The sequence below is a fragment of the Streptomyces sp. NPDC030798 genome (genome assembly GCF_055572275.1).
In genome coordinates this window covers 107,197-164,867 of record NZ_JBVIDR010000011.1, presented here as the reverse complement: position 1 = coordinate 164,867, position 57,671 = coordinate 107,197, and the positions used below count along the sequence as shown (strand labels likewise).

The window sequence follows — 57,671 nt, the reverse complement described above, 5'->3', positions numbered from 1 at the left end:
AGGTCCACGTCGCAGAGGACCTGGCCGTCGGGGTCGTCGTCCGACGGGTCGTGGGTGACGGTGAGCCGGACCAGGCGGGCCACCTCAGCCGTCTTCGCCTCCGGCACCCCCGCCTCCGGCAGGGCACGCTCGGCCAGCCGGGCGGAGCGTTCCTCGTTCTCGGAGCGTTCGGGCAGGTACACCGCGTCGTGGAACCAGGCGGCCAGGCGCACGACGTCCGGGTCGGCGGCGTACTTCTCCAGCGTGTCGACGTGGTCCAGGACCGCCGTGAGGTGGGTCAGCGTGTGGTAGTGGCGCTGGGGCTCCTGCCAGCGGGCCAGCAGGTTGTCGGCGTACGGCGCCGGGTCGGGGCCGCCGCCGGGGGCGCGGGCTCCCTCCAGGGCGCGGGCGAAGCGGAGGCGCAGGGCGTCGAGGTCGGCCATGGCCTCATTGTTCCGTGAGAGCTCGGCGGCGTCTTCCGTGGCCTCCGGGCTCCTTCGTTCCTCCCACCCCTCCGGTTCCTCCCACCCCTCCGGTTCCTCCCACCTCTCCTGTTCCTCGCTCCCCTCATGTCGTTCGTGACGCCTCCCGGCCCGGGCCCCTAGCGTGGCTCCATGACTGACGTACAGGAAGTACGCGACCCGGAACTGCCCGGCCGGCTGCTGGCCACCGAGCGGGACGCCCTCATACCGTTGCTCCGCTCCCGCCCCGACGCCGACTTCGCGTTGCCGACCGCGGCGTGTCCGGGGTGGAGCGTGCGGGATGTGCTCGCGCACTGTTCCTCCGCGTTGACGCGGGTGGTGGAGGGGCGGTTCGAGAAGGGTGTGTTCTCGCCCGAGTCCAACGACCGGGACATCGCCGAGCGGGCCGAGTGGACGAACGCGCAGGTCGTGGACGAGCTGGAGCGCGGCATGACGGAGGCCGGGCCGGTGATCGGCAAGGCGGGCGGGGCGCTGGACAGGATCGCGCTCGGCGAGTGGGTGCACGCCGGGGACGTGCGTGAGGCCCTCGGGGAGCCGGGGGCGTACACCGGGGCGGCACTGCCCGACGCGCTGGTGCTGCTCGCGCGGATCACCCGGGAGAGGGAGCACGTGCCGCTGCACGCCGACCTCGATGACGTGGACGAGCCGGTGCGGCTGGGGGCCGTGGCCGGGGACGGTCCGCCCGCCCGGTACATCGGGGCTGCCGCCACGCTCGTACGGCTGTACGCGGGACGGCCGCTGAACGACGCCGCGTACGAGCTGGTCGGTGCGGAGGCGGAGCGGCTGAACATCTTCGGCTGAGACGGACACCCCGGCCGGCGGGGCATGGGCTAAATTGGACTAGACCTGTAGCCGCCGATGAATGGGGTCCCATGAGCAAGCGTGCAGTCCTGGAGGTGATCGCCCTCGACATCGAGGACGCGGTCGCCGCCCAGGCCGGAGGCGCCGACCGGCTGGAGCTGGTCACCGACATGGCGGCCGACGGGCTCACCCCGCCGGCCGCCACCGTCGCCGGGATCCGGGCCGCCGTCGACCTCGACCTGCGCGTGATGCTGCGGCTGGCGGACGGGTTCGCGGCGGGTGACGTGGACCGGCTGGTGCGGGTGGCGCACGAGATGCGGGACGCGGGGGCCGACCAGTTCGTGTTCGGGTTCCTCGACCCGGCCGGCGGGGCGGACCTGGCCGCGGTGCGCCGGCTGGTGGGAGCGCTGGACGGCTGCCGCTGGACCTTCCACCGGGCGATCGACCGCACCGCCGACCGCGACGCCCTGCGCAGGCAGCTCGCCGACCTGCCCGGCCTGGACACCTATCTCACGGCGGGGGCCGCCGGCGGCGTGGACGACGGGCTGCCGACGCTCGTCGCCGAGGCGGCGCTGGGCGGGAAGCCCGGCTACGAGCAGCAGATCATGGTGGGCGGCGGACTGCGCCTCGATCATGTGGCGCGGCTCCGGGCCGCCGGGATCGAGGCGTTCCACATCGGTGGAGCGGCCCGTCCCGACGGGTGGCGCGGGCCGGTCTCGTCGGCGGCGGTCGCACGGTGGCGGTCCGTGCTCGACGGGGATGCCGTACGTCCCGCGCTCAGCCCCGCCTAGCGCTTCGAACGCCGCGACGCCCTAGTCCGCGAGCTGTTCCGGCAGCGGGCCCGTGTGCGTCACGATCAGGCCCGACACCGCCCGGGTCAGGGCCACATAGAGGCGGCGCAGGCCGGTCCGTTCGTCGGGCTCGCCGTCGACCACCGCCCGGGGCTCGTCCAGGACGACGTAGTCGTACTCCAGACCCTTGGCCAGGGACGCCGGGACGAGGGTCAGCCGGGTCTCGCGTGTCGTCTCCTCGCCCGGGGCCAGGTAGGAGATGCCGGCCGCCGTCAGGGCCTCGGCCAGCGCGGGGATACGGGCGTCGGCGGCGATCAGACCCGTCGAGCCCTCGTTGGCCAGCAACTCCTCGCAGGCGGCGACGACATCGGCCGCCCCCGTGGCCGTACGGACCTCGAAGAAGCCCGGGTTCTCACGGACGGAGGCCACCGGGGTGAGGCCGGGGGCGATGTGGGGCAGGAGGCGGGAGGCGTACGCGATGACGTCCGTGGGGACGCGGAAGCCGGCCGTCAGTTCCTCGACGAGGCCGTCCTGCTTGCCGAGATGGGCCAGCGCCTCGTCCCAGCTGCGGGTGGCCCACGGAGTGGTGCCCTGCGCCAGGTCGCCGAGGACCGTCGCGCTGCCGGTGGTGCAGCGGCGGCCGACCGCGCGGTACTGCATGGGGGAGAGGTCCTGCGCCTCGTCCAGGACCACATGGCCGAGGGAGGGCGTGCGCTGGATCAGGTCGGTCGCCTCGTCGATCAGCACCGCGTCCGCCGCCGACCACTTCGCGGTCTTCACACTGCGTGCCGGCCTGGCCCACAGGACGGTCTTCTGCTCGTCCTCGTCCAGGAGCCCCTCGGCGTGCTCGGCGAGGAAGGCGGCGTCCGTCAGCAGGCGCAGGACGAGTTTCGCCGGTTCGACGGCCGGCCACAGGGTCTTCACGGCAGCCTTGACCGCGGGGTTGCGGGCTACCGCGTCCTGCACCCGGTCGTCGGGTGCCTCCCCGGAGCGCTCCATCTGCACCAGCACCGCGTGCGCGATCCGCTGCGGCAGGGCCTCGCGGGCGGCACCGTAGCGGATGTCCCGCTCCAGCAGCTCGCGGACGATGTCCTCCAGTTCGTACGCCGGCACCCGCCAGCGCCGCGAGCCGCGCACCACCACGACGGGCTCGGTCGGCATGGTCACGTGGGAGTACAGGGCCCGGCGGAGGACCTCGGCCATCCGCGCGTCGCCCTTGACGATCGCGGCGGCCGCGTCGTCCGTCCCGCGCACCTCCAGGTGGGCCACCAGGTCGTCGACGGTCGCCTGCCGGACCGTCAGCTCGCCGAGGGCGGGCAGGACCTGCTCGATGTAGTGCAGGAAGGACTTGTTCGGCCCGATGACGAGCGTGCCGGTGCGGGCGAGGCGCTCGCGGTGGGCGTAGAGGAGGTAGGCGACCCGGTGCAGGCCGACGGCGGTCTTGCCGGTGCCGGGGCCGCCCTGCACACAGACGGTGCCGGACAGGCCGGACCGGACGATCTCGTCCTGCTCGGGCTGGATGGTCGCCACGATGTCGCGCATCGGACCCACGCGCGGGCGTTCGATCTCCCGCTGGAGCAGCTTGCTGGTGGTGGCGGCCTCGGCCGGGTCGGACAGATGCTCGTCCTCGTACGCCGTCAGGTCGCCGCCGGTGTAGCCGAAGCGGCGGCGCAGCCCGATGTCCATGGGGTCTTTCTTCGACGCCCGGTAGAACGGCTGGGAGACCGGGGCGCGCCAGTCGATGACCATGGGGTCGCCGTCGGCGTCGTGCACATGCCGGCGCCCGATGTAGAAGCGTTCGCCCTCCGCGCCCTCCGCCCGGTCCGCGCCGGGCGCGTGCAGGAAGTCGAGCCGGCCGAAGAACAGCGGGGTGTCGCTGAGGTCGGCCAGTGCCTTGATGCGCTCGTCGATCTGGTGGGCGAGCACCTCGGCGTTGACCCAGTTCGCGGTGACGTCGCGGATGTCCAGCGACTCGACGTCCTCACGCATGGCACGCAGCGCGGCCCGCGAGTCGGCGAGGTGGGCACGCTCGCGGGCGAGGGGGTCGTCGAGCCGGTCGTGGGTGTCGCCGAGCGGGTCGTGGGTGTCGCCGAGCCGGCCGGGAGAGTCGCCGAGCCGGTCGTGGGGGTTCTCGAGCCGGTCGTGGGCGGGCGTGGACAAGGGGGTGCCTCCGGATCTGCTCTCGGCATGACGGGGGGCCGCCCGGTTTCCGTCCGGGCGGCGGCACTCCTTGAGGGAGGCGGGCAAGAGCGGGGATTTTAGGCGAGGGGGCGGGGCGGAGGCCAATGAATTACCGTGGCCGTTGCGTCGGGCCGCTCCTCCCCCTAGGGGACGCGGGCGTCCCGGGGTAGGGGGCCGGGTCCACCCGGAGACCTATGCGGAGGGCCTGCGAATTGGACCCGGGGACCGATGCCGGAATGCTGCCCGGAGTTCCACCATGGAGACATGAGCGCAGCATCCATCCATCCCGCCTCCGTCCGCCCCCCGTCCGGTGCCACGGCCGCCGTGGACGGCCCGCATCACCACCTCCTGGGCAACGCGCTGCGTGCCGTCAAGGTGTTCGTCGAGGCCGCGTTCAGCGTGGCGATCCTCGGCGAGTACGGCGAGGAAGCGGGCATACGCCGCAAGTAACGGCATAAGGTCACCTCCGTGCGGAAACGGACGGTGATGCCACTCCTCCCTGCCCTGTTCCCCTCACTCCTCCTTCTCGCGGTCTCCCTCTGCACCTTCACCGCCCTGTGCGTGCTGCACCGGACCCAGATGCCCGACCTGCAGGTCTACCGCGCCGAGGGCGCCGCCGCCGTCCACGGCGGTGATCTGTACGGCTTCACGGTCACGCGATGGCGGCTGCCGGCGACGTACCCGCCCTTCGCGGCGCTCCTGTTCGTCCCCGCAGCGCTGGTCCCGGTCCCGGTCCTGAAGGCGGTGTTCCTGGCGGGCAACGCGCTCCTGCTCGCCGGCCTCGTCGCCCTCTCGGCCCGTCTGGCCGACCGCCCCCTGTCCCCGCCCCTGCTCTGTACGGCCACCGCCCTCGCCCTGTGGCTCGAACCGGTCTCCAGGACCCTCCAGTTCGGCCAGATCAACCTGGCCGTCACCTGCCTCGTCCTGTGGGACCTCACCCGCCCGCCCGGCGCCCGCGCCACGGGCCTCGCCCTGGGGCTGGCCACCGGGATCAAGATCACCCCGGCGGTGTTCATCGTCTACCTGCTCCTGCGGGGGCGCAGGCGCGAGGCGATGACCGCCGTGGCGGCCTTCGCCGCCACGTTCCTCCTCGGCGCCCTGCTGCTGCCGGCCGCGAGCACCGGCTTCTGGACCAGATACCTGTACGAGACGCGAAGGGTGGGCAAGGCATGGATCGTGGACAACCAGTCCCTGCAGGGCCTCGTCGCGCGCGTCCTGCACGACCCGGCGCCGGGCCCGGCCTGGATCCTCCCGGCCGCGGCGGTGGCAGCGGCGGGCCTCCTGTCGGCGGCCCGCGCCGGCCGGGAGCGCCACGGCGTCCTGCTGACCGCCCTCACGTCCCTGCTGGTCTCCCCGATCAGCTGGTCCCACCACTGGGTGTGGTGCGTACCGCTGCTCGCGGTGCTGCTGGCCGAGGGCCGTGTCCGTCTCGCGGCCCTCACGGCGGTGGTCTTCACCTCCCGCGTGCTGTGGCTCGTCCCGCACGCCGGCGACCGCGACCTGCACCTGCCCTGGTGGCAGCAGCCGCTCGCCTCGCCGTACCCGCTGCTGGCGCTGGCCCTGCTGGCCTCGGCCGTCTTCCGGCGGCGGGACCTCGCCGCTCAGTCCCCGGAGAGGATCTCGTCCGCGTCGACGATGCGGTAGGCGTAGCCCTGCTCGGCCAGGAAGCGCTGACGGTGCGCGGCGAAGTCCTGGTCGATGGTGTCGCGGGCGACGACCGAGTAGAAGTGCGCCTGGTGCCCGTCGGCCTTGGGCCGCAGCACGCGGCCGAGACGCTGGGCCTCCTCCTGGCGGGAGCCGAAGGTGCCGGACACCTGGATGGCGACCGTCGCCTCGGGCAGGTCGATGGAGAAGTTCGCGACCTTCGACACCACCAGCACGCTGATCTCACCCGCCCGGAACGCGTCGAAGAGCTTCTCGCGCTGCGCGTTGGAGGTCTCGCCCTTGATCACCGGGGCGTTCAGATGCTCGCCCAGCTCGTCGAGCTGGTCGATGTACTGGCCGATGACGAGGATCTGCTGCCCGGCGAACCGGCGCACCAGCGCCTCCGTGACCTTCCGCTTGGTCGCGGTCGTCGCACAGAAGCGGTACTTCTCCTCGGTCTCGGCGGTGGCGTACGCCAGCCGCTCGGAGTCGGTGAGGTTGACCCGGACCTCGACGCAGTCGGCGGGCGCGATGTAGCCCTGCGCCTCGATCTCCTTCCAGGGCGCGTCGAACCGCTTGGGCCCGATGAGGGAGAACACGTCCGACTCGCGGCCGTCCTCGCGCACCAGGGTGGCCGTCAGGCCGAGCCGCCGCCGGGCCTGCAGATCGGCGGTGAACTTGAAGACGGGGGCGGGCAGCAGGTGCACCTCGTCGTAGAGGATCAGGCCCCAGTCACGGGAGTCGAACAGCTCCAGGTGCGGGTAGATGCCCTTCCGCTTCGTCGTCAGCACCTGGTACGTGGCGATGGTGACCGGGCGGATCTCCTTCCGGGTCCCGCTGTACTCGCCGATCTCGTCCTCGGTCAGCGAGGTCCGCTTCACCAGCTCGTGCTTCCACTGCCGGGCCGAGACGGTGTTGGTGACGAGGATGAGGGTGGTGGACTTGGCCTGCGCCATCGACCCCGCGCCGACGAGCGTCTTCCCCGCACCGCAGGGCAGGACGACGACACCGCTGCCGCCGTGCCAGAAGTTCTCCACGGCCTGCTTCTGGTAGGGCCGCAGCGCCCAGCCGTCCTCGACCAACTCGATCGGGTGCGCCTCGCCGTCGACGTACCCGGCGAGGTCCTCGGCCGGCCAGCCCAGCTTCAGCAGCATCTGCTTGATCTGCCCGCGCTCGGAGGGGTGCACGGCGACGGTGTCCGGGTCGATCCGGGCGCCGACCAGCGGGGCGATCCGCTTGGACTTCAGCACCTCCTCCAGCACCGGCCGGTCGGTGGTGGACAGGACCAGTCCGTGCGCGGGGTGCTTGGTGAGGGTGAGGCGGCCGTAGCGGTCCATCGTCTCGGCGATGTCCACGAGCAGCGCGTGCGGCACCGGGTAGCGGCTGTACTGCACCAGGGCGTCCACGACCTGCTCGGCGTCGTGCCCCGCCGCCCGCGCGTTCCACAGGCCGAGCGGGGTGACCCGGTAGGTGTGGATGTGCTCGGGGGCCCGCTCCAGTTCGGCGAAGGGCGCGATGGCCCGACGGCAGTCGTCGGCCCGCTCGTGGTCGACTTCCAGGAGCAGCGTCTTGTCGGACTGGACGATCAGCGGACCATTCACGCGCGGCACACCCTTCCTCAACGGCCTTCAACGGCCAAACGTCCAGTGTGCCTCATTCCCGGGCGATCACCGGGGCCGCTGCCCGGACGATCACCGTCAGTCCTCGGCGAGCTCGGCGACACCCGTGATCCGGTGCAGCGGGTACGTCCGCACCTCGTCGGCCGTGTGGTCGTACGCCGTCACGAAGCCGCCCTCGACGCGGATCGGGGCGATGACGCGCTGGCTCGCGCTGCCCTCGGCGTTGACGTAGCCGATCCACAGGGACCCACCGGTCAGGACGGCGGCCTGCACGGTGGCCAGGGTCTCGGCGGAGGAGGTGCGTGGCAGCTCGCCGCCCGCGAGCGGGGTGCCCGTGGGCTTGCGCGGGGCGGTCGCGGCCAGGTCGCCCGCCCGGATCGCCCGGATCGCGGCCGCGAGGAGCGTCGCGTCGGGCGGCGGCGGCCCCTCCGGCACCGGCTCCGGGGCGGTGCGCGGCGGGGTGCGGTGGGCGTGGGCGCGGGTGATGAGCACATCCCCCTCGGCCGACTCGGCGGCGGGCGCGTATCCCATCGCCCGCAGGCCTTCCAGCAGGGTGGCCGGGTCCGCCTGCGTGGCCAGCACGGTCGGGGCCAGCCGGCGCAGCCGCAGGGCTCCCGCCCGCTTGTCGGCGAGGATCTCGTTCAGCAGGGCGTCGTCGTCGCAGCGCACGTACGCCGAGGCGGCCCCCACCCGCAGATGGCCGTGCTTGCGGGCCACGTCGTCGATCAGGTACGCCAGCGGCTGCGGCACCGGCGTCCGGGAGTGCGCGGTGAGGAAGGCGTGCAGGTCGGCGGCGGTCCGGCCGGCGTCCAGGGCGCGGCGCACCGAGCCCGGGGTGAAGCGGTAGACGGTCGCCCCGCCCTTGGACTCGACGTCCGCGAGCACCCCGAGCATGTCGGCGAGCGGCCGCTGCAGCGGCCCGGGGGCCACCGCCGTCAGGTCGGCCTGCAGCAGCACATGGTCCAGCGGCTCGGGCAGCAGCGGCGCGAGCAGCCGGGCAGCGGCGGCGGTGGCGACGGCCTGCTCGGCGGGGGAGAGCGGTTCGACGGGAGGGGCCGGACGGTGGTGGTGCACGGGGAGCTTGTCACCGGGTCCGGAGGGCTCGGGGGCCGCCGGGGACGCGGCGGGGGCGTGTCCCGGGGAGGCGGCGGAGCCGGAGGAGGCCGGTGCGGTTGCCGTCGCGGGGGCGATGCCCAGCAGCGCGCGCCCCTGCGCCGACAGCGCGCCGCGCCCGGTGACCCCCAGCAGTTCCGCCTCGGACAGGGTCCAGCGGGCGAGCCGGGAGCGCAGGTCCTCCTCGCCGTCCCGCTGCGGCCCGCGCAGGGGCCGCTCCCAGCGCAGCCGGGCCAGCACCGACTCGGCGGCCGGCGCCGCGCCCGCCGGGAGCCCGGCCAGCAGGGTCAGCACCCGGTGGCGTACCTCGGGCGCGGCGGACCGGTCCAGCCCCGGCCCGAGCGCCGAGAGCGTACGGTCCTTGGCGTCCCGCCCGCCGACCACACCGGGCGTCCGCGTCGCCGTCAGCCATGCCTCCGCCAGCCGTGCCCAGCGCTCGGCGGGGGGCCGTTCCAGCCACTCGTCGTAGGCGGGCGTGGCCGCGTACCGCTCGTCGGCCTCGCCGTCGGAGGCCAGCAGCCCGGCCGCGTACGCCAGCTCGACCCAGAAGGCGGCGACCGGCTCGGACACGTCGAGGGCGACGGCGGTGCGCTTGAGGTCCCGCACGCTGAGCCCGCCGGCCCGCAGCACGGCGGGACCGCCCTCGTCCCAGTCCTTCAGCAGCTCCTCCACCGTGGCCAGCGCGGTGTACGCCTGCCCGGCGGCCGTCGCGTCCACCACCTGGGCACTGTGCGCCGCGGCCGGTTCGACGGCGGGCGGCAGTGGCTCGGGCGCCCGGTGGGCGCGGCCCTCGCGCAGATGCAGGGCGACCTCGCGGGGCAGGACGACCGTGCCGGGGGCGGTCGGCAGCAGCAGGCCGCGATCCAGCAGCCAGCGCAGATGGGCGGCCGGGTCGGACGTGACCTGCCCGTACGGCGGGCCCCACATCAGCCGGGACAGCACCTCGCGGGAGGCCTCCGGGGCCCCGGCGAGCAGCTTGCCCATCTTCTTCCGGTCGGAGAACAGGGTGGTGAGCGCGGCCACGGCGGAGACGGAGTCGTGGGTCGAGGGCAGCCCGGCCGCGGTGAGGATCTCCTGGATCCGCCCGGGGGACATGCCCGAGGTGGCCTCCTGCACGCTCGGTCCGAGACCCGTCGGGGAGGGGTGCTGCGCGGAGGGCGCGAGCAGCTCCCGCGCGGTCCTCACCAGCCGCAGCCGGTCGTCGTCGCCCCACACCAGGGCCTGCTCGCGCAGGGTGGCGACGGCGCGGGGCAGCGCGCCGGCGACGGTCTCGTCGCCGGCGTCCCCCGCCATCAGGCCGAGCAGCGTCGGGTACGACGCCGGGTCCGGGGCCACGGCCAGCGCCTCCGCGGTCTGCAGCGCGAACCGGTCCAGCCGCTCCACGGCACGCAGCACAGAGGCGCGGGTGCCGGCGCGAGTGGCCAGCTGGGTCAGGTCGGTGGGGACGGGGGTGATGAGGTCGGGTCGGCTGCGCAGGAGCGCGGCCAGCGAGGCGTCGTCCCTCGCGCGGAGCGCTTCCGCGAGGGACCGGGGGGTTGCGGGGGCCTCGGGGCTCATCTGAACCACGTTAGCGGTTGCCGTACCCGGCTGACCGGTGCCCGACTGCGCTACCTTCCTCACGGGTTGTCTGTGCCGTCGCCCCGGAGGGGTTCCGTTGGGGATCGAGAGCGACCAGGTCGTCTACGAGTATCTGAGCCGTGTCGGGGATGTCGCTCAGCAGCGGCAGCTGCCGTCGTCCACGCGGATGCGGCTGGTGTCGGAGCTGCGCAACGAGATCGACCGGCACCGGGCCAAGGTGTCGGTGGACAGCCCCGCCGCCGTGCGTCGCATCCTGGACCGGCTGGGCACCCCGGACGAGGTGGTCACGGCCGCGGGCGGCACTTCGGCGGCCCCGCAGGCACCGGGCACCTCGGTGCCCGAGCAGCGCGAGCCGGAGCCGGCGGACCGTCCCAAGGGCCTGCGCAGGGTCGTGCCCCGCCCCCGCGCCACCGAGCCGCGGACGCCCACCTCCGGCACCGCGCCCTCCCCACCGCACCTCGCGTCCGAGCAGGAACTGGGCGACAGCCTCACGCAGCCCGACTGGTGGCGAGTGGAGGGCCTCGCGGTCCCCGACGACGCGGTACCGGGCTTCGTCGGCGGCGTGGAGATCCCCGACCTGCTCAAACGCCCCCGCAAGGAGGAGGACGAGTCCGTCCAGGACGCGGCCCAGCCGCCGACCGAGCAACCGGCCCCCACCGGCCGCCGCCTGTTCCCCCGCCGCACCCCCACGCCCCCGCCCGCACCGGCGGCAACCACCCCGGCACCGGCGGCCCGCCCCGTCCGTCGCCTCCTGCCCGGCCCCGCCGCCGGCTGGTCCAACCCGCTGCTGCTCCTGGCCGCCGCGGCACTGGTCGCCGGTGCGGTGCTCGGCAACTGGTTCGCCCTGCTCCTGGGCTGGCTGATCGCCTACGGCTCCCGGCGCCTGACCCCGGCCGAGACCAAGTGGGCCGTCGTGGGCGTCCCGGGCCTGTCGTTGGCGGCCGGCCTGGTCTGGCTCTGGGGCCGCGACACCGGCCGCTGGGGCGCCCCCATCGCCCAGGGCCACATGAACGCGGCCCTCGCGGACACCTGGCCCTGGGTGGTCCGGGGTGCAGCCGTTGCCTCGGCCCTGTTCCTCCTCTGGCGCTCCCAGCGAACCCGCCGGTGACCCCAGCCGCCAGCCGGCACCCGCCGACGGCGAACGCCCTCAAGGGGGCCACCCGCACCCGACGACGGAACCGGCACGGGCGGTGCGGGTGCGTACCCAGGTTCCGGCCGAAGGCCGGACGCCCACCCCCGACCCGCGCCCGCACCCGGCACAATGCCCCCATGACCTCGGCCTCCGCCCCCGCGCTCACCGTCGGCTTCGACCTGGACATGACCCTCATCGACTCCCGCCCCGGCATCCACGCCTGCTACGTCGCGCTGTCGGAGCGCACCGGAACCCCCATCGACGCCGACCTGGCGGTCACCCGCCTCGGCCCGCCCCTCGCCGAGGAGCTGGTGCACTGGTTCCCGCAGGAGGAGATCCCCGCGATGGCGGACCTGTACCGGGAGATCTACCCCTCCATCGCGATAGCCCCGACCCTCGCCATGGCCGGCGCGAGGGAGGCGGTCGAGGCGGTGCGGGCCGCGGGCGGCCGGACCATGGTGGTCACCGCGAAGTACGAGCCGAACGCCAAGCTGCACCTGTCCCACCTGGGCATCGAGCCGGACGTGGTGGTCGGCGACCTGTGGGCCGAGCAGAAGGCGGAGGCCCTGCGCGAGTACGGCGCGAGCGTCTACGTGGGCGACCACGTCGGCGACGTCCGCGGCGCCCGTACCGCGGGCACCCTGTCCGTCGCCGTGGCCACGGGACCGTGCGCCGCCGACGAGCTGCGGGCGGCCGGGGCGGACGTGGTCCTGGACGACCTCTCCGCGTTCCCGGAGTGGCTGGACGGCTACCGCTACCGGGAGGCGGCGTCCCGGGCCTGACGCCGGCCGGCGGCGACCGAGCGCAGCACACCCGCGCCGGCGACCAGGAAGCCGACGGCCATGAGCATGCTCAAGCCAAACATGTACGTCGGGAACGGCTTCGCCCCGAGGAACAGCGGGGTCACCGTGACGAGGGTGGCCAGGGCCCCGATGAAGAACAGGACGGCACCGGCGCGGATCAGCCCGTCACCGGGGCCGGCGGAATTCGCTTGGGTTTTCTCGTGCACCGGACCAGGGTAGTTCCCTGCGCGTCGGCGGTGGCGGGTCGTGCGCGGCGGACCGCGGTGATGAGCCGCCGTACGCACCCTGGCTGAGGTCCCCTGCAGCCTCTTTGAGCCTTCGCCTTCACCAGCAGGGGCTTTCTCTGTTTTCCGGGGTGATCGTCAGGGGAAAGCCCAAGTAACCTGATGGCAGGACGCTAGACGGCCTTGTCAGGGATGGCCCTACGGGAGCGGAAGAGGTGTGTGCTTTGCCGACTGGCAAGGTCAAGTGGTTCAACAGCGAGAAGGGCTTCGGCTTCCTCTCCCGCGACGACGGCGGTGACGTCTTCGTCCATTCCTCGGTCCTCCCCGCCGGAGTAGAGGTGCTCAAGCCGGGACAGCGCGTGGAGTTCGGCGTCGTCGCCGGACAGCGCGGTGACCAGGCCCTCTCCGTGACCGTCCTCGACCCCACGCCGTCCGTCGCGGCCGCCCAGCGCAAGAAGCCGGACGAGCTGGCCTCGATCGTCCAGGACCTGACGACCCTTCTGGAGAACATCACTCCGCAGCTCGAGAAGGGCCGCTACCCCGACAAGGCCTCCGGCAAGAAGATCGCCGGCCTGCTCCGCGCGGTCGCCGACCAGCTGGACGTGTGACCGCGCGAGAGCGCCGTGACTAAGGAAACGCCAGCGCGTCCGGCCCGAGGGGCGGTACCAGCCCCTCGGCCGCCGCGCGGGTGAGCAGCCCGCGGATCGCCGCGTAGCCGTCCTCGCCGAGGTCGGCGGTGAACTCGTTGACGTAGAGCCCGATGTGCTGGTCGGCGACGGCCGGATCCATCTCCTGGGCGTGCTCCATGACGTACGGACGGGAGGCGGCCGGGTCGTCCCAGGCGGCCTGGACGGACGTACGGACGGCGGCGGCGAGCCTGCCCAGGGTCTCGGCGCCCAGGGAGCGCTTGGCGATGATCGCGCCCAGCGGGATCGGCAGCCCCGTCGTGCGCTCCCAGTGCTCACCCATGTCGGCGAGCTTGTGCAGCCCGTAGTTCCGGTAGGTGAAGCGGGCCTCGTGGATGACGAGTCCCGCGTCGACCTTGCCGTCCCGCACGGCCGGCATGATCTCGTGGAACGGCATGACCACGACCTCCCCGACCCCGTCCCCGGCCAGCGTGTCCGCGGCCCACAGCCGGAACAGCAGGTAGGCGGTCGACTTCTCGCTGGGCACGGCGACCGTACGGCCCGTCAGGTCGGCGTCGGGCTCCCGGGTGAGCACCAGCGGCCCGCAGCCCCGTCCCAGCGCACCGCCGCACGGCAGCAGCGCGTAGTCGCCGAGGACGTACGGCAGCACGGCGTACGACACCTTCAGCACGTCGAACTCGCCGCGCTCGGCCATGCCGTTGGTGATGTCGATGTCCGCGAAGGTCACGTCCAGCGCGGGCGCGCCGGGCACGCGGCCGTGGGCGAGGGCGTCGAAGACGAAGGTGTCGTTCGGGCAGGGGGAATACGCGATCTGCAGGGACCGCTGCTGCTCATTGGTCGTCATACGGTGTTCCAACTCTCCCATGCGGGCGCCAGCTTCCCGAAGCCGTCGGTGAGGGCGGCGAGGGCGTCGCCGATGCGCCAGGCGGCGCGGTCGCGCGGACCGACCGGGTTGGAGACGGCGCGGATCTCCAGCACGGGCACGCCGTGCGCGGCGGCCGCCTCGGCGACCCCGAACCCCTCCATGCCCTCGGCGAGCGCCCGCGGATGCCGGGCGCGCAGCGCCGCGGCGCGGGCGGCGGTGCCGGTCACGGTGGAGACGGTGAGGACGGTGCCGGTGCGGGCGCCGGTGGCCTCGGACACGGCTCGTACGAGTGGTTCCGGCGGATGGTGGGTGATGGTCCCGAAACCGAGTTCGGTGACCGGGAGGAAGCCGTCGGCGGTCTCGGCGCCCAGGTCGGCCGCGGTGATCGCGTCGGCGACGACGAGCGAGCCGAGCGGCGCGCCGGGCGGGAAGCCGCCGCCGATCCCGGCCGAGACGACGAGGTCGTAGGGATGGCCGGCGAGGGCGGCCGCGGTGAGCGCGCAGGCGGTGGAGGCGGCGGCGAGAGCGGGCCCGACACCGGCGGCGATCAGGTCGTACCCGAGGGCGGTCCGCAGCACCCGGACCCCGGGCAGCCGCACCTCCTCGGCGGCACCTGCCCGTACGGCCTCGGCGGCACCTGGCGTTGCGTCCTCGGCGGTGCCCGGAAACGCCCGTGCCACCGCGTCCCGTTCGGCCGGGACCGCGGTGGCCACGAGGATGTGCACGGCGGGCGTGACCGGACCTCAGGCCTTCTTCAGCTTGAAGACCCAGAGCCCCTTGGGGGCCGTGTTGCTGCCCATCTGGACGGACACGGTGTTGGTGTCGCCCTGGGTGCCGTACTGGGAGTTGAAGAAGGCGCTGCTGGGGATGGTGCGGTACGTCTTCTTGCTGGAGTCGGTGAACTGGCGGCCGTTCACCAGCAGCGTCCAGCCGGCGTCCGCGATCTTCGGGTCGACACCGAAGCGGACCGTCTCGTCCTGGTCCACCTTGATCGACTGGACGTCGCCGACGTTCTTCGCGCACTTCGCGAGCGACTTGGCGTCCAGGTTCTTGCCGTCGTTGTAGCAGATGGCCTCGGAGTGGACCGAGTCCTGGCCTACGGTGACCGTCGAGACGGGCGTCGGCTTGTCGCAGGCCGACAGGACGAGCAGTCCGGCGGTAACGGCGCCGGCGGCGGCGACGGCGCGGCGGCGCCGCGCGGCGCGGTGGAGATCAGCGGCTTCGCCGCGAGGCAGCGTGGTCATGGGCGAAGGCTATCTGGCGCCCGGAGCCGTCCGCCCACGTGGGGTGCGGCGTGCCCGGTTCGTTACGCCGCCTGCGCCTCGGCCCGGCTGCCGTGCCGGGCCGAGGCCAGCAGCCCGCGCAGGGTGAAGACCCAGCCGGCGGCGACCATCGCGGCGGCGACCGAGAGGCCGGCGGTGCCGTTGAGCGGCATCACGATGCCCACCGCGCCGCCGAACACCCATGCCATCTGCAGCAGCGTCTCCGAGCGCGCGAACGCCGAGGTGCGCACCAGCTCGGGCACGTCCCGCTGGATCAGCGCGTCCAGGGCCAGCTTGGCCAGGGCCTGCGCGAACCCGGCGACCGCGGCGAGGCAGGCCACCAGGAAGGCCCCGAAGAACACGGCGGCGACGATCGCCGTACCGAGGACGAAGGCGACGACGGACACGATGATGATCTCCGGCGCCTTCGACTTCAGCCAGGCCCCGACGGCCGTGCCGAGCGCGTTGCCGGCGCCCGCGGCCACGCCGACTATGCCCAGCGACACCGCCGCGCTCTCGCCGGTGAGCGGGTGCTCGCGCAGCAGGAAGGCGAGGAAGAAGATCAGGAAGCCGGACAGGCAGCGCAGGGCCGCGTTGGCGCCGAGGGCGTGGGTGACGGCGGGGCCCACGGTGCGCAGCCCCGGCCGCTTGGCCTGCTGGTGCCGGCGGTGCGGGCCGTGCAGATGCTGCGCGTCGGCCGCGAGGAGTGCCACGTCCTCGCCCTTGGCGGAGTCCACCTTGGGCGGCAGGGAGAAGGACAGGAACGTCCCTGCGACGAAGATCACGAAGGCGCCGTACAGCGGCCAGGGGTCGCCGAGGGCGTGCAGCCCCGCCGCGATCGGCGCCGCCACACCGGTGGCCAGCAGACCGGCCAGGGTGACCCGGGAGTTGGCTCTCACCAGGGAGAACGCGGGGGGCAGCAGCCGGGGTACGACGGCGCTGCGGACCACGCCGTAGGCCTTGGAGGCGACGAGCACGCCGAGGGCGGCCGGGTACAGCTCCAGGCTTCCGTTCGCCACGGCCCCCGAGATGATCAGCGCGAGCAGGGCGCGGGCGAGCATGGCCCCGGCCATCGCGGCGCGGCGTCCGTGCGGGAGGCGGTCGAGGAGGGGGCCGATGACGGGGGCGAGGACGGTGAAGGGGGCCATGGTGATGGCGAGGTAGAGCGCGACCCGGCCCCGGGCCTCGTCGGTCGGTACGGCGAAGAAGACGGTGGAGGCGAGTGCGACGGTCACCATGACGTCCCCGGCGCCGTTCACCGCGTGCAGCTCGATCAGTTTGCCGAGCCCCGACTCGCCGGCGCCGTGCGCGTGTGTCGCCCTGCGGATGCCGCGAGCGGCGCCGGTGACCGGGAAGTGCAGGGCGCGCCCGACCGCGCGGACGGCACCGCCGACCCGGCCCGAACCGCCACCCCGAACGCTTGCCCTGTCCGCGGCTGCCACGTCGTTCATAGTGCCCCGAGACCCCGCCCGATAGTGCCCTTTGAAACGGAGCGAGTCGAAACGCCCCTGCCCGACCGGCACTCCATCCGGCCATCGGGGACGCCGCGCCGGGGATGCGGGACGGCGTGTCCCGGGCCGGACGCCCCGGACGGTTGCCGCACCGCCGACGAGGAACGGACGGGTGGGAAACCCCGTGGACTGTCCCCCACCACCGGCTACGGGGTAGCGTGCGTATCTCAGCCATAACGCACAATGGATGGCAGAGGTGTGTGCGCCCGAGCGCGCGGAAACAGACGTCGATGCGGCCCCCAGGTCCGCTCCGTCCGTCCAACCGCCGGAGGCAGCCGCACTCAATGCAGACGGCGTAGGAGAGAAGCGATACCTGTGAGCGCAGCGACAACGCGAAGCCGCACCCCCGACCGTCTGTGCGCCGAGGCCGTCGACCTCGCCCGCGCCGCCGCCGAGGAGGCCGCCGCGCCCGGGGTGGTCGGAGAGCACGTCGGCCTGGTGTCGGAGGGCGACCGTGTTGTCACGCACTTCTTCGAGTGCAAGGAGCTGGGCTACCGGGGCTGGCGCTGGGCGGCGACGGTGGCCCGCGCCTCCCGCGCGAAGATCGTGACCCTCGACGAGGTGGTCCTGCTCCCCGGTCCCGACGCGCTGCTCGCCCCCGAGTGGGTGCCGTGGAGCGAGCGGCTGCGCCCCGGCGACCTCGGTCCCGGCGATCTGCTCCCCACCGACCAGGACGATCTGCGTCTGGAGCCCGGCTACACGGGCGAGGAGGAGCCGCCGCCGAACTCCGTGGTGTCGCCGGACCTGGCGGACCTGGCGGAGGCGGAGGACGCCGATGTGACCCCGGGCGCGCCGGCCGTCCAGCCGACCGTCCCTCACCGTGGCTCGATCGCCGCGGTGGCCGAGGAGCTGGGCATGCGCCGCGCGCGGGTCCTCTCCCGCTACGGCCTGCATGTCGCCGCCGACCGCTGGGAGGAGTCCTTCGGGCCCAAGACCCCGATGGCCCAGGCGGCCCCGGCCTCCTGTGCGACCTGCGGCTTCCTGGCCCCGATCGGCGGCTCTCTCGGCCAGGCGTTCGGGGTGTGCGCGAACGAGTTCTCCCCGGCCGACGGCCGCGTGGTCTCCCTCGCCTACGGCTGCGGCGGTCACTCGGAGGCGGCGGTCATGCCCAAGCCCCCGCAGCCGGCCGCGCCCGTCATCGACGAGACCCGCGTCGACCCCTTCCCCCTCCGCCCGTCCCGCGACTCCGGCTCGGTCCCGGAAACGGGCGACGAGGAAACGGCAGAACTGGGCCACTCCTGACCGCGCCCGGCTCGACGCGAGGCCACGCCGGGGCCGCTCTCCTGCGCTGAACCGCCCGGGCGTGGTGGCTGCCGCCGTCGGGCGGGACTGCGGGGGTCACTGCCACTGGTTGGCGGCTGCGTCGGGCGCGTCCCCAGCCACCCGCGGCCCACCCGCCGAGGGCAGCCACCCCGAGGCCGACCAGCCGTCCACGACTCCGCAGGCCACCAAGTCACGCCGACCACGCGCCCCCACGACACCCCCGGCCCTGCCGAACCCTTCCTCATCCCCACCCCGGCCCACCGAGCCTTGTGGCCCTGGCCCGCCGAGCCTTGTGGCCCTGGCCCGCCGAGCCTTGTGGCCCCGGCCCGCCGAGCCCCACGGCTTCGGGTCGCCGAGCCTTGTGGCCCCGGCCCGCCGAGCCCTACGGCTCCGGGTCGCCGAGCCCTGTGGCCCCGGCCGCCGAGCCCTGTGGCCCTGGCCCGCCGAGCCCTGTGGCCCTGGCCCGCCGAGCTCCACGGCTCCGGGTCGCCGAGCTCCACGGCTCCGGGTCGCCGAGCCCCACGGCTCCGGGTCGCCGAGCCCCACGGCTCCGGGTCGCCGAGCCCTACGGCTCCGGGTCGCCGAGCCCTGTGGCCCCGGGTCGCCGAGCCCTGTGGCCCTGGCCCGCCGAGCCTCACGGCCCCGGGTCCAGCGAGACCTTCGCCGCCCCAGCCCTCAGTCGCCCCGCCCAGCCGCCCCCGGCTCCTACCGATCCCTTCGTCATCCTCGCCCCGGCCCGCCGAGCCCTACGGCTCCGAATCCAGCGAGCCCTGCGGCTTCGGCCCGCCGAGCCCAGCGGCTCCGGGTCCAGCGAGACCTTCGTCGCCCCTGCCCTTGGTTGCCCCGAGCCAGTCGCCCCGGGCCCGGCGACACTCCGGCCCCCTGCCAGGCCCCAACCTCTCCCTTCGGCCCCCGCCCCCCGCGCGCTGTACCTTCGTCCTCACGCCGATGAGGAGAGTGAACGTGAGCAAGTACGTGCGGCCGGCGGTCGAGGGCGCCGACCCATTCGGTACCGCCCGGCTGCGTCGCGGGGTCCTCGACGCCTGGGCCACCAGCCCCGCCCGGTTCCGTGAGGACGCCAACGCCGAGGAGGACCTGGTCCTCGGTGGCTACCGGGACCGGCTCGTGGTCGAGCTGGCGCAGAACGCCGCCGATGCCGCCGCCCGCGCTAAGACCCCGGGCCGGCTCCGCCTCACCCTCCGCGACGGCGTCCTGGTCGCCGCCAACACCGGTGCCCCGCTGGACGCGGCCGGTGTCGAGTCGCTGTCGACGCTCAGGGCCTCCGCCAAGCGGGACACCCAGGACACGCAGGACACGCACAGCGCCGTAGGGCGGTTCGGTGTCGGGTTCGCCGCCGTGCTGTCCGTCACCGACGAGCCCGCGATCGTGGGCCGGCACGGCGGAATCCGCTGGTCCCTGAACGAGGCGCGTGCGCTGGCCGCCGACACCGCCCGGCACAGCCCCGGGCTGGGCGACGAGATCCGGCGCCGGGACGGCCACGTGCCCCTGCTGCGGCTGCCGTTCGCCGCCGAGGGATCCGCCCCCGAGCCGTACGACACCGTCGTCATCCTCCCCCTGCGCGACGCCGCCGCCGCCGACCTCGCCGAGCGTCTCCTCGACGCCGTCGACGACGCCCTGCTGCTCGCCCTGCCCGGCCTGGAGGAGGTCGTCGTCGAGATCGGCGACGCCGCCCCCCGCACCCTGCGCCGCCGTACCGAGGGCGCCGTCACGGTCGTGGCGGACACGCGCCACGGCACCACCCGGTGGCGTACCACCGCCGCGCACGGCCCCCTCACCCCCGACCTCCTCGCCGACCGCCCGGTGGAGGAGCGCCTGCGCCCGCACTGGTCGGTGACCTGGGCCGTACCCGCGGACGAACAGGGCGCGCCGCTGCGTCCGCGCACCACGCCCGTCGTGCATGCCCCCACCCCGAGCGACGAAGCCCTCGGCGTCCCCGCCCTCCTCATCGCGTCCTTCCCGCTGGACACCACCCGCCGGCACGCCGCCCCCGGCCCGCTGACCGACTTCCTGGTGCAGCGGGCCGCCGACGCCTACGCCGAGCTGCTGGCCGAGTGGCGGCCGGTGAGCGAGGGCGTCATCGACCTCGTGCCCGGGCCGCTCGGCAAGGGCGAACTGGACGGCGCGCTGCGCCAGGCGATCCTGGAGCGCCTGCCCAGGACCGCCTTCCTGCCCCCGGCGGTCGGCCCGCACGGCGACGACGACCTGCCGGAGGCCCTCCGCCCCCGGGACGCCGAGGTGGTGGAGGGCGCGGGCGCGGACACCGTACGGGTGCTCGCCGAAGTGCTGCCCACGCTGCTCCCGGCCGGCCTGGAGCGCCGCGTCGAGCTGCGCACGCTCGGCGTGTCGCGGCTCCCGCTCGCGGACGCCATCGACCGCCTCGCCGGGCTGGAGAAGGACCCCGGCTGGTGGTGGCGGCTCTACGACAGTCTCGCCGGGGTCGATCCGGACCGGCTGTCCGGGCTGCCCGTGCCGCTCGCCGACGGCCGGACCACCATCGGCCCCCGGCAGGTGCTGCTGCCCACCCCGGACGCCGCCCGTCTCGACGCGGACGTCCTCGGCCGGCTCGGGCTGAAGGTGGCGCACGAGGAGGCCACGCACCCGCTGCTGGAGAAGCTGGGCGCGCTGCCCGCGACCCCGCGCGCGGTGCTCACCACCCCGCAGGTGAGGGCCGCCGTGGCCGCCTCCCTGGACGAGGAGAGCGGCACCGGCTGGGAGGAGGACGCCCCGGACGCCGACGAACTGGCCGACACCGTCCTGGCGTTGGTGCGGGACGCCGGTCTGGAGCCCGGTGACGAGCCGTGGCTGGGCGCCCTCGCACTGCCCGACGAGGACGGGGAGCTCGCTCCGGCCGGCGAACTGGTCTTCCCCGGCAGCCCCTTCGCCCGGGTGATCCGCGAGGGCGAACTGGCCGAGGTGGACGCCGAGCTGGCCCGGAAGTGGGGCGAGCAGCCGCTGACCGCGTGCGGCGTCCTCGCGGACTTCGCGCTGGTCCGCGCCACCGACGTCGTCCTCGACCCCGACGAACTCGAGCCCCGCGAGGGCGACTTCGCCGAGCCGGACGACGCGGGGCTGCTGGACGCCGTGGACGTGTGGAGCGAGGACATCCTCGACCGCTTCCCGGACAGCCCGGTGCCCCCGGTCGCCACCGAACTCGTCGCCGTGCGCGACCTGGACCTGGTGGACGACGACCACTGGCCCGAGGCCCTCGCCCTGCTCGCCCGCCCGCCGCTGCGCGACGCCCTCACCCAGCCGGTGCGGATCCTGCTGCACGACGGCACCCACGAGACCGTACGGCCGTACACGGCGTGGTGGCTGCGCGGCCACCCGGTGCTCGACGGCCGCCGCCCGGCCGGTCTGCTCGCGGCCGGTGGCGACCCGCTGCTGCGCGGCCTGTACGACGAGGCGGACGCGACCGGGTTCGAGGACGAGCAGGTGCTGCGCGCGCTGGGCGTGCGCACCTCCGTCGCCGCCCTGCTGGACGAGCCCGGCGGCGCGGCCGAGCTGCTGGACCGCCTCGCCGACCCGGACCGGCAGGTCACCGCCGCCCAACTGCACGGGCTGTACGGCGCGCTGGCCGAGCTGGACCCGGAGCAGGTGACCCTGCCGGAGGAGCTGCGGGCCGTGGTCGACGGGCGGGTGGAGGTCGTGGACGCCGCCGACGCGGTCGTCGTCGACTCGCCCGACCTGCTGCCCTTCACCGCCGGTGTCCCGCTGCTGCCGGTCCGCCCCGCCCGGGCGGCCGACCTGGCCGAGTTGTTCCAGGTGCGGCGGCTGAGCGAGTCCGTCACCGGTGAGGTGCACTCCGAGGGGACCGAGCACGGCGTACCGGACGCGGTGCGGGTGCTGCTCGGGCCGCGCACGCCCGGCACCTATGTCGAGCACGAGGAACTGGTCGTGGACGGCGTCGGGATCGACTGGCGCCTCACGGACGACGGCGTCCTGCACGCGGCCACCCTGGAGGGCGTCGCCGCCGGCCTGGCCTGGGCCGCCGGGCAGTGGCCCCGCCGCTTCGAGGTGGCGGCCCTGCTGGAGGACCCGTCACGAACCGAGGAACTGGCCCGGGACCGGTGGTTCGACTGACGTCGACAGAACTCGCACGTTCCCACCAGTAGTCCGCAGCGCCGCTGCGGCAGGGGGTGAGGGGGCGGGCGGATCCCGCCGGACATTCACAAGAACACCTGTACAACCCCTCACCCTCCTCACGAGTCTCAGGTCGTGAGTCAAGGGACTCCACGATCACTTGGACCTCGAGTCCACCTTTCTCCCTACAGGGGAACGCATGCGCATTCGTGCCACTGTGGCCGCCGTCACCGGCGCCCTGGCCCTCTCCGCCTTCGTCGTGCCCGCCGCACAGGCCGCCGACAGCTCCTCGTACGGCCCCGCCGACCTGGTGAAGACCGCCCGCACCCTCCACGCCGACTCCGGCAGGTCGGCGTTCAGTTCCTCCGCCGCGGACACCGACGAGCCCTACGCGCTGAACCTCACCTTCTCCGGGGTGAAGATCAACAACGGCAAGCCGATCGTCGTGGGCACCACCAACCACGTCTCCGTGCCGGTGACCTACACGGTCACGCACGGCGAGGACGTCAACATCCACGCCGCCGACTTCCTGATGGACGTGGACATCTACCGCGGGGCGTACGACGACCCGAACGCCAAGTACCAGGTCGGCGACGACTGGCCGACCTGCACCGACACGTCGACGACCGTCGCCACCTGCAAGGGCACCATCGACATCTACCCGCGGGACCCCGACTTCGGGCTGGTCAACTCGGACGCCACCACCTGGAAGGCCGAGGGTTACGCCATCGCCTTCAACGGCCAGGACCCGACCGCCGAGGACTTCGACGTCACCAAGGTCGGCTACGCGGCTCAGGACGGCCTGGGCACCACCAAGCTCCAGCGCTACTCCAAGCTGACCGTCAACGCCTCCCCCGAGCCGGTGAAGAAGGGCAAGACCATCACGGTCACGGGCAAGCTCACCCGCGCCAACTGGGACGACCACGAGTACCACGGCTACACCAACCAGTCGGTGAAGCTGCAGTACCGCAAGAAGGGCTCCAGCACCTACACCACGCTGAAGACCATCACGTCGGACTCCACGGGCTACCTGAAGACGACGACCACGGCCACGGCCGACGGTTACTACCGCTACTCCTTCGCGGGCACCTCGACCACCCCGGCGGTCAACGCCACGGGCGACTACGTCGACGTGCAGTGAACCGGCGATGAAGTAGGCCATACCGCCCCGGCCCCGGAAGCGCGCGCCGCCTCCGGGGCCGGAACGTTTCCTCTCACTTGCGCCATGACCTGGCAATCGGCGGACAAAGATTGGCCGGGAACCGCTCCTGCCGTACAACCGGTGCCGTGCCCCGTGGATCTGATCGCGTGAGTCGACCGACTCCCCGATCACCTCTCCCTCCAGGGGACCGCACATGCGCATACGTGCCACCGTGGCCGCCGTCACCGGCGCCCTGGCCCTCACCGCCCTCGCCGTGCCGGCCGCGCAGGCCGCCTCGTCCAGCGGTACGCCGTACACGATGGATGTCAGCTTCTCCAACCTCAAGATCGCCTCGGCGATCAAGGTGGGCACCACCAACAAGGTCAGCACGACCTACACGTACACGCTGACGCACGGCGCCGACGTGGACATCACCGCGTCGGACTTCTACACCGACGCGTACCTCTACCGCGGCACGCTGGACGCTCCGTCCAAGACGCTGGAGGGCGACGACTTCGCCACCTGCTCGCCCACCTCGTCGACAACGGCCACCTGCACCGGCAGCGTCGACCTCTACCCCGGCGAGGGAGAGCTGAAGAACGCCGACGCCGGCAGCTGGTCCGTCGCCGCCGAGGCGACCGCCTTCAACGGCCAGGACCCGAACAGCCCCGACCTCAGCAAGGTCGGCTACGCCGAGCAGGGCGACATGGCCACCACGAAGCTGCAGCGCTACTCCAAGCTCACCGCCAACGCGGGCCCGGAGCCGGTCAGCAAGGGCGCGACCCTCACCACCACGGGCAAGCTCTCCCGCGCCAACTGGGAGGACAACCTGTACCACGGCTACACCAACCAGCCGGTCAAGCTGCAGTTCCGCAAGGCGGGCACGAGCACGTACACCACCGTCAAGACGGTCTACTCCGACTCGACGGGCAACCTGAAGGCCACCGCCACGGCGTCGTACGACGGCTACTGGCGCTTCAGCTTCGCCGGCACCTCCACCACCCCTGCGGTGAACGCCACCGGCGACTACGTGGACGTCCGGTAGTCCTGCGCCGGGGCACCGGAATCACCCGGCGCCCCGGAGCGCGGTCCTCACGCCGGAAAGCGGCGGTCGATCCCCCTCCACAGCAACTCCAGGACGGCCGCCGCCACCACCGCCACCCCCACCGCCGTCCACGGCAGCGTCAGGCCCACCAGCCGCAGGGCGAAAAAGGTCTGCAGGGCCGGTACGGCCAGGACGCACACGAAGGCCGCGCCCATCGAGGCGACCAGGCCGATGCGCCACCACGTGTAGGGGCGGGCGACGATCGCCAGGATCCAGAGGGAGACCAGAAAGAGGGTGAGGGTGGCGGCGCTGGTCTCGGAGGTGAGGGAGCCGGGGCCGGTGTAGTGGTGGCGGGCGATCAAGTAGGTGACGAAGGTCGCCGCTCCCGCCACCAGGCCGCCCGGGACGGCGTAGCGCATGACGCGGCGCACGAAGTGCGGGCGGGCCCGTTCGGTGTTGGGGGCCAGGGCCAGGAAGAACGCCGGGACGCCGATCGTGAGCGTGGACAGCAGGGTCAGATGGCGCGGCAGGAAGGGGTACTCCACGCGCCAGCACACCACCAGCAGCGCCAGCAGCACCGAGTACACCGTCTTGACCAGGAACAGCGTGGCCACGCGCGTGATGTTGCCGATCACCCGGCGCCCCTCGGCCACCACGGACGGCAGCGTCGAGAAGCTGTTGTTCAGCAGCACGATCTGCGCGACCGCCCGGGTCGCCTCGGAGCCCGAGCCCATGGAGACGCCGATGTCGGCGTCCTTGAGCGCCAGGACGTCGTTCACGCCGTCGCCGGTCATCGCGACCGTGTGCCCCTCGGACTGCAGCGCGCCCACCATGTCCCGCTTCTGCCGCGGGGTGACCCGGCCGAACACGGTCGCCCCGTCCAGCGCGTCCGCCATGCCCCGGGCGTCGGCCGGGAGCCGGCGCGCGTCCACCGCCGTCCCCGACAGGCCGAGCTTGGCCGCGACCGTGCCGACGGAGACCGCGTTGTCACCGGAGACCACCTTGGCGTGGACGTTCTGCTCGGCGAAGTAGCGCAGGGTGTCGGCGGCGTCTGGCCGCAGCCGCTGCTCCAGGACCACCAGCGCGGTGGGGCGGGCGCCCCGGGCCGGCTCGGGGTCGTCCAGATCGCGGGTGGCGCGGGCCAGGAGCAGGACCCGCAGTCCCTGCTCGTTGAGGCGCTCGGTCTCGGCCAGGGCAGGGTCCTCGGGGCCGAGCAGCACGTCGGGGGCGCCCAGCAGCCAGGTACTGGCCTCCCCGTCGCCCTCGCTGAACGCGGCGCCGCTGTACTTGCGGGCGGAGGAGAAGGGCAGCGACTCCACGCAGCGCCACTCCTCGCTGTCCGGAAAGGCGTCGATGACGGCCTGCAGAGAGGCGTTGGGGCGCGGGTCGGACTCGCCGAGGGCGCCGAGCACCTTGCGCACGTACGTCTCGTCGGCCCCGTCCAGCGGCAGGAGCTCGGTGACGTCCATGCCGCCCTCGGTCAGCGTGCCGGTCTTGTCCAGGCAGACCGTGTCGACCCGGGCGAGGCCCTCGATGGCGGGCAGCTCCTGCACCAGGCACTGCTTGCGGCCGAGCCGGATGACCCCGATCGCGAAGGCGACCGACGTGAGCAGCACCAGCCCCTCGGGGACCATCGGCACGATGCCGCCGACGGTACGTGCGACGGCGTCCCTCAGGTCGTTGTTCTTCACCACGAGCTGGGTGACGATCAGGCCGATCGCGGCCGGGACCATCATCCACGTCACGTACTTGAGGATCGTGGAGATGCCGGTGCGCAGCTCGGAGTGGACGAGGGTGAAGCGGGAGGCCTCCTCGGCGAGCTGGGCGGCGTACGCCTCGCGGCCCACCCGGGACGCCGTGAACGCGCCGCCGCCCGCGACCACGAAACTGCCGGACAGCACCTGGTCGCCGGGGCGTTTGACGACCGGGTCGGCCTCGCCGGTGAGCAGCGACTCGTCGATCTCGAGCCCCTCGGCCTCCGCGCACACGCCGTCGACGACGATCTTGTCTCCGGGCCCGATCTCGATGAGGTCGTCGAGGACGATCTCGTTCGTGGGCACTTCCACGGCGGTCCCGTCCCGGCGGACGGTCGGCCGCGCCTCCCCGATCACCGCGAGCGAGTCCAGGGTCTGTTTCGCGCGCCACTCCTGGACGATGCCGATGCCGGTGTTGGCGAGGATCACGAAGCCGAAGAGGCTGTCCTGGATCGGCGCGACGAACAGCGTGACCAGCCACAGCACGCCGATGATCGCGTTGAACCGGGTGAAGACGTTGGCCCGGACGATCTCCCCCAGGGACCGGCTGCTGCGCACCGGCACGTCGTTGACCTGCCCACGCGCGACGCGCTCCGCGACCTCGGCGCCGGTCAGTCCGGCCGGCCGGCTCGCGGGCAGGGCCACGGGGTGCACGGGGTCCAGCTCGGCGCCCGCGTCTATGTGGGTCATGCCTTCGACGGTACGTGCGCTTTTGTCGCTTCACCTGCCGAGCGGGGCGAATTTCCGACCTGGGGAGGACCGATACCGACCGGTGTCGTGCGCTGGTTGTACGGCTACTCCGTCGCCGTCGGCAGTGCGCTCCGCGTCTGCGCGTCCCGCTTGATCGCCGCGTCCCGCTTGCGGACGTACCAGATGCCGATGAGCCCCAGGCCGCCGCCGGCCAGGCAGGTCCACAGCCACCACAGGTGACCGTGGTCGTCGAACCAGCCGTAGAAGGGCAGCTGCACCAGGAAGAGGACGAACCACACGATCGTGCCGCCGGTGATGGTGGCGACCACCGGGCCCTCCAGGGGTTCGGGCGCCTCGTGCTTGGGGGTCCACTTAGCCATGGGCACAGCTTACGAGGCGATCAGGTCTACGCGCGGAGATAGCGATCCGGCCGTCATACGTTCATACTGAAACCGTTTGTCTTTGACCGCTTCTGTTCGTAGGAAAGTCCAACGGGGCTCGGGGGAACCCCGTCGGTGATGAGGTCCCGCATGTCCACCTCGGCCCCCGCCAAGGTCCCCACCCCCGAGAAGCCGGGCGGCGCGCCCGCTCAGGGCGCCCTCGACCGCTACTTCCGGATCTCCGAGCGCGGCAGCACCCTCGCACGCGAGATCCGCGGCGGTTTCGCCACCTTCTTCGCGATGGCGTACATCATCGTGCTGAACCCGATCATCCTCAGCAGTGCGAAAGACATGTACGGGCACCACCTGGACAGTGGCCAGCTGGTGACGGCGACGGCGCTGACGGCGGCGTTCACCACGCTGCTGATGGGCGTCATCGGCAATGTGCCGATCGCGCTCGCCGCCGGTCTCGGTGTGAACTCGGTCGTCGCGCTCCAGCTCGCGCCCCGCATGTCCTGGCCGGACGCCATGGGCATGGTGGTGCTGGCCGGCTTCGTGGTCATGCTGCTGGTCGCCACGGGTCTGCGCGAGCGCGTGATGAACGCCGTGCCGTTCGGCCTGCGCAAGGCGATCTCGATCGGCATCGGCCTGTTCATCATGCTGATCGGCCTGGTCGACTCCGGCTTCGTCAGCCGTATCCCGGACGTCGCCCAGACCACCGTCCCGCTGCAGCTCGGCGCCAACGGCCATCTCAACGGCTGGCCCGTGCTGATCTTCGTTCTCGGCGCGCTGCTCACCTTCGCCCTCATCGTGCGCAAGGTGCCGGGCGCGATCCTGATCTCCATCGTCGGGATGACCGTCCTCGCGCTGATCGTCAACTCGGTCGCGAAGGTGTCGTCCTGGGGCCTGACCGTCCCGAAGTGGCCGGGCAACCCGGTGGCCACACCCGACTTCGGTCTGATCGGCAAGGTCAGCCTGTTCGGCGGCTTCTCCAAGGTCGGCGTGCTGACCGGGATCCTCTTCGTCTTCACCGTGCTGCTGTCGTGCTTCTTCGACGCGATGGGCACGATCATGGGCATCGGCGACGAGGCGAAGCTGACCGACGCGCAGGGCTACATGCCGGGCATCAACAAGGTCCTCTTCGTCGACGGCCTCGCGGTCGCGGCGGGCGGCGCCAGCTCCTCCTCGGCCACCACCGCGTTCGTGGAGTCCACGGCCGGCGTCGGCGAGGGCGCGCGCACGGGCTTCGCGAACGTCGTCACGGGCGGTCTGTTCGCGGTGGCCCTGTTCCTCACACCGGTCGCCACGATGGTCCCGTCCCAGGCGGCCACCCCGGCGCTGGTCGCGGTGGGCTTCCTGATCCTGTCGAACTCCGTCCGGGAGATCGACTGGGCGGACTACACGATCGCGATCCCGGCCTTCGTGACCATGCTGATGATGCCGTTCACCTACTCCATCACCAACGGCATCGGCATGGGCTTCATCACCTTCGTGATCCTGCGGCTGGCCGCCGGGCGGCCCAAGGACATCCCGGTCGCGATGTACGTCGTCTCGGCGGTCTTCGCCTTCTACTACCTGATGCCGGCGCTGGGGCTGACCTGAGCCGTCGTCGACGACCTCGGGCGTCAGGTGACGCCGTAGAACTTGTCGGTCTCCTCCACGGCGGTCTGGAACCGCTGGTCGAAGTCGTCCCGGATGAGCGTGCGGACCACATAGTCCTGCACGCTCATTCCTCTTTTCGCCGCGTGGTGCCGGAGCCTTTCGAGCAGCTCCCGGTCCATCCGCAGGCTGAGCACAGTGGTCCCCATGCGTATGAGGGTCGCCAGAACCGCTGGCCCGATGTGTCACTTTCCGGAACTGAGTCACTCGTTCGGGTGATCGGCGGTGGCAGTGGCGGGCATCACGGCCCTATGGGCGTGTCGCGGTAGTCCTTTAGCGAGGGTAATGAGTTACGCTAAAGAACATGCCGGACCTCACCCATGGCGACGACGCTGCCGCCGTGAACGCCCTCCGCTCCGCCGTGATGCGGCTGTCCCGTCGGCTCAAGCACCAGCGGGTCGACGAGTCGCTGAGCCCCACCGAGATGTCGGTGCTCGGCACCCTCTTCCGCTGCGGCTCCGCCACCCCGGGCGAGCTCGCCCGCAAGGAGCATGTCCAGCCCCCGTCGATGACCCGCATCGTCGCGCTGCTCGAGGCCAAGGGCCTGGTCCGGCTGGAGCCCCACCCGGAGGACCGGCGCCAGAAGGTCGTCACCCAGACCGAACAGGCCGAGGCGATGCTCGAGGAGAGCCGCCGCCGGCGCAACGCGTTCCTGGCCGGCCTGGTCGAGGGCCTGGACGAGGACGAGTGGGCCCGTCTGCGCGCCGCCGCCCCCGTGCTGGAGAAGCTCGCTCATCTGTAAGGACATGTCGCAAGGAGGCGAACCCTGTTGAGTACGGGATCCGGAGCAGCTTCCGCCCCCGCACCGACCCCTACTACCCCCCGCAAGCTGTCGATGTTCAGTTCGCTGAGGATCCGCAACTACCGCCTGTTCTTCATCGGCCAGGTCGTCTCCAACACCGGCACCTGGATGCAGCGCATCGCCCAGGACTGGCTGGTCCTCAGCCTCACCGGCTCCTCGGCGGCCGTCGGCATCACCACGGCCCTGCAGTTCCTGCCGATGCTCCTCCTCGGGCTCTACGGCGGTGTGCTGGTCGACCGCCTCCCCAAGCGCCCCGCGCTGCTGTGCACCCAGTCGGCCATGGCCGCCACGGGGCTCGCGCTGGCCGCGCTGACACTCTCCGGCCACGTCCAGGTCTGGCACGTCTACCTGGCGGCCTTCGCCGTGGGCCTCGCCACGGTGGTCGACAACCCGGCCCGGCAGTCCTTCGTCTCCGAGATGGTCGGCCCCGGCCAGCTGCAGAACGCGGTCAGCCTGAACTCGGCGAACTTCCAGTCCGCCCGCCTGGTCGGTCCCGCCGTGGCCGGCCTGATGATCACCGGTGTGGGCACCGGCTGGGCCTTCCTCGCCAACGGCCTGTCCTTCGCCGCGCCCATCGCCGGCCTGCTGCTGATGCGCGCCCGCGAACTGCACGTGGTCGAGCGCGCCCCGCGCGCCAAGGGCCAGCTCCGCGAGGGGCTGAGCTATGTGGCCAAGCGGCCGGAGCTGATCTGGCCGATCGTCCTCGTCGGGTTCATCGGCACCTTCGGCTTCAACTTCCCGGTGTGGCTGTCGGCCTACGCGGACGACGTCTTCCACTCCGGCGCCGGCGCCTACAGCCTCTTCAACACCCTGATGGCCGTCGGCTCCCTGTGCGGCGCCCTGCTCGCCGCCCGGCGCGGCACGGCCCGGCTCCGGGTGCTGATCGCCGCCGCGCTGGCCTTCGGCGCGCTGGAGATCGTGGCCGCGCTGGTGTCGTCGTACACGCTGTTCGCGCTGCTCATGATCCCGATCGGCATCTTCGGCCTGACGGTCAACGTCACGGCCAACACCGCCGTGCAGATGGCCACCGACCCCGCGATGCGCGGGCGGGTCATGGCCCTGTTCATGATGGTGTTCATGGGCGGTACGCCGCTGGGCGCGCCGCTCGTCGGCTGGGTCACCGACACCTACGGCGCCCGGGTCGGCTTCGCCCTCGGCGGCGTGGTCTCGGCCGCTGCCGCGGCCACCATCGGCCTCGTCCTGGCCCGCATCGGCGGCCTGCGCCTGTCGGTGGGCTGGCACCAGGGCCATCCGCGGGTACGGCTCGTCCCGCGCGAGCAACTGGCGCCGGCAGCGTGAGGTGCGCGGCGGGGGTCAGTCGCGGGGGAACTCGTCGGTCTTGAGGACGAGGCCGACGGGGGTGCCGGTGAGATCCAGTTCCTCGCCGAAGTCGGCCTTGAGGTCGACGGCGTACTTGCCGTCCCTGGGGTGGGTGAAGATGCGGCACTCACCCCGGTAGGGATCGGCGATGACGAAGACGGGGACCCCGGCCTTGGCGTAGGCGGTCTTCTTCGGGCCGTAGTCGTTGGCGGCGGTGCCCTTGGAGATGACCTCGGCGACGAACTCCACGTCCTCGCAGCGCCAGCGGCCCTCCTCCGTCCGAGCCGCGCCCTCGGCCATCACCGTCACGTCGGTCGCGAACCCGTTGAGATGACCCGGGTAGTCGATACGCACGTCGGACTTCACGCGCTTGCGCGGGTACTTGGTCCGCAGCTGCTCGACCATGTCCAGGATGATCTCCCAGTGGGTGTCCCGCTGAGGCGACATGAAGACGGTCCCCTCGACGATCTCGACCTTGTATCCCTCGGGGACGGGCATCTTCTCGAGCCGCTCGAACATCTCGTCGAGCGTGGTCGTGTTGTCGCTCTCGGCCATCGCGATCCTGTCTTCAAGGACGGTCATCGTGGCGCTCCTCCCCGGCCGCCCCACGTACGAGCGCAGCCGCGCGGTACAACGATACGCACGGTCGTCCGGACACGCCGGGGTGCGCGGCGGGAGACTGACCGCATGAGACTCTTCGCCGCCGTACTGCCCCCGGACGACGTCTGCGACGCGCTCGCCGGCGAGGTCGCCGCGCTGCGCGGGCTCGCGGGCGCGGACGGGCTGCGCTGGACGGACCGCGCCGGCTGGCACTTCACCCTCGCGTTCTACGGCGAGGTCGCCGACGACCTCGTACCGGAGCTGTCGGACCGCCTGTCCCGCGCGGCCCGCCGGACGGCGCCCTTCGAGCTGGCCCTCTCGGGGGGCGGTCAGTTCGGCCGGGGCAGGGCTCTGTGGGCGGGGGCCTCGGGCGGGCTGGAGGCCCTGCGGCTGCTGGCCGATCGTGCGGAGTCGGCGGCCCGGAAGGCCGGGGTGCCGATGGGGGAGCACCGCCGCTACAAGGCCCACCTGACGCTGGCGCGCAGCCGGGACGCGGTGGACGTGCGGCCGTACGTGAGTCGGCTCCGCGAGTTCGGCAGCCGGAACTGGACGGTGGCCGACCTGGCGCTGGTGCGCAGCCATCTGCCGAGGTCGGGTGTGCGGGGGGAGCAGCCGCGGTACGAGGTGGTCGCCCGCTGGGCGCTGGGCGGGGCCGGTTAGTCTCGAGTACGTGGACCCGAAAACCCGGAACCGGATCATGGCCGGTGTGCTTGTACTCCTGCTGGTGGTGGTCGCCGTGGCGGCTGCCGTGAGGTAGGGGGCACGGGAATTCCCCGCGCCCCCGGCACCTCATCGGACCGGCGTCACCAGGCGAACGCCTCCGGGGACGGACCAGGGCCCGGGAAGATCTCGTCCAGGCCGGTCAGGAGTTCCTCGGTCAGTTCCAGGTCCACCGCCTTGACCGCCGACTCGAGCTGCCCGGCGGTGCGCGGGCCGACGATCGGGCCGGTCACGCCGGGGCGGGTCAGCAGCCAGGCCAGGGCCACCTCGCCGGGCTCCAGCCCGTGCTTGTCGAGCAGGTCCTCGTAGGACTGGATCTGCGCGCGGGCGGTGGGGTCGGCCAGGGTGTCGGCGGCCCGTCCGGAGGCGCGGCGACCGCCCTGCACCTCCTTCTTGATCACTCCGCCGAGCAGTCCGCCGTGCAGCGGCGACCAGGGGATGACCCCCAGGCCGTACTCCTGCGCGGCCGGGATGACCTCCATCTCGGCGCGGCGCTCGGCGAGGTTGTACAGGCACTGCTCGCTGACCAGGCCGATGGTGCCGCCGCGCCGGGCCGCGATCTCGTTGGCCTGGGCGATCTTGTACCCGGGGAAGTTGCTGGACCCGACGTAGAGGATCTTGCCCTGCTGGACCAGGACGTCGATCGCCTGCCAGATCTCCTCGAAGGGGGTGCTGCGGTCGATGTGGTGGAACTGGTAGACGTCGATGTAGTCGGTCTGCAGCCGCTTCAGGCTCGCGTCCACGGCACGGCGGATGTTCAGCGCGGAGAGCTTGTCGTGGTTCGGCCAGGCGGCGTTGCCGTCCGCGGCCATGTTGCCGTACACCTTGGTGGCGAGCACGACCTTGTCCCGCCGGTCGCCGCCCTTGGCGAACCAGGTGCCGAGGATCCGCTCGGTGCGTCCCTTGTTCTCCCCCCACCCGTACACGTTGGCCGTGTCGAAGAAGTTGATGCCCGCGTCCAGTGCCGCGTCCATGATGGCGTGGCTGTCCGCCTCGTCCGTCTGCGGCCCGAAGTTCATCGTCCCGAGGACGAGTCGGCTGACCTTGAGTCCCGTGCGTCCAAGCTGCGTGTACTCCATGGGTACCCAGCCAACGGCTTGGAGTGCGCTCTATGCAAGGGACTTCATGTTCCGGCCGCGCTGTCGCAGGCGTGCCATAGGGTGCGCGGAGCTGCACCACTCCTGGGAGATCCGCATGCCTGTCCGTGCCCGGCTGACCGCCACCGTTCCCGCGCCGCTGCCCTCCTCGGAGGCCGACGTACCGGAGCTGCTCGGGCCGGCGGGGCGCCGACTGCTCGCCCAGCGGGGCGACGACGCCCTGGTGGTCCAGCGGCTGGACGAGGCCCTTGTACCGACGGGGGAGAGCGTGCGGGTACCCGCGCCGTGGCCCCGGCGGCGCGGGGCGTGGGCGGTGGCGCCGGACGCGACCCTGGCCGTGTTCGCGGGGGTGCACGCCGTGCGGGCGGTGGAGCCGTCGGGGGCGACGCGGTGGGAGGTCCGGCACGGCTGCTGGTACGGCGCCTGCCCCGAGTCGCACGAGAGGTACGAGGAGTACGCCGGCCGGGAGGACCACCGGTACCCGGAGCGCGGCTCGGCCGGGTTCTCGGTGGACGGCACGCTGGTGTGGGCGCATGTGCGCGGGCCGTTGTCCGTGGGGGAGTTGAGCCCGGAGGCGCTGGACGAGTGGCTGGTGCTGGACGCCGTGGACGGGCGGGTGCTGGCGCGGGCCGACGCCCGGGCGGCCGCGGCCGGCAGCTTCCATCTGCCGCACCCGTCCGATCCGGGGCAGATGGGGCTGAGCATCGGGGAGGGGCAGGACGGGGCGCCGCTGCGCTGGGGTCGCTGGGACGGGCGGACCCTGGCCGTGGAGTACGTCGAGGGCGACCTGGCCCTGATGGGCGTGAGCCCCTCGGGCCGGCGGCTGATGACCGTGTCCCACGACCAGGACGCGCTGGCCGTGCGCGACACGAGCGGTGCCGTCCTGGAGGGGCTGGAGTGGGACGCCGAGACCGCCCTGCCCCGGCATCCCGACGCCGGTCCCGAGAACGACGAGGCGCTGCCCTACTGGGACTGGGCCGGCGGCTTCGTCGACGAGACGACCCTGGTCGGCTCCACCGTGGAGGGCGACGAGGAGTGGGGCGAGGGCCGGCACTGGATCATCGGCACGTCCGGCGACCGCACGCCCGTGCGGGTCACCTACCCGGTCCCGGTCGGCACCCGTCCCCCCACCGCGCCGGGCGACGGCACCTGGGTCACGTCGTCCGAGTCGGGGGACGCCCTGTACGTGTGGGCGCTGGACTAGTCACGCGGGAAGCGGTCGGTCTTCAGGACGAGGTCGGCCACGGTGCCGGTGAGGTCGATGTCGGTGCCGAAGTCGACGGGTGTCCGGGTCTCGTAGTCGCCGTCCTTGGGATCGGTGTAGACGTAGCAGCGCCCCTGATAGGGATCGGCGATGAGGTAGAGCGGGACCTCGGCGACCGCGTAGGCGGTTTTCTTCCGTCCGTAGTCGTTGGGGGCCGTACCGTCGGAGATGACCTCGGCGACGAACTCGACGTCCTGGTACCTCCAGTGGCCCGTGTCGTCCTTCTTTGCCGAGTCCTTGAGCAGGGCGATGTCCGGGCAGAAGCCGTTCTCGTGGCCGGGGAAGTCGATTCGGACATCCGAGAACACCTTGATGTCCCTCCCGAACCTGTCCTCGAGAGCCCAGAGAAGCTCACGGATGATCAGCCAATGCGTGTCCCGCTGCGGCGTCATGAAAACACTGCCCCCGACGATCTCGACCCTGAATCCTTCGGGGACGGGCATGCGCTCAAGCCGTTCGAACCAGTCGTCCAAACGCTTGGTGTTGGCGTCGGCGTCGGCCATCTCGATCCTGTCTTCCAGGATGGTCATCGTGGCGCTCCTCCCCGGCTGCCCCCTGTTCAAACGCAGCCGCGCGGTACAACGATACGCACGGTGACCGGGAGACGCCGGAGTCCGGTCAACCCGTTCCCGCCACGTACGCCTGTCCGACTCCCCATGCCTCCCACATCGCCGCCGCGAACGTCGAGGCGATCCGGTGCTCCCCGCTCGCGTTGGGGTGGGTGCCGTCGTAGGTGTCGGCGTGGATGTCGTAGCCGTCCGGCGGGGAGGCCAGCAGGAGGGGGGAGCGGGGCTCGTCCAGGTCGGCGACCGTCTTGGCGAGCAGGACGTTGAAGAGGTCCACCTGGGCGGCGAAGGGCGCGTCCGCCTCGGCCCGGATGTTCGGGATGACGGGAAGCAGCACCATGCGGATGCGCGGGTTGGCCTCCCGGGCGCCGGCGACGAAGGCCCGCACGTTCTGCGCGGTCTGCTCGGCGTTCGTGTAGAAGCCCAGGTCGATCAGGCCGAGGGAGACCAGCAGCACGTCGGCACGGTGCTCCCGCACCGCCGGGCCGATCAGCGGAGCCATGTGCAGCCAGCCCTCGCCCCAGCCGGCCAGGTGGGCGCGGGGGAAGCCGGGGTCGGCGTAGGCCAGTGAGGTCGGGGCGTCGGCCTCCTTGTCGTACAGGGTCTCGCGCGGGCCCACGAAGGTGAACGGGCCGCCGTACGACATGCGCAGGTGCTGCCACAGCCGGTGACGCCATGTGTGCTCGCCCGCGCTCCCGATCGTCATGGAGTCGCCCACGGGCATGAACCTAAGCATCCGCTCATGATGGACGATCACGCGCGCGGGTGGGGTGTGAGGCCCACCACGTCCGGCGAATCCCCCACGGAAATGGCAGTCTTGGTGCATGCGTCGACCGTTCGCCCTGCTCGCCGGGGTCCTCCTCGCCGGTGCCTGTGCCCTGCCCGCCTCCGCCGCCGACGGCGACCAGGGCTTCACGATCAAGGACCCGAGGATCACCGAGTCCAGCGGCCTCGCCGCCTCCCATCTGCACCCCGGCATCTACTGGACGCACAACGACAGCGCCGACGGGCCCTACATCTACGCGGTGGACAGCCGGACCGGGAAGACCGTCGCCACCGTCACCCTGCGCGGCATCGGCACCCCGCGCGACGTGGAGTCCATCTCCATCGGCCCGGACCACCAGATCTACGTCGGCGACATAGGTGACAACTTCGGCGGCAAATGGCCGTACGTGTGGATCTACCGGCTGCCCGAGCCGAAGGTCCTCAAGGACCAGACGGTCACGGCCACCCAGTACGTCGTGAAGTACTCCAACGGGCCGCGCGACGCCGAGTCGCTGCTCGTGCACCCGAAGACCGGGCGCGTCTACATCATCGACAAGAAGGAGGACGGGGGCCACCTGTACGAGGGGCCGGCCCACCTCTCCACCTCCGGCGCCAACATCTTCAAGCCGATCGCCCCCGTCGACCTGTGGGCCACCGACGCGGCCTTCTCCCCGGACGGCCGCCAACTGGCCGTGCGGGGCTACTTCGGCGGGATCTACTACGACTGGAACGGCGGCGACATCAAGCGCGAGGGGCGCCTCGACGTACCCCTGCAGGGCCAGGGCGAGTCCCTCACCTATTCGGCCGACGGCACCAAACTGATGTACGGCAGCGAGGGCGCCGGCAGCTCGGTGGACGCCGAGAACGCGCCCGGCGGCGGCCACTCCGCCAAGTCCCCGTCCACCGGCGGCGGCTCCTCCTCCACCGGCAACGGCACGAGCACCGACTCCGGCAGCATCAAACTCGGCGCGGTGGTCGTGGTGGCGGGCGCGGCCGCCCTCTTCGGGCTGCTGCGGCTGCGGCGGCGGGGCTGAGGATCACCCGTACGGCATCTCCCGCGGGGCGCGGACGCGGCGGCGCGGGCAGGCTGAAGGTGCTTGCGGGGACGGACCGGGGACGTGTCCCGCCTCTGTGATGGGAGGGACGGGAGGAACGATGCGCGGTCATGCCATGCGCGCCGCCCGACGGGGCCACCTGATCCGCCGGGGCGCGACCGCGCCCGGCCTGTCCGTCCCGGCCGCGGCGACCACCGCCGGGGCCGCGCCGCGACTGACCCCCGCTCTCGCCGAAGTCGTGCACGCCCGCTGCGCCGATCTGCCGCTCAGCGGTCGGTTCAGCACCGACTCCCCACTGCTGCTCTTCCCCGGGTTCACCGCGTTCCCGCCCGGCCCGACCGTCCCGCCGTCCCCGATCCGGCCCGCCCGGGGCCTGGTGACCGGCACGGGAACCGGGGACATCACGGCCCGCGCCGCCTCCGTCCGCGTCCCCCGGCCCTGACCGCCGTACGCCGGATGCCGTGACATGAGGAAAAGGCACATGGCCCGCAGCCTGCGCAGAGCGCTGTGTGCCACCGCCGCGCTCCTCCTGCTCCTCACCGCCACCCCCACGGCACGAGCGACCGCCACCCCGGGAGCCGGCTACTGGCACACCAGCGGCCGGCGGATCCTGGACGCCGCCGGTCAGGCGGTGCGCATCGCCGGCATCAACTGGTTCGGCTTCGAGACGTCCAACCACGTCGCCCACGGGCTCTGGACCCGCGACTACAAGAGCATGATCGACCAGATGAGGTCGCTGGACTACAACACCCTGCGGCTGCCCTACAGCGACGACATCCTCAAGCCCGGCACCCTGCCCGCCCGCCTCGACTTCTCCGACGGCAAGAACGCCGACCTGAAGGGGCTGAACTCGCTGCAGGCCCTGGAGAAGATCGTGACGTACGCCGGCCAGTCGGGCATGAAGGTCATTCTCGACCGGCACCGGCCCGACTCCAGCGGCCAGTCGGCCCTCTGGTACACCGCCTCCGTGCCCGAGTCGACCTGGATCGCCAACCTCCAGGCCATGGCCGCCTACTTCCGGGGCCGGGACACGGTCATCGGCATCGACCTGCACAACGAACCGCACGATCCGGCCTGTTGGGGCTGCGGCGACCCGGCCCTCGACTGGCGCCTCGCCGCCCAGCGCGCCGGGGACGCCGTCCTCACCGTCAACCCGGACCTGCTGATCTTCGTCGAGGGCGTGCAGACGTACAACGGCGCCGCCAACTGGTGGGGCGGCAACCTGATGGGGGTCGGGCAGTACCCCGTACAGCTCAGCGTGCCGAACCGGGTCGTCTACTCCGCTCACGAGTACGCCACCAGCGTCGCCCACCAGACCTGGTTCGACGATCCGTCGTTCCCCGCCAACCTGCCCGGGCACTGGGACGCGTACTGGGGGTACATCTTCAAGCAGAACATCGCGCCGGTGTGGATCGGCGAGTTCGGTACGACCCTGAAACCGGCCGTGGACCAGAAGTGGCTGACGGCGCTGGTCAGTTATCTGATCCCGACGACGGACCCGGCGGACGGCGGCGATGCCTTCCAGTGGACCTTCTGGTGCTGGAACCCCGACTCGGACGACACCGGCGGCATCCTCGAGGACGACTGGACGACACCGGACACGGTGAAGGACGCGTACCTGGCGATCATCAAGGCGCCCGGTTTCCCGCCCGGCTGACGACGAGGGCGCCCGGTGCGGCACCGGGCGCCCTCTCTCGTGCAGGCGGTGACTACAGCTTCTCGATCACGTAGTCGACGCACTTCGTCAGGGCCTCGACGTCCGCCGGGTCGATCGCCGGGAACATCGCGATGCGCAGCTGGTTGCGGCCGAGCTTGCGGTACGGCTCGGTGTCGACGATGCCGTTGGCGCGCAGCACCTTGGCGACGGCTGCCGCGTCGATCTCGTCGGCGAAGTCGATCGTGCCGATGACCTGCGAGCGCTTGGCCGGGTCGGAGACGAACGGGGTCGCGTACTTGGACTCCTCCGCCCAGGAGTACAGACGGGACGAGGAGTCCTTCGTACGGGCGGTGGACCAGGCGAGGCCGCCCTGGCCGTTCAGCCACTCCAGCTGCTGGTTCAGCAGGAAGAGGGTGGCGAGGGCCGGGGTGTTGTACGTCTGGTTCTTGCGGGAGTTGTCGATCGCCGTCGGCAGCGAGAAGAACTCCGGGACGTGGCGGCCGGAGGCGTGGACGCGCTCGGCACGCTCGATCGCGGCCGGGGAGAAGACGCCGATCCACAGGCCGCCGTCGGAGGCGAAGGACTTCTGCGGGGCGAAGTAGTAGACGTCGGTCTCGGAGACGTCCACCGGGAGGCCGCCCGCGCCGGACGTGGCGTCCACGAGGACGAGCGCGCCCTCGTCGGCGCCCTCGACCCGCTTGATCGGCATGGCGACACCGGTCGAGGTCTCGTTGTGGGTGAAGGCGTAGACGTCGACACCCGCCTCGGCCTGCGGCTCCGGGTGGGTGCCCGGGTCGGCGGCGATGACGGTCGGCTCGGCCAGCCAGGGGGCGAGCTTGGCCGCCTTGGCGAACTTCGAGGAGAACTCGCCGAAGGTGAGGTGCTGCGACTTGTTCTCGATCAGGCCGTGGGTGGCGATGTCCCAGAAGGCGGTGGAGCCGCCGTTGCCGAGGACGACCTCGTAACCCTCGGGGAGGGAGAACAGGGAGCTGATGCCCTCGCGGACCTGACCCACGAGGTTCTTGACGGGGGCCTGGCGGTGGGAGGTGCCCAGCAGAGACGTACCGGTGGCGGCGAGGGCGTCCAGCGCCTCGGTGCGCACCTTGGAGGGGCCAGCGCCGAAGCGTCCGTCGGCGGGCTTGATGTCAGCGGGGATCTGGATGTCGGCCACGGAAGGAGGTTAGCCGCTGGAGGAAACCGGGGCGAAACCTCGTCCGTCCGGTGAGACGGTGTCGCGCCCCACCACCCGCCCCCCACCGGAGGCTCCCGCCCCGCCCCCGGGCTCTCCGCCCCCGCCCCCGGGCTCACGGCTCCGCAGGCCCCCGTTCAGCAGGAGCCTGGTTTGCTGGGGGGATGGCAGATCTTGTGGGCGAGTTGCGGCGGGTGGTGCGGGGCGAGGTCGGGTTCGATGCGATGTCCCGCGCGTTGACGACCATGGACGCGTCGAACTACCGCCGGGTCCCGCTCGGTGTGGTCGCGCCCCGGGACTCCGACGACGTGGCGGCCGTGCTGGAGGTGTGCCGGGCGCGCGGGGTGCCGGTGGTCGCGCGGGGCGGCGGGACGTCCATCGCGGGGCAGGCGACCGGTACCGGCGTGGTGCTGGACTTCACCCGGCACATGAACCGGCTGCTGTCGCTGGACCCCGGGACGCGCACGGCCGTCGTACAGCCCGGTCTGGTCCTCGACCGCCTCCAGGAGGCCGCCGCCCCGCACGGCCTCCGCTTCGGCCCCGACCCCGCCACGCACAGCCGCTGCACCCTCGGCGGAATGATCGGCAACAACTCGTGCGGCGCCCACTCGGTCGCCTGGGGCACGACCGCGGACAGCGTGCGCGAGCTGTCCGTCGTCACCGCGCGCGGACAGCGCCTGCGCCTCGGCCGGGACTGGGCCGGAGCCCCGGACGGACTGCGGGAGCTGGTGGAGGGCGATCTGGCGCGTCTGCGCACCGGCTTCCCCGAGCTGCCCCGCCGGATCTCCGGCTACGCCCTCGACGCCCTGCTGCCCGAGAAGGGCGCCGACGTCGCCCGCTCCTTCTGCGGCTCCGAGGGCACCCTCGGCATCCTGACCGAGGCGGCCGTACGGCTGGTGGAGGTACCCCGCGCGCGTGCCCTCGCGGTCCTCGCGTACGGCGACGAGAGCGCCGCCGCCGAGGCAGCCGCAGGCCTGCTGCCGCTCGGGCCGCTGACGGTGGAGGGCATGGCCGCCGACCTGGTGCGCTCCCCGGCCGGGCTGCCGGGCGGCGGTGCCTGGCTGTTCGTGGAGACCGGAGGGGAGACGGCGGGCGAGGCACGCGCGCGTGCGGAGGCGATCGTCCGCGCGGCCGACGTCGTGGGCGCGTCGGTCGTCGCGGACCCGGCGGCCCAGCGCGCCCTGTGGCGCATCCGGGAGGACGCGGCGGGTACGGCCACCCGGATGCCGGACGGGACGGAGGCCTGGCCCGGCTGGGAGGACTGCGCGGTGCCGCCCGCCCGGCTCGGCACCTACCTGCGCGACTTCCGCGCCCTCCTCGCCGCCCACGACCTGCGCGGCGCGCCGTACGGCCACTTCGGCGACGGCTGCATCCACGTCCGTATCGACTTCGACCTGCTCACCGAGGCCGGCGTCGGCCGCTTCCGGCGCTTCTCCGAGGAACTGGCCGACCTGGTCGTCGCCCACGGCGGCTCGCTGTCCGGGGAGCACGGCGACGGTCAGGCCCGCGCGGAGCTGCTGCCGCGGATGTACGGCGAGCAGACGGTACGGCTCTTCGAGCGCGCCAAGGCGGTCTGGGACCCCAACGACCTGCTCAACCCCGGCATGCTGGTCCGCCCGGCCCCCCTCGACGCCAACCTCCGCTTCTCCGTCCTGCCCCGCCGCCCGGTGGACGTCGCCTTCGGCTACCCCGCCGACGGCGGTGACTTCGGCGCCGCCGTCCGCCGCTGCGTCGGCGTCGCCAAGTGCCGTACGACCAGGGCGGCCGGGCCCGAGGTGATGTGCCCCTCCTTCCGGGCGACCGGCGAGGAGGAGCACTCGACGCGGGGCCGGGCCCGGCTGCTGCACGAGATGCTCGCCGGCGAGATCGTCACCGACGGCTGGGCGTCGACGGAGGTCCGTGACGCCCTCGACCTGTGCCTGTCCTGCAAGGGCTGCCGCTCGGACTGCCCGGTGGGGGTCGACATGGCCACCTACAAGGCGGAGTTCCTCCACCACCACTACGCGGGCCGCCTCCGCCCGGCCGCCCACTACGCCCTGGGCCGCCTCCCGCAGTGGCTGCGCTGGGTCGCCCGTACCCGCACGGCTCCGCTCCTCAACCGGCTGGCGTCCGTGGACCTCGCGGCACGTCTGGCCGCACGTCTGGCCGGGATCACACCCGAGCGGAGGATCCCGCGGATCGCCGAGGAGACCTTCACCCGCTGGTGGCACCGCCGGGCCACCGGACGCCCCTTCGCCCGCCGGCCGCGGCGCCGAGGTGCCGGCAGCGCCGCCGGCCGGCTGGTCGTACTCTGGCCGGACACCTTCACCGAGCACCTCTCGCCCTCGGTCGGCCGGGCGGCCGTACGCGTGCTGGAGGCCGCCGGACTGAGAGTGACCCTCCCCCCGACGCCACGGCCGGGCGGCCGGAGCCGGGCCGGGAACGGCCCGGCGGCGCCGGTGACCGCGCTGCTGACGGCCCGCCGGGGTCACGTCTGCTGCGGCCTGACCTACCTCTCCACGGGCCAGCTCGACCGCGCCCGCGCCGTACTGCGCCGCACCCTGGACCTGATGGAGCCGGTGCTGCGGGCCGGAGTGCCGGTCGTCGTCCTGGAACCGAGCTGCGCGGCGGCGCTCCGCGGCGACCTCCCGGAACTCCTGCACGACGATCCCCGCGCCGCCCGCCTCGCCTCGGCGGTCCTCACCTTCGCCGAGGCACTGGAACGCCACGCCCCCGACTGGACCCCGCCCGCCGTCGACCGCCCGGTCGCCGGACAGACCCACTGCCACCAGCACGCCGTCCTCGGCGACACCGCCGACCGCCGCCTGCGCGAGTCCGCCGGACTGACCGGGGACCTGGCCGGCGGCTGCTGCGGCCTGGCCGGCAACTTCGGCTTCGAAAAGGGCCACTTCGAGGTCTCCCGCGCCTGCGCCGAGGAACAACTGCTCCCGGCGGTACGAGCGGCCACCGACGGCACGGTGATCCTGGCGGACGGCTTCTCGTGCCGCACCCAGCTCGAGCAACTGGCGGGGGTGCGGGGACGACACCTGGCGGAGGTGCTGGCGGAGGGGCTGGACGGCGGATCGGCGCACCGAACCTGACCGGGGCCGAACGGGTGCGCCGCCCGTCCTCCCACCCCCTGCGCTACGCCGGGCGGCGGACACGCGAGCCCTGCGGGTTCGCAGTCCCAGGGGCAGCAGGGCAGGCTTCGTAGGGTGGCCGGACCGGCACTCGTGAAGGAGCTCCGCGCATGCCCCTCAGCCTCCGCCCCATCAGCCGTGCCGAGCACCTCGCGTTCGTGGCCTCCTCGCCCTCGGTCAGTCATATGCAGGTGCCGTCGTGGGGGGACGTGAAGCCGCACTGGGAGGCGGAGAGCCTGGGGTGGTTCGAGCAGGGTGGGCGGCTGGTGGGGGTGGGGCTGGTGCTGTTGCGGCCGTTGCCCCGGGTGCGGCGCTACCTGGCGTACCTGCCCGAAGGGCCGGTCATCGAGTGGCACGCCCCGGATCCGGAGCGGTGGCTGGAGCCGATGCTGGCCCACCTGAGGAGGCGGGGCGCGTTCTCCGTGAAGATGGGGCCGCCCGTGGTGGTGCGGCGGTGGAGCCCCGAGGCGGTCAAGGCGGCGATCGCCGACCCGGACGCGCACCGGCTGCGCGACGCGGAGCCGACGTCGTACGACCCGCGCGCCGGTGAACTCGCCGAGCGGCTGCGCCGCATGGGCTGGCGGCGGGCCGAGCCGGGCGGCGAGGACGGCTTCGCCGCCGGACAGCCCCGGTACGTCTGCCAGGTGCCGCTCGCCGGGCGGTCGCTGGAGGACGTCCGGCGCGGCCTCAACCAGCAGTGGCGGCGCAACGTCAAGAAGGCGGAGAAGGCGGGCGTCAAGGTCGTCCGCGGGGGCTACGAGGACCTGCCCGTCTTCTACGAGCTCTACCGCGAGACCGCCGAGCGCGACCGGTTCGTGCCGCGCCCGCTGCCGTACTTCCAGCGCATGTGGACGGCGCTCACCGCCGAGGACCCCGACCGCATGCGGCTGTACCTCGCCCACCACGACGGCGACGTCCTGGCCGCGGCGACCATGCTGATCGTCGGCGGCCATGTCTGGTACTCCTACGGCGCCTCCACGAGCCGCAAGCGCGAGGTGCAGCCGAACAACGCCATGCAGTGGCGGATGATGTGCGACGCCCACGAACTCGGCGCCCACGTCTACGACTTCCGGGGCATCGCCGACACCCTGGAGGAGTCCGACCACCTGCTCGGTCTGCTCCGCTTCAAGGTGGGCGCCGGCGGCGAGGCCGTCGAGTATCTGGGCGAATGGGACTTTCCGCTCAACCGACTGCTCCACAAGGCGCTGGGCGTCTATCTCTCCCGGCGCTGAGCCCCCCGTTTCGCAAGCCGGCTCCCAGCTTCACAAGAGAATTCTCAGGTTCGGCGGCGTCCCTCAGGAACCGCTCAGGTAATCCCAGGTTCTCACAGCACCCCTTTGCCTTTTTTACCGTTCGCGCGCCCTGGTGGCGTGTAGTTTCTTTGGTGTCGGGAACGCCGGACGCGGAATTCCCGGACCACAGAACTGCTAAGAACCAGGAGTCGGAAATGAGCTTCAAGAAGCTTGCCCCGCTGCCCCCCAAGCCCAAGTCGAAGCAGCTTCCGCCGCCGCCGAAGCCGAAGCCGAAGAAGCACGCGCACAAGCCGCTGCCCAAGCCGCTGCCCGGTCACGACCACTGATCCGGGGCTGACCGCGAAGGGGTCGACGGTGCATCGTCGACCCCTTTTGCCTTTCATTCGGAAAAGTCGTTCGTTCGAGCGCGGCATTCAACACGGTTGTCCGGGAGGAAATCCGATGACTGACGAGGGTGACGAATTCGAGTACGGAACCCCCACCATTCCCGCCCGGACAGCGTTCCGCCGTTTCTGGCCGCTGACGAAGGGCCTCAGGAAGTGGCTGCTCCTCGTCTGGCTGTGCACGGTCGTCTCCGCGCTCGCCGAGACCGAGGCCGTCCTGCTCTTCGGCGACCTCACCGACCACGCCCTGGCGAAGGGCTCGCTCGGCGCGTTCTGGGCCCCGGCCGTGAAGTGGCTGGGCGTCGCGGTGGTCGGCGCGGCCGTCGCGTACGCGGGCAACTCCCTCGCCGCGTGGGCGACCGAGCGGTTCGTGATGCGGCTGCGCGAACACGTCTTCGACCATGTCCAGCAGCTGCCCCCGCACTTCTTCCAGCGCCACCGCCAGGGCGATCTGCTCTCCCGGCTGACCGGCGACGTCGAGGCGATCGAGACCATGGTCGTGTCCGGCCTGGTCGGTGCCGCCTCGGCCGCCTTCTCGGCGCTGTTCTACGCGGCCGCCGCGTTCTGGCTGCGCTGGGACCTGGCCGCCGCCACCTTCGTCCTCGCGCCTCTGTTCTGGCTGGCCGCCCGCCGTTTCTCCGGCGCCATCAAGGACGTCTCCCGCGAGGGCCGGGTCGCCGACGGCGCGATCACCTCCGTCGTCGAGGAGTCCCTCGGCAACATCGTGCTGACCCAGGCGTACGACCGGCGGGACGCCGAACGCCGGCGGCTGCGCGAGGAGGCGAACGCCTGGTTCCGCGCCTCCGTCCGCTCCACCCGCCTGAACGAGGCGTACGAGCAGCTCGTCCAGATCATCGAGACCGTGTGCGTGCTCGCTGTGATCGGCATCGGCGCCTGGGAGATCTCCACCGGCCGGATGACCCTCGGCCAACTGCTCGCCTTCGCCGCGTTCCTCGGCTACCTCTACCCGCCGGTGCGCGGCCTCGCCCAGCTCGGCCTCACGGTGACCGCGGCCACGGCGGGCGCCGAGCGGCTCATCGAGATCCTGGACGTCGCCCCCTCGGTCACCGACCCCCCGCGCGGCACCGAGGCCGGCCGCCCGGACGGCACCGTCGAGGTCCGGGGCGTCTCCTTCCGCTACCCGGGCGCCGACCGTGCCGCCCTGGAGAACCTGTCCTTCACCGTCAACCCCGGCGAGCTCGTCATCGTCACCGGCCCGAGTGGCGCCGGAAAGTCCACGGTCTCCAAGCTCCTGCTCCGCTTCTACGACCCGGAGGCGGGCGAGGTCCTCCTGGACGGCGTGCCGCTGCGCGACTTCCCGCTGGCCCGCCTGCGCGCGTACGTCACCCTCCTCCCGCAGGAGACCCTGGTGCTGCACGACACGGTGCGCGCCAACATCGCCTGCGGCCGGCCCGGCGCCAGCGACCGGGCGATCGAGGAGGCGGCGCGGGCGGCCGACGCGCACGACTTCATCGTCCGCCTCCCCGACGGCTACGACACCGAGGTCGACCCCCACTCGGCCCGCCTGTCCGGCGGCCAGCTCCAGCGCCTGGCCATCGCCCGCGCCATTCTGCGCGACGCACCCGTCCTGGTCCTGGACGAGCCGACCACCGGGCTGGACGCGATGGCCGCCCGACGCGTGGTCAAGCCGTTGCGCCGGCTGATGACGGGCCGTACGACCATCATGATCACCCACGATCTGAACCTTGCCCCGGACGCCGACCGCATCCTGGTCGTCGACCGCGGCCGGATCGTCGAGACCGGCCGCCACGAGGAGCTGCTCGCCCGGGGCGGGGCGTACGCGCGGCTGCACCGCTCGCAGAACAACGCGGCGATGGACACGGCCGAGCTGCGCATGCCGCTGTGGCAGGAGCACCCCAGGGCGCCGGCGCCGACGCCGGTCTACGCACAGGCTCCCGGGTACGCGGACTACGGCACCGTGCCCTCGCACCTGTCCGACGGCCGCCCGCTCTTCCGCGACGAGGAGGTCTGGCCCGGCGGATGATGTCACCATGTGGGACAGTGGCATAAAGGATTTACGCACCTGTCTAAGGTCATTACCCTGAACCTGCCAGTGCATCGTGATGAACGCAGTCGATCGAGCGGCAGGACCCACCGTGAGCGTCACCCCCCGTACCTCGAGCCCCGCCACGCCGACCCCGGTCGCCCGTGCCGGAGGGCGCGGCCGCCTCGGCTCGTTCGGCCCCGTCGGGCTGGTGCTGGCCGGCGGGGTCTCCGTCCAGTTCGGCGGGGCGCTCGCGGTGACCCTGATGCCGCGTGCCGGCGCGCTCGGCGTCGTCACCCTGCGGCTCATCGCGGCGGCCGTGGTGCTGCTCCTGGTCTGCCGCCCCCGGCTGCGCGGCCACTCGCGCACCGACTGGGGCACGGTGGTCGTCTTCGGCATCACCATGGGCGCGATGAACGGCCTCTTCTACGAGGCGGTGGCCCGCATCCCGCTGGGCCCCGCGGTCACCCTCGAGGTCCTCGGGCCGCTCACCCTGTCCGTCCTCGCCTCCCGCCGCGCGATCAACGCACTCTGGGCGGGTCTCGCCCTGACGGGCGTCTTCCTGCTCGGCGGAGGAGGCTTCAGTGATCTCGACCCCCTGGGTGTCGCCTTCGCCCTGGGCGCCGGCGCCATGTGGGCGGCCTACATAGTCTTCAGTGCCCGTACGGGCCGCCGCTTCCCCCAGGCGGACGGGCTGGCCCTCGCCATGGCGGTCGCGGCCCTCCTCATCCTGCCCCTGGGCATCGCCGACGCCGGCCACCGTCTGCTGAACCCCACCACCGTCGCGCTCGGCTCGGCGGTGGCGCTGCTCTCCTCGGTCCTGCCCTACACCCTGGAACTCCTGGCCCTGCGCCGCCTGCCCGCGTCCACCTTCGCCATTCTCATGAGCCTGGAACCGGCCCTCGCGGCCACGGCCGGCTTCCTGATCCTCGGCCAGGCCCTCTCCGTCGCGGAGGCGGCCGCGATCGCCCTGGTCATCGCGGCGAGCATCGGCGCGGTGCGCACCCAGGTCGGCGGCGGCAGGGCCCGACGCGTGCGGGCCGCCCCGGACGCCTGACGCACCTGACGCACCACGTCCGGGGGCGGGCTCACCGGGCCGGCTTCTCCCACACCGACACGTGCTGCCGGCTCTCGCTCGTGAACGGCTCCCGCGTCCAGCCCTCCCACCGCTCACGCAGCCGCAGCCCGGCCAGCCGCGCCATCAGGTCCAGCTCGGCCGGCCAGACGTACCGGAACGGGACGGAAAGGTGGGTGGCGTGGCCGTCCACCACACGCACATGGTGCGAGCTCATGGCCTGCGTCGCCACGTCGTACAGGTCGAAGCCCAGCCGCTCCCCGTCCACCCGGAACGGCACCGCGTCCTGCCCGGGCGGCAGCCGGCGCAGGTCGGGCACCATGACCTCGACCACGAAGCAGCCGCCCGGCTCCAGATGGGCCGCCGCGTTGCGGAAGCAGTCCACCTGGGCATCCTGGGAGGTCAGGTTCATGATCGTGTTGAACACCAGGTAGGCGACGGAGAAGCCACCCTCCACCCGTGCCGTGGTGAAGTCCCCGACGGTCACGCCGATCGCGTCACCGCCCGGCTTGGCCCGCAGCCGCTCCACCATGGCCCGCGACAGATCGACCCCGTGCACCTCGACCCCACGCGCCGCCAGCGGCAGCGCGATCCGCCCGGTGCCGATCCCCAACTCCAGGGCCCGGCCGCCCTCACCCGCCAGCTCCGCCAGGAACTCGACGGCCGGGTCCACGACCGTGGGGTCGAACATCTCCGCCGCCGACTCGTCGTACGTCGTCGCGACGGACTCTCCGAAGTAACCGTCCTCATCGAGCATCCGTCGACCGTACGGGGAGCAACGCGCCGGCGCGCCCGAATTTCCGGCAGCGGGCGCGGGAAGGCGCGGGTCGCTCGGGCCGGGCGAGGGCGGGTCCCGCGCGACTCGCCCCGCCGGACGGATCCGGCGGGGCGAGCCCGGCGACGGTCAGCCGATGGCCATCTTGTACTTCCAGCCGCCGCCGCTGTTGCTGACGATCTCGGTGCCCGAGCCCTGCAACTCGGTGCGCGAGCCCGCGTAGAACCGGACGGATCCGTCTGTCCGCAGGGTCCAGATGTCCGGAATTCCGTCGCCGTTGGCGTCCGGCGTGCCCATCAGGAAGCGGATGCTCGTACTGGACCAGCCCGAGGCGCCGTACTGGTCGTCCACGCCCTTGGCGGAGTTGGCCGCCGAGCCGAGCGAGACCAGGTCCACGCCGTTCGAGGCGCCCGGCTTGCCGGTGCGCAGCAGCAGGCGGCCCGAGGCGTCGCTGCGGTAGACCAGGTCGGTGACGCCGTCGCCGGTGATGTCCTGCACGGTGACGATGTCGCGATCCGTCCAGGCCGAGCCCGACAGCCGTACCGCCTGCTGCACCGACGCACCGTTGTAACCGACCAGGGCCCAGAAGGCGTCGCCGACGGTGACGAACAGGTCGGGCAACCCGTCGCCCGTCGCGTCACCCGCCGACACGATCTGGCTGATGGTTGCCGGGTCGGGCGCGTTCGAGGGCAGCAGGATCCGCTGGCGTCGGTCGATGTCGACAGCGCCGTATCCGTCTCCGGGGTAGACCCACAGGGCGCCCTCCCGGACGGCCACCAGGTCCTGGAGCCCGTCGCCGCCGTAGACATCACCCAGATGGGTGATCAGGGTGTTCTTCCAGTAACCGGACGGGGCCGAGGCGAAGGCGGGCAGGCCGTCGTCGCCGTTGGGGTCCTTCTCCGGGTTGGCGCGGTAGGCGCCCGACATGGAGTAGTCCAGGTCGCCGGAACCCTTGAGCAGGTCCTTGGTGCTCTCCGAGGGGTACAGCCGCAGGTTGCCGTTGCCGTCCACGACCATCAGGTCGGGCAGCGCGTCCCCGGTGAAGTCGCCGGGTGCGTCGGCCTTGTCGCGGGGAGTGACGTAGAAGAAGTACTTCAGCGGGGCCGAGACATTGCCGGCGTCGTCCACCGCCCGCACGTACAGGACGTTCGGTCCGGCCAGCGGCGGCTTCACCCCGGAGACCGTGGTCGTCGTCGACGTGGCCGCACCGTTCGTGCGGGACACGGAGAAGGGGTACGAGGCCTGGTTGAAGCCGTACTCGAAGCGGACGACGTCGGTCTGGCGGGCGCGGAAGGTGAAGCTGCCGGCCGTGCCGAACTTCACGGCGCTCCAGGCCGCGTCCTCCGTGTCGTTGTTGAACCCGTTGTCCTTGGCATCCGCGTCGGGGAACTGTGTCGAAGAGGCCGTCGGCGGGGACGGCCGCTGGCTGTCGAAGACGAACCGGCACGGCGTCTTGGAGGGCGCGTAGCCCGAGGTGGCCCCGAACTTGTCGAAGGCCTTGGCGCGCCACGAGTAGGTGGTGCCGTTGACCAGTTTCAGCCCGCCGGTGCCGCTGCCCGTGGGGAAGGGGTCGGTGTGCACCCGCGCCGAGCCGGTCTGGCTGCCCACCGACACCCGGCCCTTGCTGCCCAGGAGGCTGGTGGTGCTGCCTCCGGTGGGCCACAACTCGAAGTGGAGGGAGGCCAGGTTGCCGTCCTTGTCGCTGCTGTCGCCCCAGAAGGTGAGCGAGGAGGCGCCGACGTTGAGGTAGGGGCTCGTGGTGTCACACCTCAGGTCGGGGTCGAGGTCGAGGCGGGACGGGGCCGCCGGTGGACGGTTGTACGCCAGGTCGACGTACGGGTCGTTGCCGCCGTTGGCCGCGAACTTCTTCCACGAGTACTGCGAGTGCTCGTCGGCGGCCTTGAAGCCGATCGTCATCGTCGACCAGCCGCCCGCGACGGCCTTCTTGGCGCTGTCCTTGACGTCGAAGGCGACGTATTCGTCCGGGCAGGAGCCGGACTTCCAGCCGTGCGCGAAGCTCGCGCCGCCGATCTTGTTGCCGCTGGTCATCGCCGGGGCGTTCTTCCAGTTCGTCTTCGAACTGATCGGGCCGGTCAGATGCACGGTCATCGTGCGCGCGCTGCACGACCAGGAGTACGTCTCGAGCGCGTGCAGCTTGGCGCTCTCCACGGTCGCACCCTTGAGGTCCGGGTCCCAGTCGATGCTGAAGAAGGAGCGCGAGGTGCCCCAGGTGTCGGACTCGAAGCCGACCCGTGCCTCGTCGGTGCCGCCCTTGTTGAAGTTCTTGCCGTTGTAGAACGACGCGTGGGGGTGGCGGCTGTAGGCCGTCGTCCAGTCGTTGGTGTGCTTCTTGACCGACGGGTCGATGAAGACCGGGTAGACCGTCGAGGGGTCGGTCAGGAAGTCCTGGTCGGGTGTCAGCACCCAGTCGCCGTCGTCCAGATCGCTGTCGACCAGCGTCCCGTGGGAGTCGGGCTGCGGACCGTTGATGCCGGGCAGGGACAGGGTGGCCGAGCTGCCCGTGTGGGTCGGCTCGGGCGACGGCTCGGGCGGCGCGGAGGCATCGGTCCCGGTGGTGGCCGACGGATCGGCCGCCTCGTCGGTGGCGTCCGGCAGCACCTCGTGGAACTCGTCTCCCTGGTCGTCGTCGATCATCGTGTCCGACGGCTCGGGCGAGGCCGAGGACGACTCGTCCGGGTCGTCGGACCCGGCGGGGGAGTCGGAGGGGATCACCTCCGGGGCGGTCGGGGACGCGCTCGAGCCGCCCTGGCCGTCGGTGACCGTGGGGGTGCCGGCACTGTCCCACATCAGGGGGGTCGGTGATTCGGCGATGTCGTGGTCCGCGGAGTCGGCCGCGGTGACGATGCCCGTGACCGGATCCAGCTTGAAGTACAGAGTCGGCGAGGACAGGCCGTAGGCGAGCCGGGCCACCCGGGGATCGGCCGCCGCCGCGCGGGTCTTGACCACCAGCAGCTGCGAGAACCCGCCGTCGGCCGCGGTGAGGACGAGATCGGCGCCCGGCAGGATCTCCGGGTACAGCGCGCGCGGACCGTCGATGACCGGTTGCGGTATCGCGTCCGGCCAGGTCAGCACGATGTCGTGGCCGTCGACGGCGAGCGTGACCAACGGGTTGCCCGCCGCCGTTGCGGAGTCCGCGGCAGCCGGCGCGGCGGCGGGCAGCAGGGACACCCGCCGCACGCCCGCGCGGTTCGCCCGCGTGCCGTGTGCGGCGCTGCCGCCGGAGAACACCATGTGGGTGTTGGTCGCCTTGGGGGACCAGCCGCCCGGAACTCGCGCCAGGTCCGGGTCGACGGCCTTCCACACGCCGTCGGCCTTCGCCCGGACCGGGGTGGCGTGGATGCGGCGCCACAGCTGCCCGTCGGGCCCGGCCCACGTCGTGGAGTAGGGCGTGCGCATCGCCGTCGCCTCGACGGCCCTGCCGGTCCTCCGGGCCCGTACCGCCGCGTCCGTCTCGCTCAGCGGCGCATGCCGGCCGGCGGCGGGTCGCCCGTGGGCGGGAGCAGGCCCGTCCTGGCCGCTCAGTCCGGCCCAGGTGAGGCCGGAGGCCACGACGAAGGCGGCCACGACGGCCGCGAGTGATCGGCGCCCTGGCATACGGCGCCAGCTGCTCGGCATGAGCGAGGTTCCCTTCCCCCTGGGAGAACCGGTCCGGGACTGTGCACCGGCCGCGTTCCCGTGGCGTGTCACGCGGGCACGGGCAGGCGGCCGGTGCCTCGAGGCGTCCGGATCCGGGTGTGACGAATGTGAGCAGATGATGGCTCACGCCGGGTCGACCGTCACGCCCGGCGGCGGGGAACCGCGCGCGGTGCCCGTGCGTTGTCCGGACGGGTGGCGGCGCGCGGTCCGACGGCGCGCGGCATCCGTGCCGCGGGACGACTTGACCCGTACCGCATCGCAACGGCGCATTTGGCGCGCCGATTTGAAGACATGTGGCCTGAAAGAAGCCCCAAGGGATCGTCATGTCCCTTGATCCCTGCCCTTGTTCGTGTGTGACGCCTGTGGTGCGCTATCCCGCCCCTCGAACGGAAACGTTCCACTTTGCTGACGTGATCACCATCACGTCGTCACTCATGATCTGGAGTTTCTTCACAGTCGCCCCACAGAATCGGCCCGTTCACTGGCGACATCCGTGCCCTGACCGGATGTCGCCGACTGCCGTTCGGGGGGACCCTCTTCGTGCCTGCATTCCTGCCTGCCGCGCGCCGCGGACCACGACGTGTGCGCGCCGGCGTGGTGTCCGCGCTGGGCGCTGCGCTGCTCGTCACGCTCCTGCCCGCGCAGGCTTTCGCCCTGCCGCCGGATCCGGCCAAGGCCGAGGTGCCGCGCGAGGACGTGTCCCTGGTGGACCTGCCCGACGAGCCGCTCGTCGCCGGCTCCACGCGCAACGCCGACCTGGACAGCATCGACGCCGAACCGCCCACGGACCAGGTGCAGGCACCGGCCGGCACGACCACGGCGCCGCCCGCCGGCGACGGGACGGTCTCCTTCGGAGATCCGGCCACCCAGACCGCCACCCAGACCGCCGGCCGGGCCGCCATTCAGGCCGCTGCCCGGACGGCCACCGGCCCGGCGCTGCGGCCCGCGATCCGCACCACTGCCGGGAGCGCCGCCGGCGCCACCGTCCGGAGCGCCGCGTACGTCCGGCAGGCCGACCTCGAGACGGCCGGCACCCTTCCGGTGCGGCTCGGCCCGGCCCAGGGGGCCCAGGCACCCACGGGCACGTGGGCCGTCAAGCTCTACGGCCGTCAGGAAGCACCCTCCCAGGGTGTCGACGGCCCCGTGGTCACCGTGACCGCCCCGGCCTCCGGCTCCGTGCCTGTCTCCGTCCAGCTCGACTACAAGGCGTACCAGAACCTCTACGGGGCCGACTGGGCCTCCCGCCTGACGTTCGTCCAGTTCCCGGAGTGCTACCTGACCACCCCCGACCTGGAGGAGTGCAACAGGTACGAGGAGCTGGAGACCGACAACGACACCCACGGCAGGACCATCACCGCCACCGTCGACACCGCCGCCGACGGTACGGTCACCCCCGCCGTGGCGCCCAGTACTCCCTCCGCCCCTTCCGGGCCGGCCGTGACGCAGGCCGTCCACCGCACAAACGCCGGTGCCCCCCGGACCGGTGCCGTGCCGATCGCCGCCGGCGGCGACAAGGCCGTCATCGGAGCCGTGGACTCCGGCACCGGAGAAGGCGGTTCCTTCAAGGCCACGCCGCTGGAGACCGACGGCAAGTGGGCGGCGGGCGGGTCCTCGGGCGCCTTCAGCTGGTCGTACCCCGTCAAGGTGCCGCCCACCCCGGCCGGTCCCGTTCCCGAGATCTCCCTCGACTACAACTCCCAGTCCGTCGACGCCAAGACCTCGACCTCCTCGCCGCAGGCGTCGTGGATCGGGGAGGGCTGGGACTACAACCCCGGTTACATCGAGCGCCGTTACCGCACCTGCAAGGACGATCGAGAGACCACGGACGCCGGCGCCCCCAACAACACCGCCAAGAAGGACAAGACCTCCGACCTGTGCTGGGTGTCGTACAACGCCGTGATGTCGTTCGGCGGCGCGACCACCGAACTCGTGCGGGTCGGCACGAGCAACGTCTACCGCCCGCAGTCCGACGACGGCACCCGCGTGGAGCTGCGTACGGGTGGCGACAACGACGACAACAACGGCGAGTACTGGGTCGTCACCAAGCGGGACGGAACCGTCTACTACTACGGCTTGAACAAGATCGGCGGCGGCCACTCCGACACCCAGTCGGTCTTCACCGTCCCCGTCTTCGGCAACCACCCCGGGGAGCCCTGCCACGCCGCCACGTTCGCCGAGTCCCGCTGCAACTCCGACACCAACAAGCAGCAGGCCTGGCACTGGGGCCTGGACAAGGTCGTCGACGTGAACGGCAACGTCATGATCGTCAACTGGCATCGGTCGGCGAACTACTACGCCGTGGACAAGAAGTTCAAGTCCCCGGAGAAGTACTACCGCGGTGGCCTGCCCGACTCCATCGAGTACGGCCTGCGCGAGGGCTCCCTGGGCGCCACCCCGGCCGCCAGGGTCGACTTCCTGCTCCAGCAGCGCTGCCTGCAGGACGCCACCGTCTGTGACGCGGACAATTTCGACAAGACCGACGACCCGGCCGCCTACCGCCCCTGGTGGGACAGCCCCGGCAACCTCAACTGCAAGTCGACCTCCAAGCTGTGCCCCGCCTTCCCGTCCTTCTGGAACCGGCTGCGCCTGGGCGGCATCACCACCTACGCCCAGCGCCCCGGGACCTCCGGGCTCTCCAAGGTCGACACCTACACGCTCAAGCAGTCCTTTCCGCGCGACTGGTACGACACCTCGCCCGGCCTGTGGCTCAACTCCATCGAGCGCTACGGCTACCGCCCCGGTGACTCCCAGGGCACCCTGCTGACCTCCTCCGGCGTCAGCTTCCAGCCGTACGTGGTCGGCTCCGACAGCACCCACCCGCTGCGGAAGTACCTCAAGGACAAGCAGCTGCCCAACCTCGTCCCCAGAAGCAGCGACGATCCGCGCCCCGGCTTCACCCGCCCGCGCATCGGCGCCGTCTCGACCGAGCACGGCGGCGACATCGAGGTCACCTACGCGGGGGGCTGCCGCGTCCAGCCCACCGTCAAGCCCGAGGACAACCACGGCACCTGTTTCCCCGTCCACTGGTCACCGGACGCCGAGGAGGACAAGCCCGCCCTCGCCTGGTTCAACAAGTACGTGGTCGACACCGTCACCGAGACCGACCGGATCACCGGTGTCTCCCAGCGCATGACCACCCGGTACACCTATTCCGGAGCGGGCTGGGGCAAGAGCGACGACGAGTTCACCAAGCCGGCGCTGCGCACCTACAGCGAGTGGCGCGGCTACCGTCAGGTGGCCACCGCGCGCGGCGCCAAGACCGCCCCCGCCCCCGGCCGGCCGCAGACCCAGTCCTACGCGGTCACCCGCTACTTCCTGGGCACGGGCGGCGCGGTCAAGGACTCGACCGGCACCGTCACCCTCGTCGACGACGACGCCCCGCAGTACGCCGGCATGGTCGCCGAGAGCATCACCTACACCGGCACCGGCGGGAAGGTCGCCGGCCGTGTCCTCAACCGGCCCTGGTCGAAACAGACCGCGTCCCGCGACCGCGACGGCGGCCTGCCGCCGCTCACCGCCCACCGCAGCGGATACGCGCGCAGTGACACCCTGCAGACCCTCGGCGACAGCTGGCAGGGCGTACGCACCAGCACCACGGTCGACGACACCTACGGCCTGCCCGTCCAGGTCGAGACCGCGGTGGTGAAGCCCGACGGCTCCGGGGGCGAGTCCCTCAGCGACCGCACCTGCGTGACCACCGACTACGTCGCCGGCGAGGCGGCCAACCTGGTCCTGCCCAAGCAGATCAGGACCACCGCCACCTCCTGTGCCTCGGCGGCGACCGCCGACCCGGCGACCGAGGTGATGTCCGGCGTGCGGACCAGCTACGACAACCACGCGTGGGGCGACGCGCCGACCAAGGGCATGGCGACCAGCACCGCCACCCTCAACGACGCCGGCACCGCCTACTCCATCGTCACCACCAACACCTTCGACCCCCTCGGCCGCGTCATCGCCGTCAAGGACCCGATGGGCCACATCGAGCGGACCGAGTACACACCCGGTGACACCGGCGGCCCGGTCACGGCGGTCAAGAAGATCAACGCCAAGGGACACTCCTCGACCACGGCGTACGACCCCGGCCGCGGTGTGGCACTGTCCGTCACCGACACCAACGGCCATGTCTCGCGCATGGAGTACGACGCCTTCGGCCGCCTGACCAAGGGCTGGTCGGCCGGCAGTTCCGCGGCCGGCGACGCGCCCGACGTGATCATCGACTACCAGATGGCCACCGCCACGCCGACCGTCACCAAGCCCACCGCCGTCACGGTGCGCACCCTGAAGGACGACGGCGTCAGCTACAGCAAGCAGGTCACCGTCTACGACGGGCTGATGCGCCCGGTCCAGACCCAGGCGGACGCCCACGGCCCCGGCCGGATCATCACCGACACCCGTTACGACGACCACGGCCAGGTCTACGAGCAGACCGGCAGCTACCTCGCCAAGGGTGCACCGGAGACCGGGCAGTTCAAGCGGGTGAGCGACTCGCTCGTGCCCAGCCTCGTGCGCAGCACGTACGACGGTCTCGGCAGGCCGGTGGTGCGTACCACGCTGCACAGCGGCGTCCCGGTCTACTACGACGAGATGGAGTACGGCGACAACTGGACCATCTCCTATCCCCACGGCGGCGCCACGCCCGCAGTGCGCACCTACACCGACGCCCGCGGGCGCGTCACCCGCATCGACCACTCCACCAACCGCGCCCAGGACCAGTGGCGTACCACCAAGTACTCCTACGACGCCCGCGGCAACCGCACCCAGATCACGGACGACGCCGGCAACAACTGGACCTACACCTACAACGCCCGCGGGCTGCTGGCCTCCGCCACCGACCCCGACATCGGTGACGCGTCCTTCACGTACGACGACGACGGCCGCCAGACCAGCGCGACCAACTCCCGCCAGCAGACCACCTACACCGAGTACGACGAGATCGGCCGTACCGTCGCGGTGCGCCTGGGGTCGAAGACCGCCACGCCCGTGAAGAGCTTCGAGTACGACATGGCCGGTGCGCTCGGCAAGCTGGTCAGCTCCACGCGCCACGACGCCACGGGCGACTACGTCGACCGCATCACGGCCTACGACAGCGAGTACCGGGCCACGGCCCGCGAGATCGTCGTGCCCTCCGGGGCCGGGAAGAACCTGGCCGGCACCTACAAGTACAGCTACACCTACACCCGCAGCGGCAGGCAGCTCGCGGTCGACGTGCCGGCCGTCGGCGGCCTGGCCGCCGAGAAGGTCATCACCCGGTACGACGCGGACGGCCTGCCCACGTCCACCTCCGGTCTGGACTGGTACACCTCGGACGTCACCTACTCGCCGTACGGGGAACCGCTGCGCACCGTCAGCGGTCCGGAGCCGTACCGGGTGTGGACGACCAACTTCATCGACCAGGAGACCGGCCGCCTCCAGCGCACGGTCTGGGACCGGGAGACCGCCGACTCCCACCGCATCTCCGACTCGTACTACTCCTACGACCAGGCGGGCAACGTCACCTCCGCCGCGCGCAAGGAGACCAGCGGCACCACCTCCGCCTGGGACAACCAGTGCTTCACCTACGACTACCTCGGTGAGCTGGTCCACGCCTGGACCTCGTCCCTGGCCGGGGCGAGCAGCGCGGGCTGCAAGTCGGCCAACGGCACCACCTGGGGCTACGACTCCGACGGCCACAGCTCGGCCGGTCCCGTCGCCGAGGCACCCGACG

At 72.3% G+C, this 57,671-nt stretch carries 43 protein-coding genes and 1 pseudogene (2 of these 44 only partly in view); 25 read left to right on the top strand and 19 right to left on the bottom strand.

The genetic code is table 11. The annotated features are described in order from the left end of the window. Window positions 1-422, bottom strand: the 5' portion of a protein-coding gene (locus ACZ404_RS24995) for an HD domain-containing protein (protein WP_468443463.1). The gene continues 223 nt to the left of window position 1, outside the view; only the first 422 of its 645 coding nucleotides appear in the window; the start codon lies at window positions 420-422; the stop codon falls past the left edge of the window. A 171-nt stretch (window positions 423-593) separates the two neighbouring features. Between ACZ404_RS24995 and ACZ404_RS24990 the strand changes: the two genes are divergently transcribed. Together ACZ404_RS24990 and ACZ404_RS24985 are read left to right on the top strand one after the other, a co-directional pair. Further along, window positions 594-1,262 carry a maleylpyruvate isomerase family mycothiol-dependent enzyme gene (locus ACZ404_RS24990; protein WP_468443461.1) on the top strand — a complete coding sequence of 223 codons (669 nt, stop codon included), beginning with the start codon at window positions 594-596 and terminating at the stop codon, window positions 1,260-1,262. Between the two features lie 71 nt (window positions 1,263-1,333). Further along, window positions 1,334-2,053, top strand: coding sequence for a copper homeostasis protein CutC (locus ACZ404_RS24985; RefSeq protein WP_468443459.1), 720 nt, complete (start codon window positions 1,334-1,336; stop codon window positions 2,051-2,053). 21 nt (window positions 2,054-2,074) lie between these two features. Here the strand turns inward: ACZ404_RS24985 and ACZ404_RS24980 are convergent, their stop codons facing one another. Then, complete coding sequence (locus ACZ404_RS24980; protein ID WP_468443768.1) at window positions 2,075-4,042, bottom strand: HelD family protein; 1,968 nt, start codon at window positions 4,040-4,042, stop codon at window positions 2,075-2,077. Window positions 4,043-4,498: 456 nt separating this feature from the next. Here ACZ404_RS24980 and ACZ404_RS24975 point away from each other — a divergent pair, with 456 nt between their 5' ends. Continuing rightward, on the top strand, window positions 4,499-4,684 hold the full coding sequence (locus tag ACZ404_RS24975) for a hypothetical protein (RefSeq protein WP_468443457.1): 186 nt from the start codon (window positions 4,499-4,501) through the stop codon (window positions 4,682-4,684). A 36-nt stretch (window positions 4,685-4,720) separates the two neighbouring features. Beyond that, window positions 4,721-5,878, top strand: a complete 1,158-nt coding sequence (locus ACZ404_RS24970; protein ID WP_468443455.1) for a glycosyltransferase 87 family protein — start codon at window positions 4,721-4,723, stop codon at window positions 5,876-5,878. Here ACZ404_RS24970 and ACZ404_RS24965 read toward each other — a convergent pair. Further along, window positions 5,836-7,479, bottom strand: a complete 1,644-nt coding sequence (locus ACZ404_RS24965; RefSeq protein WP_468443453.1) for a DNA repair helicase XPB — start codon at window positions 7,477-7,479, stop codon at window positions 5,836-5,838. The two genes, ACZ404_RS24970 and ACZ404_RS24965, sit on opposite strands and share 43 nt — an antisense overlap. 96 nt (window positions 7,480-7,575) lie before the next feature. Continuing rightward, window positions 7,576-10,167 (bottom strand): helicase C-terminal domain-containing protein, encoded by a 2,592-nt coding sequence (locus ACZ404_RS24960; protein ID WP_468443451.1) that lies wholly within the window; start codon window positions 10,165-10,167, stop codon window positions 7,576-7,578. 97 nt (window positions 10,168-10,264) lie between these two features. Here ACZ404_RS24960 and ACZ404_RS24955 point away from each other — a divergent pair, with 97 nt between their 5' ends. Next, window positions 10,265-11,296, top strand: coding sequence for a hypothetical protein (locus ACZ404_RS24955; RefSeq protein WP_468443449.1), 1,032 nt, complete (start codon window positions 10,265-10,267; stop codon window positions 11,294-11,296). Between the two features lie 161 nt (window positions 11,297-11,457). Further along, window positions 11,458-12,102, top strand: coding sequence for an HAD family hydrolase (locus ACZ404_RS24950; protein WP_468443447.1), 645 nt, complete (start codon window positions 11,458-11,460; stop codon window positions 12,100-12,102). Here ACZ404_RS24950 and ACZ404_RS24945 read toward each other — a convergent pair. Beyond that, a complete protein-coding gene (locus tag ACZ404_RS24945; RefSeq protein WP_468443445.1) occupies window positions 12,075-12,329 on the bottom strand; it encodes a hypothetical protein in 255 nt (84 codons plus the stop codon). The genes ACZ404_RS24950 and ACZ404_RS24945 overlap by 28 nt on opposite strands. 242 nt (window positions 12,330-12,571) lie before the next feature. On the opposite strand from ACZ404_RS24945, the gene ACZ404_RS24940 reads away from it, so the two are divergent. Then, entirely contained in the window at window positions 12,572-12,955 is a 384-nt protein-coding gene (locus tag ACZ404_RS24940; RefSeq protein ID WP_468443444.1) for a cold-shock protein, read from the top strand. Window positions 12,956-12,974: 19 nt separating this feature from the next. On the opposite strand, the gene ACZ404_RS24935 is transcribed toward ACZ404_RS24940, so the two are convergent. From ACZ404_RS24935 to ACZ404_RS24920, 4 genes are all read right to left on the bottom strand, one after another. After that, the gene (locus ACZ404_RS24935) at window positions 12,975-13,838 is read right to left on the bottom strand and encodes a 1,4-dihydroxy-6-naphthoate synthase (protein ID WP_468443442.1); all 864 of its coding nucleotides are present in this window, start codon (window positions 13,836-13,838) and stop codon (window positions 12,975-12,977) included. Further along, entirely contained in the window at window positions 13,835-14,584 is a 750-nt protein-coding gene (locus ACZ404_RS24930) for a futalosine hydrolase (RefSeq protein ID WP_468443441.1), read from the bottom strand. Before ACZ404_RS24930 ends, ACZ404_RS24935 begins: the two co-directional genes overlap by 4 nt. 18 nt (window positions 14,585-14,602) lie before the next feature. Further along, window positions 14,603-15,103, bottom strand: coding sequence for a DUF2771 domain-containing protein (locus ACZ404_RS24925; protein ID WP_468443440.1), 501 nt, complete (start codon window positions 15,101-15,103; stop codon window positions 14,603-14,605). 62 nt (window positions 15,104-15,165) lie between these two features. Beyond that, window positions 15,166-16,572 carry an MFS transporter gene (locus ACZ404_RS24920; RefSeq protein WP_468443438.1) on the bottom strand — a complete coding sequence of 469 codons (1,407 nt, stop codon included), beginning with the start codon at window positions 16,570-16,572 and terminating at the stop codon, window positions 15,166-15,168. Window positions 16,573-16,947: 375 nt separating this feature from the next. Between ACZ404_RS24920 and ACZ404_RS24915 the strand changes: the two genes are divergently transcribed. From ACZ404_RS24915 to ACZ404_RS24900, 4 genes are all read left to right on the top strand, one after another. Further along, a complete protein-coding gene (locus tag ACZ404_RS24915) occupies window positions 16,948-17,874 on the top strand; it encodes a DUF3027 domain-containing protein (protein ID WP_468443436.1) in 927 nt (308 codons plus the stop codon). Window positions 17,875-18,858: 984 nt separating this feature from the next. Further along, complete coding sequence (locus ACZ404_RS24910) at window positions 18,859-21,996, top strand: sacsin N-terminal ATP-binding-like domain-containing protein (protein WP_468443434.1); 3,138 nt, start codon at window positions 18,859-18,861, stop codon at window positions 21,994-21,996. 199 nt (window positions 21,997-22,195) lie between these two features. Beyond that, window positions 22,196-23,137, top strand: coding sequence for a hypothetical protein (locus ACZ404_RS24905; protein ID WP_468443432.1), 942 nt, complete (start codon window positions 22,196-22,198; stop codon window positions 23,135-23,137). Window positions 23,138-23,351: 214 nt separating this feature from the next. After that, entirely contained in the window at window positions 23,352-24,182 is an 831-nt protein-coding gene (locus ACZ404_RS24900) for a hypothetical protein (protein ID WP_468443430.1), read from the top strand. Window positions 24,183-24,229: 47 nt separating this feature from the next. On the opposite strand, the gene ACZ404_RS24895 is transcribed toward ACZ404_RS24900, so the two are convergent. Further along, window positions 24,230-26,626, bottom strand: a complete 2,397-nt coding sequence (locus ACZ404_RS24895; protein WP_468443428.1) for an HAD-IC family P-type ATPase — start codon at window positions 26,624-26,626, stop codon at window positions 24,230-24,232. A gap of 104 nt (window positions 26,627-26,730) precedes the next feature. Continuing rightward, window positions 26,731-27,006 (bottom strand): DUF2530 domain-containing protein, encoded by a 276-nt coding sequence (locus ACZ404_RS24890; protein ID WP_468443426.1) that lies wholly within the window; start codon window positions 27,004-27,006, stop codon window positions 26,731-26,733. A 150-nt stretch (window positions 27,007-27,156) separates the two neighbouring features. Between ACZ404_RS24890 and ACZ404_RS24885 the strand changes: the two genes are divergently transcribed. After that, a complete protein-coding gene (locus ACZ404_RS24885; RefSeq protein ID WP_468443424.1) occupies window positions 27,157-28,608 on the top strand; it encodes an NCS2 family permease in 1,452 nt (483 codons plus the stop codon). 23 nt (window positions 28,609-28,631) lie between these two features. Here the strand turns inward: ACZ404_RS24885 and ACZ404_RS24880 are convergent, their stop codons facing one another. Further along, on the bottom strand, window positions 28,632-28,814 hold the full coding sequence (locus tag ACZ404_RS24880) for a ribbon-helix-helix protein, CopG family (RefSeq protein ID WP_468443422.1): 183 nt from the start codon (window positions 28,812-28,814) through the stop codon (window positions 28,632-28,634). A gap of 155 nt (window positions 28,815-28,969) precedes the next feature. Here ACZ404_RS24880 and ACZ404_RS24875 point away from each other — a divergent pair, with 155 nt between their 5' ends. Together ACZ404_RS24875 and ACZ404_RS24870 are read left to right on the top strand one after the other, a co-directional pair. Continuing rightward, window positions 28,970-29,407 (top strand): MarR family winged helix-turn-helix transcriptional regulator, encoded by a 438-nt coding sequence (locus ACZ404_RS24875; RefSeq protein ID WP_468443420.1) that lies wholly within the window; start codon window positions 28,970-28,972, stop codon window positions 29,405-29,407. Window positions 29,408-29,434: 27 nt separating this feature from the next. Further along, on the top strand, window positions 29,435-30,766 hold the full coding sequence (locus ACZ404_RS24870) for an MFS transporter (RefSeq protein ID WP_468443418.1): 1,332 nt from the start codon (window positions 29,435-29,437) through the stop codon (window positions 30,764-30,766). A 15-nt stretch (window positions 30,767-30,781) separates the two neighbouring features. Here the strand turns inward: ACZ404_RS24870 and ACZ404_RS24865 are convergent, their stop codons facing one another. Then, complete coding sequence (locus tag ACZ404_RS24865) at window positions 30,782-31,369, bottom strand: Uma2 family endonuclease (RefSeq protein WP_468443416.1); 588 nt, start codon at window positions 31,367-31,369, stop codon at window positions 30,782-30,784. Window positions 31,370-31,474: 105 nt separating this feature from the next. Here ACZ404_RS24865 and thpR point away from each other — a divergent pair, with 105 nt between their 5' ends. Next, window positions 31,475-32,047: an RNA 2',3'-cyclic phosphodiesterase gene (thpR, locus tag ACZ404_RS24860; protein ID WP_468443414.1), complete on the top strand. Its 573-nt coding sequence runs from the start codon at window positions 31,475-31,477 to the stop codon at window positions 32,045-32,047. Between the two features lie 143 nt (window positions 32,048-32,190). Here the strand turns inward: thpR and ACZ404_RS24855 are convergent, their stop codons facing one another. Next, window positions 32,191-33,186: an aldo/keto reductase gene (locus ACZ404_RS24855; protein ID WP_468443412.1), complete on the bottom strand. Its 996-nt coding sequence runs from the start codon at window positions 33,184-33,186 to the stop codon at window positions 32,191-32,193. A gap of 115 nt (window positions 33,187-33,301) precedes the next feature. On the opposite strand from ACZ404_RS24855, the gene ACZ404_RS24850 reads away from it, so the two are divergent. Then, entirely contained in the window at window positions 33,302-34,408 is a 1,107-nt protein-coding gene (locus tag ACZ404_RS24850; RefSeq protein ID WP_468443410.1) for a hypothetical protein, read from the top strand. On the opposite strand, the gene ACZ404_RS24845 is transcribed toward ACZ404_RS24850, so the two are convergent. Together ACZ404_RS24845 and ACZ404_RS24840 are read right to left on the bottom strand one after the other, a co-directional pair. Beyond that, window positions 34,405-34,998, bottom strand: coding sequence for a Uma2 family endonuclease (locus ACZ404_RS24845; protein WP_468443408.1), 594 nt, complete (start codon window positions 34,996-34,998; stop codon window positions 34,405-34,407). The two genes, ACZ404_RS24850 and ACZ404_RS24845, sit on opposite strands and share 4 nt — an antisense overlap. Window positions 34,999-35,086: 88 nt before the next feature. Beyond that, on the bottom strand, window positions 35,087-35,770 hold the full coding sequence (locus tag ACZ404_RS24840; protein WP_468443406.1) for a GDSL-type esterase/lipase family protein: 684 nt from the start codon (window positions 35,768-35,770) through the stop codon (window positions 35,087-35,089). An 88-nt stretch (window positions 35,771-35,858) separates the two neighbouring features. Here ACZ404_RS24840 and ACZ404_RS24835 point away from each other — a divergent pair, with 88 nt between their 5' ends. The 3 genes and pseudogenes from ACZ404_RS24835 to ACZ404_RS24825 all read left to right on the top strand — a co-directional run. Further along, a complete protein-coding gene (locus ACZ404_RS24835) occupies window positions 35,859-36,833 on the top strand; it encodes a TolB-like translocation protein (RefSeq protein WP_468443404.1) in 975 nt (324 codons plus the stop codon). Between the two features lie 121 nt (window positions 36,834-36,954). Then, window positions 36,955-37,296, top strand: coding sequence for a hypothetical protein (locus ACZ404_RS24830; protein WP_468443402.1), 342 nt, complete (start codon window positions 36,955-36,957; stop codon window positions 37,294-37,296). A 39-nt stretch (window positions 37,297-37,335) separates the two neighbouring features. Then, window positions 37,336-38,508 (top strand): annotated as a pseudogene (locus ACZ404_RS24825) (glycoside hydrolase family 5 protein); the annotation flags it as partial. 55 nt (window positions 38,509-38,563) lie between these two features. Here ACZ404_RS24825 and serC read toward each other — a convergent pair. After that, window positions 38,564-39,682, bottom strand: coding sequence for a phosphoserine transaminase (gene serC, locus ACZ404_RS24820; protein ID WP_468443400.1), 1,119 nt, complete (start codon window positions 39,680-39,682; stop codon window positions 38,564-38,566). A gap of 182 nt (window positions 39,683-39,864) precedes the next feature. On the opposite strand from serC, the gene ACZ404_RS24815 reads away from it, so the two are divergent. The 5 genes from ACZ404_RS24815 (at window position 39,865) to ACZ404_RS24795 (ending at window position 47,517) form a co-directional block, all read left to right on the top strand. Beyond that, window positions 39,865-42,780 (top strand): FAD-binding and (Fe-S)-binding domain-containing protein, encoded by a 2,916-nt coding sequence (locus ACZ404_RS24815; RefSeq protein ID WP_468443398.1) that lies wholly within the window; start codon window positions 39,865-39,867, stop codon window positions 42,778-42,780. Between the two features lie 149 nt (window positions 42,781-42,929). Beyond that, entirely contained in the window at window positions 42,930-44,051 is a 1,122-nt protein-coding gene (locus ACZ404_RS24810; RefSeq protein WP_468443396.1) for a lipid II:glycine glycyltransferase FemX, read from the top strand. A 215-nt stretch (window positions 44,052-44,266) separates the two neighbouring features. Continuing rightward, entirely contained in the window at window positions 44,267-44,398 is a 132-nt protein-coding gene (locus ACZ404_RS24805) for a hypothetical protein (protein ID WP_468443394.1), read from the top strand. 115 nt (window positions 44,399-44,513) lie between these two features. Next, window positions 44,514-46,460 carry an ABC transporter ATP-binding protein gene (locus ACZ404_RS24800; RefSeq protein ID WP_468443392.1) on the top strand — a complete coding sequence of 649 codons (1,947 nt, stop codon included), beginning with the start codon at window positions 44,514-44,516 and terminating at the stop codon, window positions 46,458-46,460. Window positions 46,461-46,539: 79 nt separating this feature from the next. Next, entirely contained in the window at window positions 46,540-47,517 is a 978-nt protein-coding gene (locus tag ACZ404_RS24795) for an EamA family transporter (RefSeq protein ID WP_468443390.1), read from the top strand. Window positions 47,518-47,548: 31 nt separating this feature from the next. Here the strand turns inward: ACZ404_RS24795 and ACZ404_RS24790 are convergent, their stop codons facing one another. Together ACZ404_RS24790 and ACZ404_RS24785 are read right to left on the bottom strand one after the other, a co-directional pair. Continuing rightward, window positions 47,549-48,292, bottom strand: coding sequence for a class I SAM-dependent DNA methyltransferase (locus tag ACZ404_RS24790; RefSeq protein ID WP_468443388.1), 744 nt, complete (start codon window positions 48,290-48,292; stop codon window positions 47,549-47,551). 147 nt (window positions 48,293-48,439) lie between these two features. After that, window positions 48,440-51,946, bottom strand: coding sequence for a DNRLRE domain-containing protein (locus ACZ404_RS24785; protein ID WP_468443386.1), 3,507 nt, complete (start codon window positions 51,944-51,946; stop codon window positions 48,440-48,442). A 603-nt stretch (window positions 51,947-52,549) separates the two neighbouring features. On the opposite strand from ACZ404_RS24785, the gene ACZ404_RS24780 reads away from it, so the two are divergent. Beyond that, window positions 52,550-57,671 carry the 5' portion of a ricin-type beta-trefoil lectin domain protein gene (locus ACZ404_RS24780; protein WP_468443384.1) on the top strand. The gene runs 2,180 nt beyond the window's last position, so 5,122 of the gene's 7,302 nt are visible here — the first part of the coding sequence; it begins with the start codon at window positions 52,550-52,552; the stop codon falls past the right edge of the window.

Bases quoted from the DNA above. Each gene is read 5' to 3' on its own strand.
- ACZ404_RS24990 (WP_468443461.1), top strand. From the start codon at position 594: ATGACTGACGTACAGGAAGTACGCGACCCGGAACTGCCCGGCCGGCTG.
- ACZ404_RS24985 (WP_468443459.1), top strand. From the start codon at position 1,334: ATGAGCAAGCGTGCAGTCCTGGAGGTGATCGCCCTCGACATCGAGGAC.
- ACZ404_RS24980 (WP_468443768.1), bottom strand. From the start codon at position 4,042: ATGCGTGAGGACGTCGAGTCGCTGGACATCCGCGACGTCACCGCGAAC.
- ACZ404_RS24975 (WP_468443457.1), top strand. From the start codon at position 4,499: ATGAGCGCAGCATCCATCCATCCCGCCTCCGTCCGCCCCCCGTCCGGT.
- ACZ404_RS24970 (WP_468443455.1), top strand. From the start codon at position 4,721: ATGCCACTCCTCCCTGCCCTGTTCCCCTCACTCCTCCTTCTCGCGGTC.
- ACZ404_RS24960 (WP_468443451.1), bottom strand. From the start codon at position 10,167: ATGAGCCCCGAGGCCCCCGCAACCCCCCGGTCCCTCGCGGAAGCGCTC.
- ACZ404_RS24950 (WP_468443447.1), top strand. From the start codon at position 11,458: ATGACCTCGGCCTCCGCCCCCGCGCTCACCGTCGGCTTCGACCTGGAC.
- ACZ404_RS24935 (WP_468443442.1), bottom strand. From the start codon at position 13,838: ATGACGACCAATGAGCAGCAGCGGTCCCTGCAGATCGCGTATTCCCCC.
- ACZ404_RS24925 (WP_468443440.1), bottom strand. From the start codon at position 15,103: ATGACCACGCTGCCTCGCGGCGAAGCCGCTGATCTCCACCGCGCCGCG.
- ACZ404_RS24920 (WP_468443438.1), bottom strand. From the start codon at position 16,572: ATGAACGACGTGGCAGCCGCGGACAGGGCAAGCGTTCGGGGTGGCGGT.
- ACZ404_RS24905 (WP_468443432.1), top strand. From the start codon at position 22,196: ATGCGCATTCGTGCCACTGTGGCCGCCGTCACCGGCGCCCTGGCCCTC.
- ACZ404_RS24900 (WP_468443430.1), top strand. From the start codon at position 23,352: ATGCGCATACGTGCCACCGTGGCCGCCGTCACCGGCGCCCTGGCCCTC.
- ACZ404_RS24895 (WP_468443428.1), bottom strand. From the start codon at position 26,626: ATGACCCACATAGACGCGGGCGCCGAGCTGGACCCCGTGCACCCCGTG.
- ACZ404_RS24890 (WP_468443426.1), bottom strand. From the start codon at position 27,006: ATGGCTAAGTGGACCCCCAAGCACGAGGCGCCCGAACCCCTGGAGGGC.
- ACZ404_RS24885 (WP_468443424.1), top strand. From the start codon at position 27,157: ATGTCCACCTCGGCCCCCGCCAAGGTCCCCACCCCCGAGAAGCCGGGC.
- ACZ404_RS24880 (WP_468443422.1), bottom strand. From the start codon at position 28,814: ATGGGGACCACTGTGCTCAGCCTGCGGATGGACCGGGAGCTGCTCGAA.
- ACZ404_RS24875 (WP_468443420.1), top strand. From the start codon at position 28,970: ATGCCGGACCTCACCCATGGCGACGACGCTGCCGCCGTGAACGCCCTC.
- ACZ404_RS24865 (WP_468443416.1), bottom strand. From the start codon at position 31,369: ATGACCGTCCTTGAAGACAGGATCGCGATGGCCGAGAGCGACAACACG.
- thpR (WP_468443414.1), top strand. From the start codon at position 31,475: ATGAGACTCTTCGCCGCCGTACTGCCCCCGGACGACGTCTGCGACGCG.
- ACZ404_RS24855 (WP_468443412.1), bottom strand. From the start codon at position 33,186: ATGGAGTACACGCAGCTTGGACGCACGGGACTCAAGGTCAGCCGACTC.
- ACZ404_RS24850 (WP_468443410.1), top strand. From the start codon at position 33,302: ATGCCTGTCCGTGCCCGGCTGACCGCCACCGTTCCCGCGCCGCTGCCC.
- ACZ404_RS24845 (WP_468443408.1), bottom strand. From the start codon at position 34,998: ATGACCATCCTGGAAGACAGGATCGAGATGGCCGACGCCGACGCCAAC.
- ACZ404_RS24840 (WP_468443406.1), bottom strand. From the start codon at position 35,770: ATGCTTAGGTTCATGCCCGTGGGCGACTCCATGACGATCGGGAGCGCG.
- ACZ404_RS24835 (WP_468443404.1), top strand. From the start codon at position 35,859: ATGCGTCGACCGTTCGCCCTGCTCGCCGGGGTCCTCCTCGCCGGTGCC.
- ACZ404_RS24830 (WP_468443402.1), top strand. From the start codon at position 36,955: ATGCGCGGTCATGCCATGCGCGCCGCCCGACGGGGCCACCTGATCCGC.
- ACZ404_RS24815 (WP_468443398.1), top strand. From the start codon at position 39,865: ATGGCAGATCTTGTGGGCGAGTTGCGGCGGGTGGTGCGGGGCGAGGTC.
- ACZ404_RS24810 (WP_468443396.1), top strand. From the start codon at position 42,930: ATGCCCCTCAGCCTCCGCCCCATCAGCCGTGCCGAGCACCTCGCGTTC.
- ACZ404_RS24805 (WP_468443394.1), top strand. From the start codon at position 44,267: ATGAGCTTCAAGAAGCTTGCCCCGCTGCCCCCCAAGCCCAAGTCGAAG.
- ACZ404_RS24800 (WP_468443392.1), top strand. From the start codon at position 44,514: ATGACTGACGAGGGTGACGAATTCGAGTACGGAACCCCCACCATTCCC.
- ACZ404_RS24795 (WP_468443390.1), top strand. From the start codon at position 46,540: ATGAACGCAGTCGATCGAGCGGCAGGACCCACCGTGAGCGTCACCCCC.
- ACZ404_RS24790 (WP_468443388.1), bottom strand. From the start codon at position 48,292: ATGCTCGATGAGGACGGTTACTTCGGAGAGTCCGTCGCGACGACGTAC.
- ACZ404_RS24785 (WP_468443386.1), bottom strand. From the start codon at position 51,946: ATGCCGAGCAGCTGGCGCCGTATGCCAGGGCGCCGATCACTCGCGGCC.